This window comes from Pseudomonas sp. GW456-L12 (genome assembly GCF_059424045.1).
In genome coordinates this window covers 1-57,671 of the sequence record NZ_JBWKZA010000010.1, presented here as the reverse complement: position 1 = coordinate 57,671, position 57,671 = coordinate 1, and the positions used below count along the sequence as shown (strand labels likewise).

The following is a 57,671-nucleotide window of genomic DNA, read 5'->3' as shown; positions in this document are numbered from 1 at the left end:
CCTTGCTTGGCTCGGTTTCGGTGGGCAAGGCCGGCAGCTACCGGCAAATCACCAACGTGGCGGACGCCACCGACGATCACGATGCCGTGACCCTGCGTCAACTGACCGGTGCGATGGGCTCGTTGAGCTCAACCGGCACCCTGTACTTCCACGCCAATTCGACGAACCCGGTGGACTCGCTCGCCAGCGGCGCGGAGTCGATCGCTGTCGGTCCGGGCACCGTGGTCAATGGCGACGACGGCATTGGTCTTGGCAATCAGGCCAAGGTCGGTCAGGCCGCCGCCGGTGGCATCGCCATCGGTCGCGATACCCAGGTGTTACTGGCGTCCGGCATCGCTGTGGGCAGTGCGGCTCAGGCAGCGGCGGAGCAATCGGTTGCGTTGGGCGCCGGGGCCAATGCCAGCCACGCCATGAGCGTGGCGCTGGGTTCGAGTGCGCTGACCACGGTCGGCGCCGAGACGGATTACAGCGCCTATCGACTGGCAGCACCGCAGACGTCAGTCGGTGAGGTCGGCATCGGCACGGCACTGGGCAATCGCAAGCTCACCGGGCTGGCGGCTGGCTCGCAGGACAACGATGCGGTCAACGTGGCTCAACTGAAAGTGGTCGGCGATCAGGTGGATCAGAACACCACGGACATCACTAACCTCGGCGGTCGGGTCGGAGGGCTTGAAACCCTGATCGGCGCGGGCGGTGGCATCAAGTATCTGCACGTCAACTCGACCAAGGCCGACTCCGCCGCCACCGGCACTGACGCCATGGCGTTGGGTGCCCAGGCCCAGGCCTCGGGCAATGGTTCGGTGGCGATGGGCACCAGTGCTACGGCGTCCGCCGATGGCAGCGTCGCGGTGGGCAGCGGTTCCAGCGATGACGGTCGCGGCGCAGAAACCTACAGCGGCAAGTATTCGGGGGCGAATAACGCGACCGCGGGCACGGTGTCGGTGGGCAATGCCACCACCGGTGAAACCCGAACGGTCAGCAACGTTGCCGACGGCAAGGACGCCAAGGATGCGGTCAACGTGCGCCAACTCGACGGTGCGGTGGCTGAAGCCAAGCAATACACGGACGATTCGATTGCCAATCTGGGGGCGAATGCAGGTCAGCAGGAGGGCCGCATTACCGCCGTCGAAGACGATGTCTCCAACATCAAGAAGGGGACCGACGGCATGTTCCAGGTGAACAACCGCAGCGCGGCGGCCAAACCGAAAGCCACAGGTGTCGACTCGATCGCCGGGGGGGCGGGGGCGGTGGCTTCGGGCAAAAACAGCGCGGCGGTCGGCACAGGGTCTCAGGCCAGCGGGGAAAACTCGGTTGCCCTGGGTAACGGGGCCAAGGCTTCGGCCAGGAATGCCACGGCACTGGGTGCCAACTCGGTGGCGGATCGCGACAGCAGCGTGTCGGTCGGCAGCACTGGCAATGAGCGGCAGATCACCAACCTCGCGGCGGGTACCCACGGCACGGATGCGGTGAACCTCGACCAGTTGACCCGAAGCGTGGCGGACATCACCACCAGTGCCAATGCCTACACCGACCAGCGCTATACGGAGCTGAAAAACGACCTCAAGCAGCAAGACGAAATTCTCAGTGCGGGGATTGCCGGTGCGATGGCCATGGCCAGTCTGCCGCAGTCGTACTCTCCGGGTTCCAGCATGACAGTGGCGGCGGTAAGCAGTTACCGCGGTCAGTCGTCGCTCGCTTTCGGTGTATCGCATATGTCCGGCAATGGCCGGTGGGTGACCAAGTTGCAGGGCAGTACGGATACCCAGCGCAAAGTGGGGGTGGCGGTGGGGATCGGTTATCAGTGGTGATCCGCAGATGGGTCTTGTGCAGTCTTAATCCAACTTTTTCGGGCAAAAAACCATGAACATGAAATCCATTTCCGTCGCTCTCCTGATCATGCTGGTGGCGCTGGCCGGTTACGACAAATTCCTGGCAGACAAGCCGACGGATACCCCGCGAATCTGGTTGCGCGTTCCCGCGCTACCCGTAATACAGGACGCGATTTTCCAGCTGTCGCCCAGGTTCGACGAGCCGCGTAAAACACTCATGATGGAACAGCTTTGCGCGTTGGCGCGAGGCGAAGTGAAACAGGAACAGGTCAACGCCTTTCTCAAGCAGCAGGGGATCGACGCGCAGACGTTGCCTCGACAGGGCAGTCCGTACTCGTTGTTGGTCAATGCTGATCAGCCTGGGCAAGCTTCGGCCTGTGCGGCGTATCTGGCGACGACGGTACTGTCGACTGTCAATGTGGCCGAGTTCATGCGCCCCGTCACCGAACCCGCCGCCAACGGCCAGCCAGAGAAATCGTCGTTGCAGATTGATAACGCTTTGCTGGCGTCGGCGCTGTCGGCCAAGTTGGCCGTGGCGCGTGCCAACGCCGATGTATTCGCCTTGATTGCCGTCGAGTTGCAGCGCAGTCCAGGTCTGACGATACCGCAATACCGTGAACAGGCCGGGCAGTTGTTTACCCGTCTGGCCCCGACTTACCTGCAGCGCATCAAGGAGCAACTGCCGCCCGCGAACACGCAGTACAAGCTGCTGCAAATGGACGACAGCCGCTTCGTCTTCAGCAGTTCCGTCGGCAGCGTGTTCGAGTTCGGCCGCAACGGTCTGGTCCTGAGTCAGGGCGGTATCGTCTGGTATGGCAAAGGCCGGTTGATGGGGCAGGAATACCCGCTGCAGGTGGAGTGTTTCTCGGCGGCCGTCAAAGGGTTGCTGACATCGCCTGCGCCGCAACTGACCACCTCTATCCAGTGAAGGCGGGATGACACATATCAACACCACCGCTCCCCGATCTGGCGACCGCCGTCGGGGAGCGGCGTTTTTATTGCTTTATCTTCAGGCGCATCGCCAGCAGCACCCCCAGCAGTGCGGCAGCCAGCACCAGCGCCGCCGGGGCGGACCAGCCGGCATAGGCGACGGCGGCGCTCAGGGCGATGGGCGCGAGCACCTGGCCCAGATAGTTGCCTTGCATCACCAGGCCCAGGCACAGCGGGATCAATGCGGGTTCCGGCGAGGTCAGCGAGGTGCTGGCGAGAAGGGTGGCGGGCAGCATGCCGGCCACCGCGCAAAAGAAGAAACACAAAGGGATTACCAGGCCGGTCGGCGTGGCCGAGAGGAAGATCCCCATCCCGAAAAGCCCCATGACGATACTGGTGCCGGCGAGCAGGGCTTGTGGGCGGACGCCCCGTGACAGCAGCAGGCCGGCGCTGAGGTTGCCGACGATATTGACCGCCACCACCGCGGCGCTGACCACCCCGGCGCTGGCGATCGACAGCCCGACCCGCTGCATCAGGAACACCGGCAGGAAGGCCATCACCGCGAAGAACTGCAGGTTGTAGGCGGTGAAAATCAGCGCCATCAGCAGCGGCTGGCGGGCGCGCAGCACGCTGCTCAGCGAGTGGCGCAAAGCGGATTGCGCCTGGCGGCGCAGCGCCAGCGGGTCCCTGGGCGTGGTCAACGGCAACAGCAGCGCCGCCAGCAGGGTCAAGGCCGCGCCGGCGATCCAGCTCTGTTGCCAGCCGCCCAGCAGCGGCCCGATAAGCATCGAGGTGCCGATACCGAACGCCATGAAGGTGCTCCAGATGCCGAACACCAGGTGGCGTTTGTGCGCCGGGACCAGGCGATTGAGCACTGCCGGCGCCGCGACCACCACGATGACGAAGCCCAGGCCTTCGACAAAACGCGTGGCCAGCAGCCCATGGAAGTCGTGCAGGCTGGAGCCCAGCGCGCTGGCGGCGCACATGATCAGCAGGCCGAGGGCCAATAGGTAGCGGTCGCCCCAGCGCTGCACGAGGATGCCGGCGGCGATGCCACCGAACACCCCGACCAAGGGGAAGGCCGACATGACCCAGCTCAGGGATTCCAGGGACCGGCCGAATTCCTGCTGCAGCTGCGGCAGGGCGATGGTGGCCTTGCCGATATGCAGCGCCGCGGCAATGCCGGCAAACAGCACGTTGAACACGGCGGGCCAATACCCGGTATCGGCGACGGCGTAGCTGAGGGTGTCGGGCTTGGTTGAGGTCATGGGCTTCTCCGAAAGCAGGCGGGCGGGCGAGGATCGCCGGGGTGAGGCGCGCCAATGGGTCGGAGCCGACTCTAAAAGTTAAAGTTAACTTCAAGTCAATCGGTAAAAACGGGATGCAGCGTTCTACCCATAGCACCATTGAACCGTTGATCTCGCTGGACGAAGGAGCCAGGCGAACGGTGCTGTCGGGGTTGGCGTGCCGGCGCCCGGTCGGGCGCCGTGGGTGAGGGTAGGCGTCTGCCGTCAGATGAGCTGCGTATTCTCCGGCAGCAGGGCGCCGCCATCGACGATCAGGGTCTGCCCGGTGATATAGCCGGCCTGCTCGGACGCGAGGAACAGCATGGCGTGGGCGATGTCCTGCGGGCTGCCCAGGCGCTTGAGCGGGATGCCGGCGGCCAGGGCCGGGGAGTCGCCGAGGTTGGCCATGGCCTGGGTGGCGATCAGCCCGGGTTCGACGCCGTTGACGGTGACCCGGTGTTCGGCCAGTTCCAGGGCCGCCGCGCGAATGAAGCCGTTGACCCCGGCCTTGGACGCGGCGTAGTGGGACAGCCCGGGAATCGCCGTGCGCGGCCCGGTCACCGAGGAGGTGATGACGATGCGCGGATGCTCGGCCCGGCACAACGCCGGCAGCGCCGCCTGGGTCAGCCAGAAACAGCTCTTGAGGTTCACCGCCAGGGTCGACTCGAGGATTTCATCCCTCAGGTCGCGCAGGTTTTCCATCGGGAACACCGCGGCGTTGTGGATCAGCAGGTCCAGCCCGCCAAAGGCCCTGAGCGTGGCGGCTACCGCCTGGTTGGCCGCGGCCCGGGTGCTCAGGTCCACGACCAGCAGTTCGGCGCTGCCGCCGGCTTCACGGATCAGGCGCAGGGTTTCGGCGCCCGAGGCTTCGCTGCGAGTGGCGAGCAGCACCTTGGCGCCCTGGGCGGCGAAGACTTGCGCGATGGCGCGGCCAATGCCCTGGCCGGAGCCGGTGATCAGGGCGATACGGCCGCTGAGGTCGAGGATCATGGATGTTCTCCTTGAGTGACGGTGCCCAGGCATTCGTCCAGCAGGCGGTTGTGCAGGTCGACGTCGTCGGTGGTAGCAGCCGGGCAGATCAGCGCCATGTTGTGGAACGGGGTCAGCAACACGCCGCGGTTGAGCAGGTAGAGATGCAGGTAGGCCTCGATCAGGCCATGACGGGCATGGTGGGCTTCGCCGCCGTTGCACGGCGCGTGGTCCATGAACAGGTATTCGACCCGGGCGCCGATCCGCGTCACGTGCCAGGGCAGGCGATGCTTGGCGATCAGCGCCTGGACCCCGGTCCGCAGGCGTTCGGCCAGGGCGATCATGTGCGCGTAGTTGGCCGCGCTCATGACCTCGCTGAAGGTGGCGCGCATGGCGGCCATCTGCAGGGCGTTGCCGGCCAGGGTGCCGCCGAAGCCGAAGTGGTTGATCGCCTGGCCGGGCTGGAAATGCGGCAGCACCTGCCAGATACGCTCGGCCATGGCCTGGCTGGCGCCCCACACCGCGGTGGGGATGCCGCCGGCGATGCACTTGCCGAGCACGAAGAAGTCCGGCTGCAGGCCGTGTTCGCCGCTGTAGCCGGCGGGGCCGCAGGAGATGGTGTGGGTTTCGTCGATGATCAGCGGCACATCGAAACGCCGGGTCAGCTCGCGCAGGCCGTCGTGGAAGCCGGGGGCGGGCGGGACCATGCCGACGTTGGTCATGAAGGGTTCGGTCAGCACCGCGGCCACGTCGCCGTGGGCCAGTGCCGCCTCCAGCGCCGGCAGGTCGTTGAACTCCACCAGCCGGGTGGTGGTGTCGTGGCGCAGGCCATTGGCGTGCACGCCTTCGCGGGGAATCATCTGACCGCTGGCGTCGAATTCGACCTGGGACTCGTCGACGCTGCCGTGGTAGTTGCAGTTGAACACCAGCACTTTCTCCCGGCCGGTGATCATCCGGCACAGGCGCAGCACAAAGCGGTTGGCGTCGGTGGCGGAGGTGGTGACTTGCCAGAACGGCAGGCCGAAGCGCCGCACCAGTTCCTGGCCGACCCACAGGCTGTCGGCGGTCGGCAGCATCAGGGTCGAGCCGTGCCGGGCCTGATGGGCGATGGCCTCGGCCACGGCGGGCTGGCCATGGCCGAACATGGCGCCGGTGTCGCCCAGGGCGAAGTCGACGTAGCGGTTGCCGTCGCAATCGGTCAGCGTCGCGCCCTGGGCGTCGGCCACCAGGATCGGGTACAGCCCCGGCCATTGCTGCATCCAGTGCAGCGGCGCACCGTACAGCCAGTGCTTGAGGTTTTCCCGGTAGAAGCCGGCGGAACGCGGATGGCGTTCGGCGAACAGTTGCAGCTCGGATTGGTAACGGCTGGCGACGCGATCGAGGTTGAGGCCGAGGGTCATGGTCGAAGTCCTGGGATAGAGGGTTGTCGCTGACAGGTTTTTGTAGCCGCTGGCGAAGGCTGCGATCGGCCCGAAGGGGCGTAAAGGCAACGTCTGCTACGCAGCCGATCGCAGGCTGCGCCGGCGGCTACAGGAACCAGTGTCTGGGTAGCCGCTGCCGAGCAACGCGAGGCTGCGATCGGCAACGCAGTTGCCGCGAAACCTGCGCTTGCGGTGTGTCAGGCAGAACGCGCTGCCCGGATTGCGACCGCTGCGTCGCAGTGCCGCCCGGATCGAACGCAGCCTCGCTGTCGCTCGGCAGCGGCTACAGGTCTGCATCAGACGTACGCGGTGCGGTTCAGCACATGGGCGAGGGCGCCCACCGGGAAGTTGCTGGGTGCGGCGAAGTCGCTGCCCTGGTAGCCGAAGATCTTGCCGTCGGTCCTGCCCGCTTGCAGGTCGATCAGCACCAGGCCCAGGGTCGGCACGATCTTTTCGCGCCAGACGAACAGGTACAGCTGTTCGGCGAGCTTGTAGTAATGGCAGCGGTCGGTGTCCGCCAGGCCCTGCTCGACGCCCTTGAGGCACTGCCAGCTGTAGAAGTTGCGGTTCAGGTAGACGTGCTCGTAGGCCTCGGTGGCGCTGTAGACGTACTGGTTGCGCAGGCCGACCAGCTCTTCGGTCAGCGCGTGTTGCGGGCTGCTGGCGGTCAGTGGCGTGTCGATGCTGCCGTGGATGAACTGGGCCTGGACGCTGGTCAGCTCGCGGCCGGACAGGGCGCGGCTGAACAGATCGACCCGGGTCTCGGCCTGGCTCGGCATCTGCCCGATCACTGCGGTGAAGATGTTCCGGCCCAGGTCGAGGATCAGGCTTACCGAGTGGATCTGGTGGTTCTCTGACTTGAGAAAGTCCACCAGGTAAATGCCGGAACGTATTGAGGTGGCTCGATAAGTTGTCTCGCCGCTGGCTTGGTTTTCAGTGTCCTGCCAATGCAGCGAGCGTGAGCCGAAAAGGTGTTCGATGCGCCAGCCATTGGCGAAATGCAGGGTCAGGCTGCGACCGTTGAGGTCATCCAGGCTGGGCAGGATATGGTTATCGGCGGCAAAACCTTCGGCCAGGGCGCCAACGGTAATCCATTCGGGTTGCAGGTTCATGAGGGCGGACCTTGTCGATGAGGGAGAACCTCATGTTCATCGCGCAAGCCGTTGTTGCCCATCAACCGAATGGTTGAGGCACGGCGGTTTTTTACAGGAACAGCGCGCTCACCAGCTCGGTGCGGTTGTTCACTCCGACCTTGCGGAACAGGTTGATCAGGTGGGTCTTGACCGTCGGCAGGCCCAGCGCCAGCTGTTGGGCGATGGTCTTGTTGCAGGCGCCGTCGCGCAGCAGTAAGGCGATCTGCCGTTCCCGGGGCGTAAGGGCCTGCAGGCGTTCGTCGTGGCGCGAATAGGGCGCCTGGGCGGCGATTTCCAACAGGCCTTGCAGCGCCTGCAGGGTGCTCAGTTCGTCTGGCCGGAACGGGCCCAGGCTGGCATCGCGCAGCAGGGACAGGCCGGCGATCGGGCTGCCACCGGCATTGCGCGCGAGGATTTCCACCACATCCAGCACCCCATGGCGTTGCAGGAAACCCTGGTAGACCTCGGTTTCATGCCGCCCCTGCTGGGCCATGCCCATGTGCAGCGACAGCACCGGGCGGCCCGCCGCCACGCAGTTGCGCGGCCGCAGCGGGTCGTAGTGCCGGTAGCGTTGCAGGTAGGCCTCATGCATCTGCGGGCTCATGTGGTACAGCGAGAAATGCTCGGCCTGTAGCTGCGCGTCAATGCGGTAGAAGGCGCACAGGGTCGCCGGCACCACCCGGGTAAAGGCGCTGATGCAGCGTTGGCCAAGCTGTTGGGCATCCGGCAGGGCGGTTGGCGTATGCATGGGATGGCTCCCTCTTCATGAACGGCCGGTAAAGAGGGCCGTAACCCTCTGATGCCACGGTATTTCAGACAGATCGCGAGCCCCGGTTTGCGGCCACTGCGTTGCCGATCGCAGCCTCGCGGGCTCGGCAGCGGCTACACGGACACTGCGTTCCTTGTAGCCGCTGCCGCAGGCTGCGAAAAGCCCCGCAGGGGCTTCCTGCGATCACGCAGACCGCGCTGATATCGGCTCCAGCGCGGTCCAGGCTCAAGGCTGCGGCGTCAGGCTCAACGGGCCTGGGTGAAACCCAGCTCCAGGGCAGCGACTATGGCGTCGATCTGCGGCGGCTGGATCACCAGCGGCGGTGACAGGATGATCTTGGTCCCCACCGGACGCACCATCACCCCGTTGTCGCGGGCGATTTGCGCCACTTGGTTGGCATAGCCGCCCATGGGGTCGATCGGCTCGCGGGTGCTCTTGTCGGCGACCAGGTCGAGGGCGATCATCAGGCCCTTGCCGCGCACTTCACCGACGCTGTCGAAGCGCTCGGCGAACGGCAGCAGCTTGTTCAGCATGTAGTCGCCCATCTTCGCGGCGTTGGCCGGCAGGTCTTCCTTGACCACGATGTCGAGGCTGGCCAGGGCCGCCGCGCAGGCCACCGGGTGCCCGGAGTAGGTGTAGCCGTGCATGATCGCGCCGGTGAAGTTGGCGTTTTTGCTGAACGCCGACTCGATCCGTTCGTTGACCACCGTGGCGCCCAGCGGGATGTAGCCGGAGGTGATGCCCTTGGCCAGGCACATGATGTCGGGCTTCACGCCCCACAGGCGGCTGCCGAACATCGAGCCGCTGCGACCGAAGCCGGTCACCACTTCGTCGGCGATCAGCAGCACGCCGTACTTGTCGCAGACCTCGCGGATCAGCGGCCAGTAGTTGGCCGGCGGCACTATCACGCCGCCAGCGCCCTGGATCGGCTCGGCGATAAAGGCCGCGACGGTGTCGGGGCTCTGGAACTGGATTTCCCGCTCGAGCAGGTCGGCGCAGATCTTGCCGAGTTCTTCCGGGTCCTGGCTGTAGGGGTTGCGGTACAGCCACGGGGTATCGACGTGGAAGCAACCCGGCAGCAGGGGCTCGTAGTTGCGCCGGAACACCGTGTTGCCGTTGACCGAAGCACCGCCGAAGTGGGTGCCGTGGTAGCCCTGGCGCAGCGAGATGAACTTGGTGCGGTCGGCCTGGCCTTCGAGCTTCCAGTACTGGCGGGCCAGTTTCAGCGCGGTCTCGATGGCATCCGAGCCGCCGGAGCTGAAGGCCACGCGGCGCATGCCCTCGGGCTCCAGCAGGTTAATCACCACCCGCGACAGCTCTTCGGCGCGCGGATGGCTGACGCCGTCGAACAGCTGGAAGTATTCCAGTTCGTCCAGCTGGGCGGTGATCGCCGCCTTCACTTCCTTGCGGTTGTGGCCGACGTTGACGTTCCACAACCCGGCGACGCCATCCACCAGTTGGTGGCCCTGGTCGTCGTACACGTAGCAGCCATCGCCACGGACAATGCGGATCGGCTCGCGTTGTTGCATTTCGTTGGGGTGCAGCATGGGATGCCAGAAACGGCTTGGTTCGCTCACGTTGAATCTCCTGAAAACGCACAGACAGCGTGGGACATAGTAGTGCGCCCTTTGCCGGATGCCTGCTTGCCTCTGTGTGCCAGGCATTTGACCGCCACTGCCATCGACCCGGCGTCCCGCGCATTGCCGATCTGCCTGTAAAAATGCGTTCGCAGGCTTGGCGACGGCTGCGCCGCCGATCGCAGGCTGCGCCAGCGGCTACCGGGCACACGGTGTTTTTGTAGCCGCTGCCGAGCCCGCGAGGCTGCGAACGGTTGCGAAGCAACCGCAAATACTGAGTCCGCGGTTTATCTGGATAGACGCGCCAGCGGCGGCAAAAGCGTGTGTCGCGGTTCCCTGGCAGCCAGTGGCAAGTTTCGCGGCAGCCAGGATCAAGACGCTGGCCGGCATTGGTCTCAGAGTTCGATCCATGAGGCCAACTAGCGAGGATTGCCCATGAGTATTGCCATCGACCCACGTGTCGCCGCCTTTATCGACAGCCAGCACGGCCTGTTGATCGACGGGCGCAGCCAGCCGGCCTTGTCCGGCGCGCAGATGCCGGTGTTCAACCCGGCCACCGGCGAAGAACTGACCCGCGTCGCCGCCGGTGCCGACGCCGATATCGACCTGGCCGTGGCCGCCGCGCGACGGGCCTTCGAGGGACCCTGGGCAGCGCAGCGTCCGGCGGATCGCGAGCGCCTGCTGTTGAAGCTGGCCGATCTGCTGGAAGCGCACGGCGAAGAGCTGGCGCAGCTGGAAACCCTCAACAACGGCCAGTCGATCCACCTGGCCCGGGCCCTGGAAGTCGGCGCCGCCGCCGAGTTCACCCGCTACATGGCGGGCTGGGCGACCAAGATCGAAGGCAAGAGCCTGGACCTGTCCATCGCCGCCGTCCCGGGCGCGCGGTACCGCGCCTATACGGTGCCGGAGCCGGTGGGCGTGGTCGGCGCCATCGTGCCGTGGAATTTCCCGCTGCTGATGGCCATCTGGAAAATCGTCCCGGCCCTGGCCTGCGGCTGCACCGTGGTGCTCAAGCCGGCCGATGAAACCCCGCTGACCGCCTTGCGCCTGGGCCAGCTGTGCCTGGACGCCGGGATCGCCCCGGGGGTGGTCAACGTGGTCACCGGCAGCGGCGCCCAGGCCGGTGCTGCCCTGGCCGCGCACAAAGGCATCGACAAGCTGGCCTTCACCGGCTCGACCCAGATCGGCAAGGTCATCGGCCATGCGGCGGTGGACAACATGACCCGGTTTTCCCTGGAGCTGGGCGGCAAGTCGCCGGTGATCGTGCTCGATGACTGCGACCCGCAGGCCGCGGCCGCCGGTGCCGCCGGGGCGATCTTCTTCAACCAGGGCCAGGTCTGTACCGCCGGTTCGCGGCTGTATATCCAGCGGGCGATCTTCGACCAGGTGCTGGAGCGTTTGTCGGCCATCGCCGGCTCCCTGAGCATCGGCCCCGGGCTTGACGAACAGGCGCAGATCAACCCGCTGATTTCCGCCAAGCAGCAGAAGCGCGTGCTGGACATGATCGACCAGGGCGTGGCCGACGGCGCCCGGGTGCTGTGCGGCGGGGTCGCCTATGGCGAGCAGGGCTTCTACGTGCGCCCGACGGTATTGGCCGACGTGCACGCGGGCATGCAGGTGGTGCGCGAGGAAATCTTCGGCCCGGTGGTGGTGGCCACGCCATTCGACGAAATCGACGAGGTGGTGGCGCTGGCCAACGACAATCAGTACGGGCTGGGGGCGAGCATCTGGTCCAACGACCTGGCGAAGGTCATGGACCTGATCCCGCGGATTAAGGCCGGTACGGTCTGGGTCAACACCCACAATATGCTCGACCCGTCGATGCCGTTTGGCGGCTACAAGCAATCGGGCATCGGCCGCGAGATGGGCCACGCGGCGATAGAGGCGTATACCGAGAACAAGTCGGTGTGCATCGCGTTCTGATCCTGTAGCCGCTGCCGCAGGCTGCGATCGCGCCCGCAGGGTGCGCAAGATCTCAAGATCGCCGAAGGCCTTCGGCCTTATCGCAGCCTGCGGCAGCGGCTACAGTCGGATGCAACCGGCCAGGCTGCGCAGACAGCCAGGTAAAACACGCCCGCCCGGCGTGCCCTTGAAATGCCTAGAACAACAACATCACCCATGCTTTCGAGGTCCAGCACCATGTCTTTCAACGACAGACTCACCCGCCACCTGAACCAGGGCGTGGTCGGCTTTCCCACGGCCCTGGCCAGCGCCGTCGGCCTGATCATGGCCAGCCCGGTGATCCTCACCGCCACCACCGGCTTCGGCATCGGCGGCGGGGCGTTCGCCGCGGCCATGCTGATCGCCATGCTGATGATGCTCGCGCAATCGACGACCTTCGCCGAAGCGGCCTGCATGATCCCCACCACCGGCTCGGTGTACGACTACCTGGCCTGCGGCCTGGGGCGCTTCTTCGCAATCACCGGGACCATATCCGCCTACCTGATCGTGCATGTGTTCGCCGGCACGGCGGAAACCATCCTCAGCGGCGTCATGGCCCTGGTGAACTTCGAGTCCCTCAACACCCTGCTGGAACAGAGCGGCAGCGCCTGGCTGGTGGGTGTCGGGCTGGTGATCTTCTTCGGCCTGCTGAACGCCGTGGGCATCACCGCGTTCAGCCGCGCCGAGGTGATCCTGACTTTCGGCATGTGGACCACCCTGATCATCTTCGGCGTGGTCGGGGTGTTCAAGGCGCCGGCGGTGGAACTGAGCGGCTGGTTTGGCGAATCGATGGTCGGCACCGACCTGACCACCATCCTCTCGCTGGTGGGCATGGCCATGTTCATGTTCGTCGGGTGCGAGTTCGTCACCCCGCTGACGCCGGAGGTGCGCAAGGCGGCGAAAACCATTCCCCGGGCCATGGCCCTGGGCCTGGTGGGGGTAGCCACCTGCATGTTCATCTATGGCGCGGCGATGAAGCGCCAGGTGGCGAACATTGCGCTGAACGAAGACGGCAGCGTGCACCTGCTGGACACGCCCATGGCCATCCCGCAGTTCGCCGAGCAGGTGATGGGGCCCTACGGGCGGATCTGGCTGGGCGTCGGCCTGCTGTTCGCCGGGGCGGCGACCATCAACACGCTGATGGCCGGATTGCCGCGCATTCTCTACGGCATGGCGCTGGACGGCGCGCTGCCCAAGGCCTTCACCTACCTGCACCCGCGCTTCAAGACGCCGCTGCTGTGCATCGCCGTGGCGGTATTGATCCCATGCCTGCACGCCTGGTGGCTGGGCGGCAGCACCGACAACATCATGCACCTGGTGCTGGCCGCGGTCTGTGCCTGGAGCACCGCCTACCTGCTGGTGACCCTGGCGGTGGTGGTGCTGCGCATCCGGCGCCCGGACCTGCCGCGGGCCTACAAGTCGCCCTGGTTCCCGCTGCCGCAGATCGTCTCGTCCATCGGCATCCTCCTGGGCATGTGGTTCATCACGCCGCCGGGCATGAATCCGCGGGACATCTACGTGCCCTTTGGCAGCATGCTCGGCCTGACGGCGATCTATGCGCTGGTCTGGACGGTCTTCGTGCAGAAGGTCAACCCGTTCCGCCCGGTGCCGGTGGAGGAGGTGCTGGAAAACGCCTTCAACCTGCAATCCCCCACTGAAACCCAAGCGCAGACCCTGCCTGGAGCCAAGCCCGATGAGCAGTACAAGCTGGCGGCAAAACCTCTCTGAGTTCTGGCGGCGGCCACCCTCGGGCTATCGCCCGGGGGTGACCCTGAACCAGTTGCGTCGCGACCTGCCGGGGCTCGACTGTGCGCCGCAGGCGCCCGGGCTGGTGCGGTTCACCTGGACCGAGGAGGGTTGGGACTTCGAGGTCGAGGAGCTGCCACAGGCGCAGTTCCTGATGCACCTGGTGGTTTGCGAGTTTCGCCTGCGGGTTCCCGGTTCGCCGGGGCCGCAGGCACAGATCGACATTCGCCATACCGGCGCGATCCGCCGCCAGGGCGTCGCCGCCGGCCTGAAGCAGGGCGCGCAGGATGAGTGGGCGGGGCTGTTGCAGCAGTTGCACAGCGACCCGCAGCTACTGGCGGCGTTGCTGCCGCTGGACTTCAAGCGCCTGCAATTGCAGCGCGACGAGCAGGGCTGGCGGGTGCGCCTGGAGCATTTCGGCGCCAGCGAGGTGGTCAACCGGCTGCCCGGCTTCCGCCGTTATATCCGCCTGAGCGCCGAGCAACGCGGCGCCTTGCTGGCAACGTTCAAGCGCCTGCATTCACTGCTGCGCGATCACTGAACTATTCCTACCCGCGCTGGCACAACCCGTGCTTAGGCTATAACGGACTATCCATTGCGCCGCGCTTCCTTGCCCGGCAAATAGATAACATGTTAATGATATCGCCATAACAACAAAGGCGGTCTCAGCCGGCTTCTGGAGGTGCACAGTGCTTGCTTCGCAAAGTTTCGGTTCCTGGATCGGCGCATTACAGGAGGTTTGCGGTCGCTTCGACGCCCGCCAGGCGTTGAACTCGGCGTTGTTCATCGGCGAAGTCGGCTTGCGCGACTACGCCGGCCTCGAGGTGGCGCAGATCCGCACCAATGCCGGACTGATCTCGCGCAAAGGCACCAGCGTCGATCATGAAGACGACCGGCACTGTTTTCTGATCATGCAGCGCAGCGGCCATGCCCAGATCAGCCAGGGCGGCGAGCGCATCGAACTGGCACCGGGGGAAATGGCCTTGCTGGACTCCGCCGGGGCCTGCGAAATCGTCCCCCACGGGCTGATCGAACATGCCTCCCTGCACCTATCCCGCGACGAGGTGTATCGCCATCTGCCGGCGCAGCAGCGCAAGTTCGGCAAGCTCTCGCAGCAGTGCGCCAGTGGCCGCTTGATGCGCCTGCTGGTGGAACAGATCTGCGGTGAGCCATTGCCAGGTTGCGCCGACCCGCAGGAAGGCCAGGCGTTGCAGGAAGCGCTGATCGCCTTGCTCGGCCCGACCCTGCGCCAGACGCCCAGCGCCCATCTCGACGGCTACGACAGCCAGCACGGCGGTTGCCTGGGCAGCCAGGCCCGGCAGTTGATCAACCAATCCCTCACCGAGCCCAGCCTGACCCCGGTGTCACTGGCCAGCCAGATGAATATCTCGGTGCGCCAGCTGTACCGGCTGTTCGAAGAGCAGGGCGACAGCGTCTGCCGTTTCATCCAGCGCGCGCGCCTCGACCGCAGCGCGGCGGACCTGAGCAACCCGCGCCTGCGCCACGCGTCGATCACCGAGATTGCCTTCAAGTGGGGGTTCACCGACTCGGCGCACTTCAGCCGTACCTTCAAGAAGCATTTCGAGCAGTCGCCGCGGGATTACCGCGCCCGTTCGCTGAACGCCTGAGCAGCCCTCAGGGGTTTTCCAGGTCGTGCCCCAGGGACTGGATGAACAGCGAGAACAGCTCCGGCTGTGAGGAGATGTCCAGCTTGGCGTAGAGATGGCGCCGGTGCACCTTGATGGTGTCCGGCGAGATCTTCAGCCGCTCGGCCATGGCCTTGGAGGAGAACCCACGCAGGATCAGCCGGGCGATTTCCACTTCCCGATCCGACAGCACGCCGCAGCCGAAATGGCTCAGGGCGTCGCGGATCTGGCTGGCCATTTCTTCCGCGGCGGGCGCTGACGGGCGTTGGTGACTTTGCTGCCAATGCTGCTGCATCAACGGCAGGACCCAGGCCGAGAAGGTGGTGAGCTGGCCGATCTCCTCGGCGCTGAACGGTCGCTGCATGCCCAGCGACAGGGACAGGGTGCCGGTCTCCGGGATCTGCAGGATGAACTGCAGTTCGTCCTCCAGCACGTTGTCGTGGAAGTAGCTGGAGAAGTACTCGGTCTGGCGGAAATGGTCCGGCGCCACTTCCTCCAGGCGGTACAGGCCGTTGGGATAACCCTCGCGGCAGGCCTGGAAAAACGGGTCCAGCAGGTACAGGCCATTGAGGTAGGTGAGCATCGACGCCGGCTTGTCCGAGGGCTCGGCGTCGTATTCCTCGAGGGCGATGGGCAGGCCGTTGCGCGGGTAGAAGATCGCCAGGGCGTTATCGAACGGCAAGGCCTGGTGCAGCAACAGCACCAGTTGCTTCCAGAAGCGCTCGCCGCCGATCTGCGAGAGGGTGCGGCCGAGTCCGGCATGCATGCCGATTTCCCTGAACAGAGTGATCAAATAGGTGGCTCCGCGTCGATGCCGCTGTGGTCTGGCGGGTTGCTTTCTCGCCAGGTGGCAGCAAGGTTTCGGCGATTTGCCCGGCGACGTCAAGGGGGAGTACTCCAATAGGGGAATTGGCCCTGTACCCCCGGCTGCCTAAAGTGGCCTCCATCAAGTGCGCCCCAGAGCGCATCCACCCGACGTTCTTCGTTTCTGCCTCAAACCAAAAATAACCACGAGGATAACGACATGAGCTCTCCCTGCGCGCCGCAAGGCGCCCTGAAACCCACGCTGAGCGTGTTCGATGTGGTGGCCATTACCGTGTCGGGCGTGACCCCGGCCAGTTCGGTCTTCGTCATCGCCCCGTTCGCCATTCACCAGGCCGGCAGCGGGGTGTTCCTGGCCTTTGTCATGGCGGGGCTGCTGGCGCTGATGTTCGCCTTCTGCTACGCCGAGCTGGGCCGCGCCCACAACAGCGCCGGCGGCGAGTATGTGTACGCCAAGCGGGTGTTCGGCGGCATGGCCGGGTACGCGACCTTTCTCACGGTGCTGGTGATGTTGCTGTTCATCCCGCCGGTGCTGGCCACCGGCGCGGCGACTTACCTGAACAATGCCCTGGGCACGCGCTTCGATTCGCAGACCGTGGCCCTGGTGATCGTTATCTGCAGCTATGCGCTGGGCATCCTCAACATCAAGCTGAATGCCTGGATCACCGGCACCTGCCTGCTGCTGGAAATTGCCGCGTTGCTGGTGATCGTGTTCCTGGGCTTTGGCAATGCCTCGCAGCCGGCGAGCATCCTGCTGCAACCGCAGATCGTCGAAAACGGCGTATTGCACATGGCGCCCTGGGCCCTGGTGATCGGCGCGGTAGGCATCGGCCTGTTTTCCTACAACGGTTACGGCCCGGCGGTGCTGCTGGCCGAAGACATGAAATGCAAGGGGCAGGGCGTGCACAAGGCGGTGCTCTGGTCGCTGGTGCTGGTGGTGATCATCGAACTGGTGCCGTTGACCGCGCTATTGATCGGCGCGCCGTCCCTCAGCGCCATGCTCGAAAGTCCCGACCCCATCGGCTACCTGCTCACCAGCCACGGCAACGAAACCCTGTCGCGAGTGGTCAGCGCCGGGATCTTCCTCTCGGTGTTCAACGCCATCGTCGCCATCGTGATCCAGATTGGCCGGGTAGTGTTCTCCAGCGGCCGCGATGCCTTGTGGACGCCGGGCATCAACCGTCTGTTCACGCGGATTCATCCGCGCTGGGACTCGCCGTGGCTGGCCACGCTGTTCCTGGCCATTCCCTCGGCGGTGCTCAGTTTCAGCTCGAACCTGGCCGACCTGACCTCGTTCAGCGTGCTGCTGATCATGCTGGTGTACCTGATCGTCGCCCTCAGCGCGCTGATGAGCCGGGTGCTGCTGCGCGACCGCGCCCACCCGTACCGCATGCCGCTGTGGCCGTTGCCGGCGCTGCTGGCGGTGATCGGCGCCGGGTATCTGTTGTTCAATCTGTTCCTGGACGCTTCGCTCAGGGACATCATGGTGATCGTCGGCCTGCTGGCGCTGTCGGTGATCCTGTATGGCACCAACGGCCGGTTCAGCCCGGCGTTCCAGAAACTCTAAGGAGAAGTCATGCGCGCACGTCAATTGGGGATCAGCCTGGGCCTGGGTACTCCCGGCCCCTTCAATGCCATCACCGACGTTCCGGGGGTACGGGTGGGCCACAGCACCCTCAGGACCACGGTCGACGGTAAGCAGGTACGTACCGGGGTGACCCTGATCCAGCCCCGCGAGGGCTTTGCCCGGCTGCAACCCTGTTTCGCCGGCTGCCATGTGCTCAACGGTAACGGCGATGCCACCGGCCTGGAGTGGATCCGCGAAGCGGGCCTGCTGACCACGCCGCTGGCCATCACCAACACCCACAGCGTCGGCGTGGTGCGCGACGCACTGATCGCCGAGGAGCACGCAAGCCTGGCGGACCCCGCGGAATACTGGTGCATGCCGGTGGTGATGGAGACCTATGACGGCCTGCTCAACGATATCTGGGGCCAGCATGTCGGCCCGCAGCAGGTGCGCGAGGCGCTGGCCAATGCCGAGTCCGGACCGGTGCGCGAGGGCGCGGTGGGCGGCGGCACCGGCATGATCTGCCATGAGTTCAAGGGCGGGATCGGCACGGCTTCGCGCCAGGTGCCGGGGGAGCAGGGCGGCTACACGGTCGGCGCGCTGGTGCAGGCCAACCACGGCAAGCGCGAGGAGTTGCGGGTCGACGGCTACCCGGTGGGGCGACAACTGAGCGGCATCCCGTCGCCTTTCGCCCGGCGCGGTACGCCGGGCATGGGCTCGATCGTGGTGATCCTGGCCACCGACGCGCCTTTGTTGCCGCACCAGTGCCAACGCCTGGCGCAGCGCGCGTCCATCGGCATCGCCCGCACCGGCGGCGGCACCGAGGACTCCAGCGGCGATATCTTCCTGGCCTTCGCCACCGGCAACCGCGACCTGCCGCCTTCCGCCTACGGGCGCCAGGGCGTGCCTTTCAGCACACCCCTGGCGATGCTCAACAACGATTACATCTCGGCCCTGTTCAGCGCCGCCGCCGAAGCGGTGGAGGAGGCCATCGTCAACGCCTTGCTGGCGGGCGAGCCGATGACCGCGGACAGTGGCGCGAGCGTTCCGGCGCTGACCGGGGAAACCCTGCTGCAAGCGATGAAACTAACTGGATGGAACAAACTTGCATGAACTAAAAACTGCGACGTAGTCGGCAAAACTATCTGTACTGTTATTTAATATTTAAATTCGAGATTGTCCGACAATTATCAACGGGTATTGAAGCTTAAAGAATATTTCGACTCACCAGTCATTGTTTTCGGGAGTTTGCTGGAACAGCGAAAATCAGGCGTCAAAAAGTAGTGGACGCCTGATTTCAAATTGTGTCAGGTTGCTTACGCCCGGATAGGGCGAGTGATAGGACGATCTCGCCAGGGATTGTCGCTATCGGACAAAAACTGTTCCATTGATTACAAGGAAGTGTGTTTATGTCGAAAGTTAAAGCGAAAGCTATTGTGACCGCCGAACAAGAACTCGTGCCCTTGGCCGCGGCAAGTTCGGCTTACAACCAGATCAATAGCTTCAGCCATCAGTATGACCGGGGTGGCAATCTGACGGTCAATGGCAAACCCTCCTACTCGGTCGATCAGGCAGCCACCCAGCTGCTGCGCGACGGTGCCGCGTACCAGGATCTCAACGGCAACGGCAAGATCGAACTGACCTATACCTTCCTGACCTCGGCGTCCTCGAGCACCATGTACAAGCATGGCATCTCCGGGTTCAGCCAGTTCAACGCCCAGCAGAAAGCCCAGGCCGCGCTGGCCATGCAATCCTGGGCCGACGTGGCCAATGTCACCTTCACCGAAAAGGCTTCCGGTGGTGACGGTCACATGACCTTCGGCAACTACAGCGGCGGCCAGGACGGCGCGGCGGCCTTCGCCTACCTGCCGGGCACCGGTGCTGGCTACGACGGTACGTCCTGGTACCTGATCAACAGCAGCTACACCCAGAACAAGGCCCCCGATCTGAACAACTACGGCCGGCAGACGCTGACCCACGAGATCGGCCACACCCTGGGCCTGGCCCACCCTGGCGACTACAACGCCGGGAACGGCAACCCGACCTACAACGACGCGACCTATGGAGAGGATACGCGCGGCTACAGCATCATGAGCTACTGGAGCGAAAGCAACACCGACCAGAACTTCAGCAAGGCTGGCGTCGAAGCCTATTCGTCCGGCCCGCTGATGGACGATATCGCGGCGATCCAGAAGCTCTACGGGGCCAACACCACCACCCGTACCGGCGACACCACCTACGGCTTCAACTCCAATACCGGGCGCGACTTCCTCAGCGCCAGTTCGTCGGCCGACAAGCTGGTGTTCTCGGTATGGGACGCGGGCGGCAAGGACACCCTGGACTTCTCCGGTTTTACCCAAAACCAGAAGATCAACCTCAATGATGCCTCGTTCTCCGACGTTGGCGGCATGGTGGGTAACGTGTCCATCGCCAAGGGCGCGATCATCGAGAACGCCATCGGCGGTTCGGGCAGCGACCTGCTGATCGGCAACAAGGTGGCCAACGAGCTCAAGGGCGGTGCCGGCAACGACATCCTCTACGGTGCCGGCGGTGCGGACAAACTCTGGGGTGGCGCGGGTGCCGACACCTTCGTCTTCGGCGCGAGCTCGGACTCCGCTCCGGGTGCGGCCGACCAGATCCTGGATTTTGTCAGCGGCCTGGACAAGATCGATCTGACCGGTATCACCAAGGGCGCCGGGCTGCACTTCGTGAACGCATTCACCGGTAACGCCGGCGACGCGATCCTCAGCACCTCGGCTGGCAACAGCACCTTGTCGGTGGACTTCTCCGGGCACGGCGTGGCGGACTTCCTGGTCAGCACCGTCGGCCAGGCGGCCTATACCGACATCGTCGCCTGAGTCATTGCGGTAAGGTAAAAGAAGGAGGGTGGCGCCCAGGCGTCGCCCTCTGACCTTGCATTGACTGGCGAACTGCCTGAGGCTGTGGCCCGGAGCTAACCCCCTATGATTCGAACTGCCTTGATCGCTAAGGCCGGCGCGTACCTGATCGCAACACTGATGATGTTTTATGGAGAGACAAGCATGGCAAGCAGCCTGAGATTGGCGGACCCCGCGGAACTGGCCGGGCACTGGCAACTGTCGCAGCCGGCGCAACCTGCCAACCACTGTGCCCTGGACCTCGAGCAGAACGGCACCCTGGGTGCCGGCGCCGAGTGTTTTTCCGCCTGGCTGGGCGATGCGGCCATTGGCTGGTTTCCCGAGCCGGACGGTATTGCCGTGACGGGCAAAGAGGGTTCGAAGATCATCTTTCTAAGTCGCCAGAAAGAAGGCTTATATCAAGGCACTTTGAAATCAGGCATCACGATTATATTGCAGCGCGCACCCTGAGTTATCGCGGCTGTATGCATCTTTAAATGTATCTGTATGGATAAGCGTATAAGGCAGTGCCATATACGCGATGTCCTTCGTTCGATTAAAGACAACTAAATAACTAGAACTCCGTTTCGTCTGACGGTAGAGTTCTTTCGCCTGTCCGCCGCAATAAATCCAATAATGTCCCGACTCAAGTACGGGCGGTTTATTTGTCCTGCGCCCCTGGCACGGGATATTACAGCTCAGGAAAGACCAATGAAGATGGCGAAGACCACTGCACCGCTGTTCAAGGCACTGGGCGATTACAAAGGCATTCTGATCAGCGTCGGGTGTTTCACCGCCCTGATCAACGTGCTGATGCTGGTCCCCTCGATCTACATGCTCCAGGTCTACGACCGGGTACTTTCCTCGCAGAACGAAACCACCCTGGCGATGCTGTCGCTGATGGTGGTCGGGTTCTTCGCGTTCATCGGCCTGCTGGAGGTGGTGCGCAGCTTCATCGTCATTCGCATCGGCAGCCAGCTGGAGCGGCGTTTCAACCTGCGGGTCTACCAGGCGGCGTTCGAGCGCAACCTGTTTCGCGGCGAAGGCCACGCCGGGCAGTCCTTGGGCGACCTGACCCATATCCGTCAGTTCGTCACCGGTCCTGCGCTGTTCGCCTTCTTCGACGCGCCCTGGTTCCCCATCTACCTGTTCGTGATCTTCCTGTTCAATACCTGGCTGGGGGTGTTCGCCACCGCGGGCGCGGTATTGCTGATCGCCCTGGCGTACCTCAACGAGGCCATGACCAAGAAGCCCCTGGGCGAGGCCAGCGGTTATTCGCAGAAATCCACGCAACTGGCCACCAGCCACCTGCACAATGCCGAGACCATCCAGGCCATGGGCATGCTTGGCGCGCTGCGCAAGCGCTGGTTCGAGGTGCATTCGCGTTTTCTCGGCCTGCAGAACCAGGCCAGCGACACTGGTGCGGTCATCAGCTCGCTGAGCAAGACCCTGCGCCTGTGCCTGCAATCGCTGGTGCTGGGCCTGGGGGCCTTGCTGGTGATCAAGGGCGACATGACCGCCGGGATGATGATCGCCGGCTCGATCCTGATGGGCCGGGTGCTGAGTCCGATCGACCAGTTGATCGCCGTCTGGAAGCAGTGGAGTTCCGCCAAGCTGGCCTACCAGCGCCTGGACTCGCTGCTGCAGGCCTTCCCGCCGAGCGACACGGCGATGTCGCTGCCGGCGCCCAAGGGCCAGGTGAGCTTCGAGCAGGTCAGCGCCGGCCCGCCGGGCAAGCGCATGGCGACCTTGCAGCAGGTCAGTTTCAACCTCGGGGCGGGGGAGGTGCTGGGGGTGCTCGGCGCTTCCGGCTCCGGCAAATCCACCCTGGCCCGGGTGCTGGTGGGCGTATGGCCGACCCTGGCCGGCACGGTGCGTCTGGACGGCGCCGACATCCATCGCTGGAACCGCAACGAACTGGGGCCTCACATCGGTTATCTGCCCCAGGACATCGAGCTGTTTTCCGGGAGCATCGCCGAGAACATCGCGCGCTTTCAGGAGGCCGACCCGCAGCAGGTGGTGCAGGCCGCGCAACAGGCCGGCGTGCACGAACTGATCCTGCGCCTGCCCCAGGGCTACGACACCCTGCTGGGCGATGACGGCAGCGGCCTGTCCGGCGGCCAGAAGCAGCGCGTGGCCCTGGCCCGGGCGCTGTATGGCCAGCCGCGCCTGGTGGTGCTCGACGAGCCGAACTCCAACCTCGACACCGTGGGCGAAAGCGCCCTGGCGTCGGCCATCGCGCAGATGAAGGCCCAGGGCACCAGCGTGATCCTGGTCACCCATCGTTCCTCGGCGCTGGCCCAGGCCGACAAGCTGCTGGTGCTCAACGAAGGGCGCCTGCAGGCCTTCGGCCCGAGCCAGGAAGTGCTCAAGGCGCTGTCCAGTGGTGCCCAGGCACAACACCAAAACCAGGCCCATACCCAAAACCAGGAACAGCAGCAGCGGGAAAAAACCTCGGCCCCGACGGCCCCGGGCGGCTTGAGCATGAGCCGCCAGTATCAGGCCCCGACACGGAACCCAGGCGCATGAGCAAGGACAGCGAAATGATGATCGAACAAGGTTACGCGCCGGAGCGTCCCGAGCGCGATGCGCGGTTTTTCGCGCGCATGGGCTGGGTCCTGGCGCTGGCCGGCGCCGGCAGCTTTTTTCTCTGGGCGGCCTTGGCGCCGCTGGACCAGGGCATCCCGGTGCAAGGCACGGTGGTGGTCTCGGGCAAGCGCAAGGCCGTGCAATCCATGAGCGGCGGGGTGGTCAGCCGGATCCTGGTGCGCGAAGGCGAGGCGGTGAAGCAGGGCCAGCCGCTGTTCCGCCTGGACCAGACCCAGGTCGAAGCCGACGTACAGTCGCTGCAGGCGCAGTACCGCATGGCCTGGGCCAGCCTGGCGCGCTGGCAGAGCGAGCGGGACAACCTCAAGCAGGTGAATTTCCCCGAGGCCCTGAGCGCCGATCCCGATCCACGCCTGGCCCTGGTGCTGGAAGGCCAGCGGCAACTGTTCAGCAGCCGCCGCGAAGCCTTCGCCCGCGAGCAGGCCGGGATCCGCGCCAATATCGAAGGCGCCACCGCGCAACTGGCCGGGATGCGCCGCGCGCGTACCGACCTCAACAACCAGGCCGAGTCCCTGCGCCAGCAACTGGCCAACCTGCAACCCCTGGCGGATAACGGCTACATTCCGCGCAACCGCCTGATGGAGTACCAGCGCCAGCTGTCCCAGGTGCAGCAGGAACTGGCGCAGAACACCGGTGAAAGCGGGCGGGTGGAGCAGGGCATTCTCGAGTCGCGGCTCAAGTTGCAGCAGCACGGCGAGGAATACCAGAAGGAAGTGCGCAGCCAGTTGGCCGAAGCCCAGCTGAAAAGCCTGACCCTGGAACAGCAGCTGACCTCGGCGGGTTTCGACCTGCAGCACAGCGAAATCCTCGCGCCGGCCGACGGCATCGCGGTCAACCTCGGGGTGCACACCGAAGGCGCCGTGGTGCGCCCCGGGGAAAACCTGCTGGAGATCGTGCCCCAGGGCACTCGCCTGGAAGTGGAAGGGCACCTGCCGGTGAACCTGATCGACAAGGTCGGCAGCCACCTGCCGGTGGACATCCTGTTCACCGCCTTTAATCAGAGCCGCACGCCGCGGGTGTCCGGCGAGGTCAGCCTGATCTCCGCCGACCAGATGGTCGATGAAAAGACCGGGGTGCCGTACTACGTGCTGCGCAGCAGCGTCAGCGACCAGGCCATGGAAAAGCTCAACGGCCTGGTGATCAAGCCGGGCATGCCGGCGGAGATGTTCGTCCGTACCGGCGAGCGCTCGCTGCTCAACTACCTGTTCAAACCCCTGCTCGACCGGGCGGGTTCCGCATTGACCGAGGAATAAGGATGTTCCGTCGCATGAGTCAGTTTTCCATCTTCGGAGCCACAGTCGCTTTACTGGTATGCACCCACGCCCAGGCCATGGGGCCGTTCCAGGTCTATGAACAGGCCCTGCGCAACGACCCGGTGTTCCTCGGCGCGATCAAGGAGCGCGATGCCGGCCTGGAGAACCGCATCATCGGCCGCGCCGGGCTGTTGCCGAAACTCAACTACAGCTACAACAAGGGCCGCAACAACTCCCAGGCCACCGTGCCCGACGGCCGCGGCGGCACCAGCCACGATGACCGCAACTACGACAGCTACGGCTCGACCTTCACCCTGCAACAGCCGCTGATCGACTACGAGGCCTATGCCTCCTACCGCAAGGGCGTGGCCCAGGCGCTGTTCGCCGACGAGAACTTTCGCGGCAAGAGCCAGGAACTGCTGGTGCGGGTGCTGACCTACTACACCCAGGCGCTGTTCGCCCAGGATCAGATCGAGATCGCCCAGGCCAAGAAGAAGGCTTTCGAGCAGCAGTTCCAGCAGAACGAGCACATGTTTCGCCAGGGCGAGGGCACCCGCACCGACATCCTCGAAGCGGAGTCGCGCTACGAGCTGGCCACCGCCGAGGAGATCGAAGCCCGCGACGAGCAGGACGCGGCGCTGCGCGAACTGGGCGCGCTGATCGGCGTGCCGACCGTGGACATCCGCGAACTCGACCCGCTGCGCGAGCGCTTCGAGTCTTTCACCCTGTCGCCCGCCAACTACGACGCTTGGCATGAGCTGGCGATCAGCAACAACCCGAACCTGGCCTCCCAGCGCCAGGCCGTGGAAGTGGCGCGTTACGAGATCGAGCGCAACCGCGCCGGCCATCTGCCGCGGCTCAGCGCCTATGCCACCTCGCGCCGGGTCGAGTCGGAAAGCGGCAACACCTACAACCAGCGCTACGACACCAACACCATCGGCATCGAAATCAGCATGCCGCTGTACGCCGGTGGCGGTGTCTCGGCGGCCACCCGCCAGGCCAGCCGCACCATGGAACAAGCCGAGTACGAGCTGGATTCGCAGACCCGCACCACCCTGATCGAACTGCGGCGCCAGTTCAGCGCCTGCCTGTCCGGGGTCAGCAAGCTGCGGGCTTATCAGAAGGCGCTGACCTCGGCCGAGGCCCTGGTGATCTCGACCAAACAAAGCATCCTCGGCGGCGAACGGGTCAACCTCGACGCGCTGAACGCCGAACAGCAGCTGTACACCACGCGCCGCGACCTGGCGCAGGCCCGTTACGACTATTTGATGGCCTGGACCAAGTTGCACTACTACGCAGGCACCCTGCGTGAAGACGACCTGGCCCGGGTCGACGAAGCCTTCAGGCCCGGCTCATGAACTGACAAAAAGGCGGCCGCGGGCGGCCCGACCTGACATTTTCGACAAAAACAAAAAACGAGAAGTCATCACATGGATAGACGCTTTTATCAGCTCAAGGCGCTGAGTCGCCGCTCGTTGCTCGCTTGCTCCACGCTGTCGGCGGTAGCACTGCCGGGCATGGCCCAGGCGCAGTACCAGGAAACCGGCCAGTTGGGGGTGCCGGCCAGCTGGCAATCGGCCGAATACACCCAGGACTGGGGCCTGGAGCGCATGCGCGCCAGCTCCGCCTATGCCGCCGGCATCACCGGCAGCGGGGTGAAGATCGGTGCCCTCGACTCGGGCTTCGACGCCAGCCATGGCGAAGCCTCGCCCGAGCGCTTCCACGGGGTCACCGCCACCGGCACCTATGTCGATGGCACGCCGTTCAGCGTCTCCGGGGTGCTCAACGGCAACAACGACAGCCATGGCACCCATGTCACCGGCACCATGGGCGCGGCCCGCGACGGCGTTGGCATGCACGGCGTGGCCTTCAATGCCCAGGTCTACGTGGGCAACACCAACAAGAACGACAGCTTCCTGTTCGGCCCGACCCCGGACCCGCAGTATTTCAAGGCGGTGTACGGCGCCCTGGCGGATGCCGGAGTGCGCGCCATCAACAACAGCTGGGGCAGCCAGCCGCCGGGTGTCAGCTACCAGACCCTGGGCGACTTGCACGCCGCCTATGCCCAGCACTATGGCCAGGTCACCTGGCTGGACGCGGCGGCCGAGGTCTCGCGCCAGGGTGTGGTCAACGTGTTCAGCGCCGGCAACAGCGGTTACGCCAACGCCAGCGTGCGCGCGGCGCTGCCGTACTTCCAGCCGGAGCTGGAAGGCCACTGGCTGGCGGTGTCCGGCCTGGATGCGAACAACCAGCAGCGCTACAACCAGTGCGGCATCGCCAAGTACTGGTGCGTGGCGGCGCCCGGGCGGCTGATCTCCAGCACCGTGCCCGGCGGCGGTTACGCCACCAAGTCCGGCACCTCGATGGCCGCGCCCCATGCCACGGGCGCGCTGGCCCTGGTGATGGAGCGTTATCCCTACCTGAATAACCAGCAGGCCCTGGAGGTGCTGCTGACCACCGCCACCCAGCTGGACGGTTCGATCACCGAGGCGCCCACCAACCTGGTCGGCTGGGGCGTGCCCAACCTGGAGCGGGCCATGCACGGTCCCGGGCAGTTGCTGGGATCGTTCGACGCCAACCTGGGTGCCGGGCAGGGCGATGTCTGGAGCAACGACATCTCGGACAAGGCGCTGTTGCAGCGCCAGGGCGAGGACGCCGCCGAACACGCGGCCTGGCAACAGACCCTGAAGGACAAGGGCTGGGAAAACGGCCTCGGCGCCGGCGCCAGCCAGCAGGACAAGACCGACTACGCCGTCGGCATGGCCCGTGACGCGGCCGCCGCGCAGCGGGTGTACGAGGGCAGCCTGGTCAAGTCCGGCGCTGGCTGGCTGGTGCTCAGCGGCAACAACAGCTATCGCGGGGCGACCACGGTCAATGGCGGCTTGCTGACAGTCAATGGCTCACTGGCCTCCAGTGTCACGGTCAATGACGGCGGCACCCTCGGCGGTTCCGGACGGATCGGCGCGCTGCTGGCCAACAGCGGCGCCACCGTGGCGCCGGGCAACTCCATCGGCACCTTGCAGGTGGCGGGGGACGTGACCTTCCAGCCGGGCTCGACCTATGCCGTGGAGCTGTCGCCCACCAGCAGCGACCGCATCGTCGCTGGCGGCAAGGCCACCCTCAACGGCGCCGGGGTCACCCTGGCCCTGGAAAACAGCCCGCAGTTGCTCAGCCTGCAACAGACGCAAAGCCTGATCGGCAGCCAGTACCAGATCCTCCAGGCGGCGAACGGCATCGACGGCCGCTTCGGCTCGGTGGAGCCGAACTACCTGTTCCTCGGCGGCAGCCTCGATTATTCGGCCAGCGGCGTACAGCTGAGCATCGGGCGTAACGCCACCTCGTTCGCCAGTGTCGGCCTGACCCCGAACCAGCGCTCGGTGGCCGCCGCCGCCGAGCAACTGGGGGCCGGTAACCCGGTGTATGAAAGCCTGCTGCGCTCGCCGAGCGCCGGCGTGGCGCAACAGGCGTTCCAGCAGCTGTCCGGGGAAATCTACCCGGCGCTGGGCTCGATGCTGCTCAACGACAGCCGTCAGCTGCGCGATGCGGTCGGCGAGCGTCTGCAGGTCCCGGGCGCGGTGGTGCAGAGCGAGGGCAACCTCTGGCTCAAGGTGCTGGGCGCCTGGGGCAAGAACGACGGCAGCCACGACACCGAGGGCTACAACACGTCCATCGGCGGGTTGCTGCTGGGGGCTGATGGCGCGCTCAGCGACAGCACGCGCCTGGGCGCCTTCGCCGGCTACAGCGACAGCTCCCTGAGCATGGGCGGCGGCACCCATTCCAAGGCCTCGGTGGACAGCTATCACCTGGGCACCTACCTCGGCCACGAGCTGGGCGCCTGGCGCCTGAGCGCGGGCGCGGCCCACAGCTGGCATCGCGCCGACGTCAAGCGCGACCTGCAGTTCGGCGAAGTCAGCGGCAAGCAGAAAGCCAAGGTCGATGCCCGCACCAGCCAGGTCTTCGGCGAGGCGGCTTATCGCCTCGACCTGCCGGCGCTGGCCCTGGAACCGTTCGCCAACCTGGCCTACGTGCACCTGCACCGCGACAGCTTCAGCGAGAAGGGCGACGCCGCGGCGTTGAAAGGCGGCAGCGACAGTCGTGAAGCCGCACTCAGTACCCTCGGCCTGCGCGCCCTGAAAAGCCTCGAGCTGTCCGGGCAAACCCGCCTGGACCTTTCCGGCTCCCTGGGCTGGCAGCACAACCTGAGCAATACCCGGGCCGAGGAACACCTGGCCTTTGCTTCCGGCGGCACGCCGTTCAGCGTCGAAAGCACCTCGCTGCCGCGCAATGCCGCGCTGGTCGGCGCCCATGCCAGCCTGGCGCTGAGCCGGGACCTGCGCCTGAGCCTGGATTACAACGGCCAGCTGGCCAGCCGTGAGAAGAACCACGGGGCGGGGCTGAGCCTGAACTGGCAGTTCTGACCCGGCTTTTGACAGCGCCATGTCGATGCAAGGTCGCGTCGACACGGCAGCCGCTATCGGTACAGCACGGCTCGCCGTTGGCGGGCCGGCTGTTCGGTAAAACCACCCGCGCCGGGTCTGGCGCGGCGTTTCCTCTAGCAAGGCAACTATTTCCAGCAAGGCAACTATTTCTAAGCAAGGCAACTAAGGAAGGTACCGATGAAATACAGATTTACGGGGGCTGCTCCGGCGGCCAACAGCCTGGTGCGCGCCTCCTGCGGCGCTTTGATCTGTGGCCTGGCCGTGGCGGGTAACGCCCAGGCCGCGCCTTATGTCGAAAGCGGCCAGCCGGGCGATCCCGGCAGTTGGCGCAGTGCCGAGTTCAACGCCGAATGGGGCCTGGGGGCGATCCATGCCGAGCAGGCCTATGCCGCCGGTTATACCGGCAAGGGCGTCAAGCTGGGGATCTTCGACCAGCCGGTGTATGCCCAGCACCCGGAATTCAGCGGCAGCAACAAGGTGATCACTCTCGTCACCAGCGGCATCCGCGAATACACCGACCCCTACATTCCGGTCAAAGCCGGCGATGCCTTCCGTTATGACGGCACGCCCTCGGTGGGCTCAGACGGCAAGCTCGGCTCCCACGGCACCCACGTCGGCGGGATCGCCGCCGGTAGCCGCGACGGCGGGCCGATGCATGGCGTGGCCTTCGATGCGCAGATCATCAGCGCCGAAAACGGCGACCCGGGCCCCGAGGACGGGATCATTCTCGGTAACGACGGCGCGGTCTACCGGGCCGGCTGGGATGCCCTGGTGAACAGCGGTGCGCGGATCATCAACAACAGCTGGGGCATCGGCATCACCGACCGCTTCGACCAGGGTGGTCGCGACCCGGCCTTTCCGCATTTCACCGTGCAGGACGCGCAGTTGCAGTTCGACCAGATCCAGCCGCTGCTGGGCACCCGCCAGGGTGGCGCCTACAGCGGGGCGATCGACGCAGCTCGCGGTGGCGTGCTGACCATCTTCGCCGCCGGCAACGACTACAACCTGAACAACCCGGACGCCATCGCCGGCCTGGCCTATTTCGTGCCGGAAATCGCGCCGAACTGGATGACGGTGGCGGCCTTGCAGAAGAACCCGGACACCGCCAGCCCCAATCCCTACACCCTCAGCACCTTCTCCTCGCGCTGCGGCTACACCGCGAGCTTCTGCGTCTCGGCGCCGGGTACGCGGATCTACAGCGCGGTGATCGGCGGCACCAACCTGGACGACATGACCATCGGCTACGCCAACAAGAGCGGCACCTCGATGGCCGCGCCCCATGTGGCGGGCGCGGCGGCGGTGCTGATGGAGCGCTTTCCCTACATGAGCGCTTCGCAGATCGCCACGGTGCTCAGGACCACCGCCACCGACATGGGCGATCCGGGCATCGACGCGCTGTACGGCTGGGGCATGATCAACCTGCAAAAGGGCATCGACGGCCCGGGCATGTTCGTCACCGAAGCGGACATTCCCCAGGAGTTCCGTGTCGAAGGCGCCTACGGCTCCGGCCAGTTCGTCGTCGACCTGCCCGGCATCGGCGCCGTGGTGGATGCCGGCAAACCCACCGAGCGCCTGTGCACTGGCCTGTCTTGCGGCCTGGATGTCTGGCGCAACGACATTTCCGGACACGGCGGCCTGACCAAGCAGGGCATCGGCACCCTGGTGCTGACCGGCAACAACAGCTACAGCGGCCCGACCCTGGTCAATCAGGGACGCCTGGCCATCAATGGTTCGCTGTCCTCGGCGGTGACGGTCAATGATAGCGGCATCCTCGGCGGCAACGGGCGCATCGCCGCGCTGACCGCCAACCGCGGCGGTACCGTGGCACCGGGCAACTCGATCGGCACCTTGCAGGTGGCGGGCGACGTGACCCTGCAACCGGGTTCGACCTACGCGGTGGAGCTGTCGCCCACCAGCAGCGACCAGATCGTCGCTGGCGGCAAGGCCACCGTCGAAGGGGCCAACGTGACCCTGGCCCTGGAGAACAGCCCGACCCTGCTCAGCGCCAGCGAAGCGCGGAGCCTGCTGGGCCGGCAATACAACATCCTGCAGGCGGCCGGTGGCATCGACGGTCGTTTCGGTTCGGTGGCGCCGAACTACCTGTTCATAGGTGGCAGCCTCGATTACTCGGCCACCGGCGTGCAGTTACAGGTCGCACGTAACGCCACGTCCTTCAGCGACGTCGGCCTGACCCCGAACCAGCGTTCCGTGGCGGCCGCCGCCGAGCGACTGGGGGCGGGCAATCCGGTGTACGAAAGCCTGCTGCTGTCGGAGAACGCCGCCAGCGCGCAACAAGCCTTCCAGCAATTGACCGGGGAGATCCATCCGGCCATCGGCACGCTGCTGATCAACGACAGCCGCCAGCTGCGCGATGCGGTGGGCGACCGTCTGCGTCAGGACGGCCTGCTCGATTCGTCGGCGCCCGCGGCCAGCGACAACAATGTGTGGTTCAAGGTGCTGGGGGCCTGGGGCAAGGCCGACGGCGGTTATGACCATGCCAACTACAACACTTCGATCGGCGGCCTGCTCGCCGGGGTCGATGGCTTGATCGCCGAAGACACTCGTCTCGGCCTGTTCACCGGCTACAGCGACAGTTCCCTGAGCATGGGCGACGGCACCCATTCCCAGGCAGAGGTGGACAGCTATCACCTGGGTGCCTACCTGGGCCATCAACTGGATGCCGTGCGCCTGAGCGTCGGCGGTTCCTACAGCTGGCATCGCATCGATGTGAAGCGCGACCTGCAATACGGCGAGTTCTCCGACCGGCAAAAGGTCAAGCGTGACGCCCAGACCGCTCAGCTGTTCACCGAAGCGGCGTGGCAAGTGGCGCTGCCGGGCGTGGCGCTGGAGCCCTTCGTCAACCTGGCCTACGTGCATGTGGGCAGCGACAGCTTCCGCGAAAAAGGCGGGGCTACCGCACTGCGCAGTGGCGATGACAACCGCGACGCGGTGCTCTCGACCCTCGGCCTGCGGGCCAGCAAACGCTTCGCCCTGTCCGATGCCCGGCAGCTGGAACTGGCCGGCACCCTCGGCTGGCAGCACAACCTGAGCGATACCAATTCGGATCAGCACCTGGCTTTTGCCAATGGTGGTTCGTTCAACATACAGAGCGTTGCGCTGGACCGTAACGCCGCTGTGGTCGGGGCTCGCGCCGGCCTGTTGCTGGGGCGCGATACCCGGGTAAACCTGGACTACAACGGCCTGCTGGGTTCTCGGGACAAGAGTCACGGGGTCGGCCTGACCCTGGACTGGCAGTTCTGAGGCCTGCGGGCCAATGACCATAAGAGTGAGACACAACATGGGTGTATTCGATTACCGGAGTTTCAAGGGCGAGGCGGGCAAGGCGCTGTACAGCGATGCCCTGGCGTTGACGCTCTACGCCTACACGCCCACCGGGCAGCCGCTGGCGTCGGGCTGGACGGCGATTGGTGCCGAGCGGCTGGGGTATCAGGGCAAGGTCGGGCCCCAGGGCACCTTCTTCGGCGAGCAGCCAGGCTTTACCAGCGCCGAAGTGGAGGTGCTGGGGCGTTACGACGAGGCTGGCAAGTTGCTGTCGATCGGCATCGCCTTTCGCGGCACCGGCGGCCTGGGCTTCAGCGATACCCTGGGCGACATCAAGAACAACCTGCTGGCGGCGGTCGGGCCGGTGGGCTACGCGGCGAATTACAGCAAGAATGCCTTCGACAAGCTGTTCGCCAGCGTCGCCGAGTTCGCCAAGGCCCAGGGCCTGAGCGGCCAGGATGTGCTGGTCAGCGGCCACAGCCTGGGCGGTCTGGGGGTCAACAGCCTGGCCGAATTGAGCGGCGAGCACTGGGGCGGTTTCTACGCTGACGCCCGCTATGTGGCGTTCGCCTCGCCGACCCAGAGCCCGGGGGACAAGGTGCTGAACATCGGCTACGAAAACGATCCGGTGTTCAGGGTGCTTGACGGCACCACCTTCAACGCTTCGTCCCTGGGCAGCCATGACCAGTTCCAGGCGTCGGCGACCAACAACATCGTCAACTTCAACGAGCACTACGCGTCGACCCTGGAGAACCTGCTGCCGCAGAGCATCCTCAACCCGCTGTCGTGGAAGGCCCACGGTTCCGCGGGTTACGCCGATGGCTTGAACCGGGTGGTGGATTCGGCGTTCTACGACCTGACCAGCAAGGACTCGACCCTGATCGTCTCCACCTTGTCCGAGGCCAATCGGGGCAAGACCTGGGTCGAGGACCTCAACCGCAACGCCGAACCGCACAAGGGCAGCACCTTTATCTTCGGCACCGACGGCAGCGACCTGCTCAAGGGCGGACGCGGCAACGACTTCATCGAGGGCCGCGATGGTAACGACACCTTCCGCGACGCGGGTGGCTACAACATCCTGCTGGGTGGCAAGGGGCATAACGTCTTCGACCTGCAGCAGTCGCTCGGCAAGTTCAGCGTGGTCAACGATGGTGACGGCACCTTGTACGTGTGCGATGCCTATGGCGGCATCAGCATGACCCGCGATATCGGCGCGCTGGTGAGCAAGGAGCCGGGTTTCGCCTGGGGACTGTTCAGCAAGGAGGTGACCCACAGTGTGACCGACCAGGGCCTGCTGGCCGGCAACCAGTTGACTCACTACAACCATTCGCTCAATGGCGACGCCTACGGCAATGCGCTGGTGGCCAGCGTCGACGGCGACTGGCTGTTCGGTCACGGCGGCGACGATGTGCTGCGCAGCGACAAGAGCGACGTGACCTTTGTCGGCGGCGCCGGCAACGATGTCATGTACTCCAGCGGCGGCGGGGCCAACACCTTCCTGTTCAGCGGCGCCTTCGGCTTCGACGCGATCCATGGCTACCAGGGCAGCGACAAGCTGGTGTTCATGGGCGTGGCGGGCGCGGGGCAGGGCTACGACTACACGCAGCACCTGTCACAGAGCGGCCAGGACACCTTGCTCAGCGTCGGCGACTACGCCGTGACGCTGGTCGGGGTCGCGCCGGACAGCCTCTCTGCAGGGGGGATCGTCTTTGCATAGATAAGTAGCAAAAAGCATTGCACTAAGGATGGGGCGCCAGCGGAGGGCGTCCCGTCCGCGTGAGCTATCTCGAATAAAGTTCAACAACAAAGAGAGGCAATACCATGGGTGTGTATGACTACAAGAACCTCGGCACAGAAGACTCAAAGGCGCTGTTTTCCGATGCGCTGGCGATCACGCTGTATTCCTACCACAACCTCGACAACGGGTTTTCCGCCGGCTATCAGCAGTACGGCTTCGGCCTCGGCCTGCCGGCGACCCTGGTGACGGGGCTGATCGGCAGCAGCGACTCGCAAGGGGTGATTCCCGGGCTGCCCTGGAACCCCGACTCGGAGAAAGCCGCACTGGAGGCGGTGCAAAAGGCCGGCTGGACACCGATCGGCGCTGCCCAGCTGGGCTACGACGGCAAGACCGACTTCAGGGGCACCTACTACGGGGAAAAGGCCGGCTACACCACCGCCCAGGCCGAAGTGCTCGGCAAGTACGACGACCAGGGCCACCTGACCTCCATCGGCATTGCCTTTCGCGGCACCAGCGGTCCCCGTGAATCGGTGATCGGCGACTCCATCGGCGATGTGATCAACGACCTGCTGGCGGCGTTCGGTCCCAGGGACTACGCGAAAAACTACGCCGGCGAAGCCTTCGGCAAACTGCTCGCCGATGTCGCGGCCTTCGCCCAGGCCAATGGCCTGACGGGCAAGGACATCCTGGTCAGCGGCCACAGCCTCGGCGGCCTGGCGGTCAACAGCCTGGCGGACCTGAGTGGCGATCACTGGTCGGGGTTCTACCAGGATGCCAGCTACGTCGCCTACGCCTCGCCGACCCAGAGCGCGGGGGACAAGGTGCTGAATATCGGCTACGAAAACGATCCGGTGTTCCGCGCCCTCGACGGCTCTTCGTTCAACCTGGCATCCCTCGGCGTGCACGACACGGCGCAGGAGTCGGCGACCAACAACATCGTCAGTTTCAACGACCATTACGCTTCGGCGGCCTGGAACCTGCTGCCGTTTTCCATCCTGAATATCCCGACCTGGCTGTCGCACCTGCCCACCGGCTACGGCGACGGCATGACACGGATCCTCGAGTCGAAGTTCTACGACCTGACGAGCAAGGACTCGACCATCATCGTCGCCAACCTGTCGGACCCGGCGCGGGCCACCACCTGGGTCCAGGACCTCAACCGCAATGCCGAAACCCACAAGGGCAGCACCTTTATCATCGGCACCGACAGCAACGACCTGATCCAGGGCGGCCAGGGCAACGACTACCTCGAAGGCCGCGCCGGCAACGATACCTTTCGCGACGCCGGCGGCTACAACATCCTGCTGGGCGGGCAGGGCCACAACACCCTGGACCTGCAGCAGTCGGTGAAGAACTTCAGCTTCGCCAACGACGGCGCCGGCACCCTGTATGTGCGCGATGCCAATGGCGGCATCAGCATCACCCGCGATATCGGCGCGATCACCAGCAAGGAGCCGGGGTTCCTCTGGGGCCTGTTCAAGGACGATGTGACCCACAGCGTCACCGACAAGGGCCTGCTGGCGGGGAGCAACCTGACCCAGTACGCCGCTTCGGTGAAAGGCGACGCCGCGGCCAATACCCTGACCGCCCACGCCGGCGGCGGCTGGCTGTTCGGCCTGGACGGCGATGACCACCTGATCGGCGGCCAGGGTAACGATGTGCTGGTCGGCGGCGCGGGCAACGACCTGCTGCAGGCGGGCGGGGGCAGTAATACCTTGCTGTTCAGCGGCAACTTCGGCCAGGATCGGGTGCTGGGTTACCAGAGTAGCGACAAACTGGTGTTCCTCGGCGTCGCAGGCGTGGTCGCCAACGACGACTTCCGCGCCCACGCCAGCACCGTGGGCAACGATACCCTGCTGACCTTTGGCGGCGACTCGGTGACCCTGGTAGGGGTGAGCCTGGACAGCCTCAGCGGCGCGAGCATCACCATCGCCTGAAGCCTGACCGCGCGGGGCGAGGTCTTGGCCTCGCGCGGTCACGGGTTTGCCTTTGTGTGTCCCTCGACCGCACTTTTTTCGCCAAAACCAAGGGTATTTGCCCAAAGGGTGACCCGCCAGCCTGGAAATGACTCCAATACCTGCCCCCTGTGACACAGCGCTCGATAAAACATCGGCCTGTCGCCAGGCGGGTGGATGCCGCGCGCGCGCTCCGGGCCCTTAAAGTCCGCAGGAGCTTGCGCGTTATCAAGGCAGGCAGCCGCTGCCGAGGCTCATTCAATGGCAACAGTGAACAGCAGGAGAAACACAAGGTGAGTGATAACCAGAGGTATGGCATCGGTCTGGCGCTGGTCCTGATGGCGGGCAGCGCAATGGCCGAGGACTTGCCTCAGCAGTCGATCCTCAAGCGCTACGGCGTGACCCCGGACCAGCTACCGGCCGCCGCGCAGGCTACCGAAAAAGAAGTGCAGCCCGAACCGGGCAGCCGCTTTCATATCGACGCGGAGCGGCCTTGGGCGAGCGTGACCCTGGGGGAGGGTAAAAAGCCTGAAACCACCGGCAATATCAGCATCGATAATGCGGCGGCCCGGGAGTTCGAGCGGTGTCAGCGGGTGCGTGGCGAACTGCAGAAGCGCGGGGAACAGCACTACATTTCCTGCGATAACAGCGTGCCGGGGGAGAATTCGGCACCCTGGTCGCCCTGAGGGCGACCGGGTTCGATCGGTCAGTCTTCTTGGCGGACGGTGGCGACATCGGCCGCCTTGATGCGGATTTTCTTGCCGGCGATGTCTTCGAATTCGTAGAACCCGTCGGCGGTCTTGGCGTTAGGCATGTCCTTGGTCAGGTATTGCGTGCCGTTCTGCAGCGTCACCACGGTTGGCGAGGCACAGCCGCCCAGTGCCAGGAAGGCTGCAACGGCCAACGGCAGGCCCAGGTATTTGACGTTCATAGACAAACCTCTCTTCATGAATCCCGTGAGTCCACCATGATTGGCGGCTCGCGACTATATGGCTATCCGCCCTTGGTGTGATTAACCGCAAGAAAGTTCTGCGGCCCCGTAAAAAAAACTGTAACGCCACTTATCCAATAGTGTTTGCCAGGGCAGGTCGGCAGCTGTTATCTGTATGCATAACCAGTATCAACCTCTTTGCGGCGCGCTTGTCCTGTGACTTCCAACCCTCTGGAAAACCCTCTTTATTACCTGCACAACTTTCAGCAGGTGCTGGCGTGGCTCAAGCTGCGCTACGCCGATGTGCTGTCACCCGAAGAGCGTAGCTTCATCGACGACTTCTCGACGCTGGCCCAGCCATCCCAGGCCCTGCTGGTGCGCATGATCATGCGCAAGGGCTGTCATTTTCGCACGTCCCGGCTGGTCTATGAAGAAATCGGCGATACTCGCGCGGCCGTCGCACCGCTGATGCGCCTGGGCTGGGTCGACGAGCAGGCGCCGCTGACCCTGGAAGAGCTGTTCAACCTGTTGCAGAAGGCGGAAATCCTCCAGGTTTTTCGCGCGCAAATCGAGCAGCCGAAGGCCCGCAAGTCCGACTGGCTGGCCGCCTTGGCGCCGTTGTTCGACGAGCCGCGGAGCCTGGGCCAGTGGTGCCCGGATCTGGAGGACGGGGCATGCAGCCTGACGGTCATGGCGCTGTGCGACCGCCTGCGCCTGATGTTCTTCGGCAATCTGCACCAGGACTGGTCGGAGTTCGTGCTGGCCGACCTGGGCATCTTCACCTACGAAAAGGTCGAGTTTCGCGACGACGCCCGGGCGCTGCGCAGCCGCGCCGACGTCGAGGGTTTCCTGTACCTGGAGGATTGTCGGCAGCATTTTGAAAGCGGCGCGGCACTGGAGGAGGTGCTGGCGAGCATCCAGGCGTTCGCCAGCGACAATCCCTGGTTGCAGCGGCGCCGGGCCAAGTTGCTGTTCCTGCTGGGGCAGCATTGCGAGCGGCTAGCCGAATGGCCGCTGGCGGCCGCCATCTACCAGGCCTGCGCCGATCCCGGGGCGAGAGCGCGGCTGATCCGCGTCTTCGAGCGCAGTGGCGATTACCCGCAGGCGCTGGCCCTGGCCGAGGCGGCGGCACTGGCCCCGCACAACGCGGCCGAGCAGCAGCAACTGCTGCGGCTGCTGCCCAGGTTGCGGCGCAAGCTCGGCGGCCCGGCCACGCCGCGCGGCGGCACCCAGCCGACGCTGCGCCTGGACCTCAGCCTGCCGCGGGTCGATCCGGCGTTGTCGGTGGAATTCCATGTGCAGGCCCATCTCCACGAGGAGCAGGCGCCGGTGCACTACGTGGAGAACAGCCTGATCAATTCGCTGTTCGGGCTGCTCTGCTGGCCGGCGATCTTCGCGCCGCTGCCCGGGGCGTTTTTCCATCCGTTCCAGCGCGGCCCGGCCGACCTGCTGAGCGAGGACTTCCACAGCCGTCGCGCCGAGCTGTTCCAGGCCTGCCTGGCGGAGCTGGATGACGGGCGTTATGCGCAGACCATCCGCCAGCGCTACCTCGACAAGTGGGGCGTGCAGTCGCCTTTCGTGTTCTGGGGCGCCCTCGGCGAAGAATTGCTGGAGCAGGCGCTGGCCTGCCTGCCGGCCGAGCACCTCAAGCACTGGTTCGAGCGCCTGCTGCAGGACATCAAGGCCAACCGCGCCGGCATGCCGGACCTGATCCAGTTCTGGCCGCAGCAGAAAACCTACCGGATGATCGAGGTCAAGGGCCCTGGCGACCGCCTGCAGGACAACCAGTTGCGCTGGCTGGAGTTCTGCCGGCAGCACCAGATGCCGGTGGCGGTCTGCTACGTGCAATGGGCGGAGCAGGACGGGTGAACTACCGTATCGCGGTACGGGCGCTGTGCGAGTTCACCGCCAAGGTCGGCGACCTCGACCTGCGCTTCACCCCGTCGCCCACTGCGTTGGAAGGCATCCAGGGCCACCGCACGTTGGCGGCGCGGCGCAGCGCGAACTATCGGAGCGAAGTGTCCCTCGAAGGCAGCTTCGGCGCGTTGACGGTCAAGGGCAGGGCGGACGGCTACGACCCGGACGCCAACCTGCTGGAAGAGGTCAAGACCTACCGCGGCGACCTGGAGCGCATGCCGGCCAACCATCGCCAGTTGCATTGGGCCCAGGCGAAGATCTATGGCTGGCTGCTGTGCCAGCAGTTGCAGTTGAGCAGCATCCGTCTGGCGCTGGTGTATTTCGACATCCTCAGCGAGCGCGAGACGTCGCTGGTGGAAGAACACGAGGCCCAGGCCCTGGAGCAGTTCTTCAACCAGCAATGCAGCCTGTTCCTGCAATGGGCCGAACAGGAACTGGCCCACAGGCACGCCCGCGACCAGGCCATGGCGGCGCTGGGTTTCCCCCATCCCGACTTCCGCCCTGGGCAGCGCGCGCTGGCCGAGTCGGTGTACAAGGCGGTGAGCACCGGGCGCTGCCTGATGGCCCAGGCGCCGACCGGGATCGGCAAGACTCTGGGCACGGTGTTTCCCATGCTCAAGGCGATGCCGGGGCAGCAACTGGACAAGCTGTTCTTCCTCACCGCCAAGACCCCGGGACGCAAACTGGCGCTGGATGCCGCCGAGGTGCTGTTCGAACGCAGCCCCGGGCTGCCGTTGCGGGTGCTGGAGCTGGTGGCGCGGGACAAGGCTTGCGAGCACCCGGAGCTGGCCTGTCATGGCGAGTCCTGCCCGCTGGCCAAGGGTTTCTACGACCGTCTGCCGGCGGCGCGGCAGGCGGCGAGCCAGCGATCCTTGCTGGACCAGCAGGCGCTGCGCGAGATCGCCCTGGCGCATGGGCTGTGCCCGTATTACCTGAGCCAGGAAATGGCCCGTTGGAGCGATCTGCTGGTAGCGGACTACAACTACTATTTCGATTTCAGCGCCTTGCTGTTCGGCCTGGCGCAGGCCAACCAATGGAAGGTCGCCGCGCTGGTGGACGAAGCGCATAACCTGGTGGAGCGCGGGCGCTCGATGTACAGCGCCAGCCTCGACCAGTACCAGTTGCACAGCGTGCGCCAGGCCGCCCCGGAGGCGCTGAAGAAGCCGCTGCAACGGCTCAACCGGGAATGGAATGCCCTGCACAAGGAACAGCTGCGGCCGTACCAGGCCTATGACCAGGCGCCGGCCCCGTTGCTCAAGGCGCTGTCGCTGTGTATTTCGGCGATCGGCGATTACCTCAACGACCACCCGCAAGGGCTGGACAGCCGGTTGCAGGGCTTCTATTTCGATGCGCTGCAATTCGCCCGGGTGGCCGAACTGTTCGACGAGCAGTTCCTGTTCGATATCAGCAAGCGCGAACTCAATGCCCGGCGCAGCCTGTCCGAGCTGTGCCTGCGCAACGTGGTGCCGGCGGGCTTCCTGGCGCCGCGGCTGAGCGCGGCGCGCAGTACGGTGCTGTTCTCGGCGACCCTCAACCCCTGGCATTACTACCGCGACCTGCTGGGGCTGCCGGAAACCACGGTGTGGGTGGACGTGGAGTCGCCGTTCAGTGCCGCGCAGCTGGACGTGCACATCGTCAGCCGGATCTCCACCCGTTTCGCCCATCGCCAGGCGTCGCTGGCGCCCATCGTCGAGCTGATCGCCAGCCAGTTCCGCCAGCGCCCCGGCAACTACCTGGCGTTCTTCAGCAGCTTCGATTACTTGCAGCAGGTGGCCAGCCTGCTGGCCCAACAGCACCCGGATATCCCTCTGTGGCAACAGTCGCGCGGGATGGATGAAGGGCAACGCCAGGGGTTTCTCGAGCGCTTCGACGCCGATGGCCAGGGGGTGGGTTTCGCCGTGCTGGGCGGGGCGTTCGGCGAGGGCATCGACCTGCCGGGTTCGCGGCTGATCGGTGCCTTTATCGCCACCCTCGGCCTGGCCCAGCTGAACCCGGTGAATGAGCAGATGAAACAACGCATGGCGGCGATTTTCGGCGCCGGTTACGACTACACCTACCTGTACCCCGGCCTGCAGAAGGTGGTGCAGGCCGCGGGCCGGGTGATTCGCAGCCAGCAGGACCGCGGCGTGGTGATGCTGATCGACGACCGGTTCGCCGAGCCCCGGGTCCGGCAATTGCTGCCGGGCTGGTGGGCGCTCGACGCTCCGGGCGGCGAGGTGCTTCAGGGCGCCGGGTAGACGGCGTCGCGGATCTCCCGGGTAAAGGCCCCCGACATGCCCTCGAAGGCGGTGTTGGTCAGCGCCACCACGGTTAGCCTGGCCTGTGGGTCGACAAACCAGCTGTGGCCGTAGGCGCCGCCCCATTGCAGGGTGCCCCGGGATTGTGGGGTACCGGCCAGGGCCGGATCGTCCAGCACCGCCCAGCCGTAGCCGAAGCCCCAGCCCGGCCCCTGGGTCTGCGCCTGGGCGCCGACCTGGTCGGTCATCATCGCCTGCACACTACGGGCGGAAAGCAGCGGGCCGCCACCCTGGCGCAAGGTGTCGAGAAAACGCGCCACGTCCATGGCGGTACCGGCCATGCCGGCGCCACCGGAAGGGTAGGCGCGCGGGTCGAAGATCCGCTTGAGGGAGAACAGCGTGGTGCTTTCGCCGACCCGGATCGCCGCCTCGTCCTGCATCCGGCTCGGCCGCGGACGGTCATCGCGGTAAACCGCGCCGAGGCGGGCAGGGTCCTTGACCGAGAACGCGGTGTCGTTCATGTGCAAAGGCTGGGTGACCAGCTCCTCGGTCAGGGCTGGCAGGCTTTTGCCGCTGGCCTTTTCCAGCACGGCGCCGAGCACGTCGATGGCCATGGAATAGCGCCACTGCGTACCCGGCGGATAACTCAAGGGCACGCTGGCAATGCGTTTGAGGTTGTCTTCCAGGCTCATGCCCGGCTCGGCCAGGCCATCCGACACCCCGGCCGTGCGATACGCCCCATGCTCGGCCTCGAGAAAGCCATAGCTCAGGCCGGCGGTGTGGGTGAGCAATTGCTTGAGAGTGATCGGCGGGTGGGTGCCATCGGCCAGCCCTGGGCGGAAATCCGCCAGCCATTGGCTGACCGTATCGTCCAGGGACAGCGTGCCCTGTTCCACCAAGCGCATGGCGACCACGGACACCATGGGCTTGGTGATAGAGGCCAGGCGCAGGATGGTGTCGCCGGTCATGGGCCGGGCCGCCTCCCGATCGGCGAAACCGGCGGCGCGCTGGTACACCACCTGGCCGTCACGCATCACCACCACCACGGTGCCGACGATCCGCTGTTCGCCGATGGCGCGTTCGATGGCCGTGTCCATGCGCCTGCCGAGCTCCTCGTCCGGCGTGGCGGCGCTGGCCAGCGAAGCGCCGAGGGTGGCCGCCAGGGCGAGCAGGCCTTTATGGGGTCGATCCATGGGGAGAGCCTCTATAATCACAATGTCCGCTATGATTAACCGGCATTCGTTCTAATTTCAATAGTGATCATTATGATAAATAATCCTGCTGCCGTGGTGCGCCGTCGTGGACGGCCGATTGCCTTTGATCGCGACCAGGTCCTGAGCCTTGCGGCAGAGGTGTTCTGGCGCCTGGGCTATGAAGGCGCCTCGATGCCGGAGTTGTCGGCGGCCATGGGCATCACCGTGCAAAGCCTGTATGCCGCGTTCAGGTCCAAGGCCGAGCTTTACCAGCAGGCGCTGGCGCATTACCAGCGCAGCACTGGCGCCTTTGCCGAGCGGGCACTGCGCGAGGAGGCGGATGTGGTGGACGGTTTCCTCCGCCTGCTGCGCGAGGCGGCCCATGAATACAGCCTGCCCGGGCGGCCGCGGGGCTGCATGATTTCCACCGCGACCCTGACCTGCGCGGTGGAAAACGATGCGCTGCGTGAGTTCGTCAGTGCCCTGAGGGCCAACACCCTCAAGGCCTTTGAAGCGCATATCGAGCAGGGCATCGCCAACGGGCAACTGCGCGCCGATACCCAGGCAGCGGCGCTGGCCCGGTATATCGGGGCGATCATTCAAGGCATGTCGGTACAGGCCCAGGATGGTGCGGATTGCGCAGCGTTGCTGGCCATTGGCGAGTTGGCGGGGCAGGAAATACAGCGGGCCAGGGCCTGACGGCATGCCGGCCAATGAGTGAACCTCAGCGGCTGCCGAGGCCTGTTCCATCCTGTGAGACGCGGATGAACCGGCGCAGGGTTTCACCTGGCCCGGTGCGGAACTCGGTGGGCCTGGGTTGGCCCTCGTCCGCGGCGATGAAGACGAAGTCATCGCCGTCCAGTCGATAGCTGGCAGGCAAGTGCTTGCCGGTGTCGGCGCCCATGGAGTCGACCCAGGTAATGGATTTCGGTGTGGTCCGGGTATCGAGGGTAAAACTGCCCGCGAGCAACAGCTCGCCTTCGAGCGTCACGACGCGGAACCCTTGCCCCTGGATCAGGGTAAGAGCTCCTGGGGCACCATGTTCGTCAGGCGGGTTGCTGACCCCGTTGTCCTCGTACTCCACCTGTTCCCAGGCACCTTGAAGCTGTTGCAGGTCGAACTGGTCGTCGCAGGTCATCGTCGTCCGGGCCTTCTGTCTTCGCTGGGTAAGAGGGGGTCAGTTGAAGATGTTGCGCCCGATGCAGTACGTCAGCAGGTCCTGGTCGCTCTCGACTTCCAGCTTGCGCATGGCGGAGATTTTCTGCGCGCTGATGGTCTTCGAACTGCGGTTCTGGCTGCGGGCAATGTCACTGACGCTCTTGCCGGAAACGAACAGCCGCAGGATTTCAAACTCCTTGGGCGAGAGCATGGAGATCCGGTCGTCGATGCTGGCGTTGGATTCGATGACCGAGCTCGGCGCAGGTTCCAGACTCTGATAAGAGCCTCTTTCGACAATGGTCTTGAGCGCCACCTGGATTTCATTGTGCAGCTGGCTTTTCTGGATCACCCCGACCACCCCCAGTTCATGCAGGCGCGTGAGGATCAACTGGTTGGAGATCATGGTCAGGATCAGGATCTGCAGGCGCGGGAAGTGGCGCTTCAGGTACTCGACCAGCTTGAGGCCGTCGCCGTAAGGAGAGTCCCCGGGCATGTTGTAGTCGGTAATGACGATATCGACCGGCTGTTGTTCGAGGATCTCGATCAAGCCCTGTGAGCTGATGGCTTCACCGACTATTTCAAAGTTGCTTTCCCGTTCCATCAACTCGCGAACGCCGAGCAGAACAATCGGATGATCGTCGGCGATGACTACTTTAAATTTTTCCATGACTAGCCACTCGTAATACGCCGGTTGGTGAGGAGAAAGAGTAAAGGATTGCGCTCATCAAATCTTGTCGCGTCTCATTCAAGTGCATTAAGAATATCCGTCAAGCTTTGTATCAGGCTTTTCACCTCAAGGGTCACGGAAGAGGTGATCGCGCTTTGCAGTATCCGGGACTCCAGTTCGGCGCAGTTTTTCGCCAGCCCGCTCAGCTGCACGGCACCCAGCGCTCCGGCGGCGCTGTGCAGCCGTTCGGCGAGCCGCTTGGCATCCTGGGCGTCGAGGGCGTCGGTCACGCTCTGGACATCCTGGCGCATGGTGGTAATGAACAGCTCACGCATTTTCGGGGACAGCTCGATCATTGTGTCGCCGGTCGTGGGGGAAGGCGTTGCATCGATCATCGGTTGCGGTTCCTGGGCAGGCGCATTCGCGCAGAGATTCGACAGGTAGTGGTGCAGAGTCTGCAGGCTCAAGGGTTTGACCAGCCAGGCATTCATGCCGACAGCCATGCAGCGGGCGCCTTCTTCGCGCATGGCATTGGCCGTGACCCCGACGATCGGAGTCTCCCGGTCACGCTCACGCAGGGCGCGGGTCAGTTCATAGCCGTTGAGCAGCGGCATGTTCACGTCGGTCAGCACCAGGTCGAACACCTGCGGCTGCCAGAGCTGCAAGGCTTCTTCGCCATTGGAGGCGGCCGTCACCGTACAGCCCAGGGCTTCGAGTTGTTCCTTGATGATCGCCTGATTGATCGCGTTGTCCTCGGCCACCAGGATATGCAGGCCGAGCCTGTTGCTCAGGTCGCATTCGGGAGCGGCGGGCGCGATGGTTTTCCCGTGCAGGGTCAGGGACACGGCCCTGGCGATGGCCCGCACATCATGGGCATCCACGGTGCAACCTCGCGGTGGCGGTGCCGGGTGTTCGCCGGCGACGCACAGGACCCGTGGTCCGGCCCAGGCCGGCAGGCTGTCGGAGGGCAGGACATCGACCAGCAGGTTGGCCTGGCGCGACTCTTCGACAAAGGCCGGCAATGGCTTGGCGACCACGCCGAGGCGATTCAGCCAGTCACAGGTGCTCTGCGCCAGCTCCACGGCGGGAGCCCGCACATACACCGCCTGGGTGCTCGGCAGAATGTCCGCGCAACCTTCCAGCACGCCGGGCATGACCTTCAGCCCCAGCCGGAGCGAGAAGCTGCTGCCCAGGCCGGGCTCGCTGACCACGCGTATCTGACCGTCCATCATTTCCGTCAACCAGCGGCATATCGCCAGGCCGAGTCCGGCTCCGGCCTCGCTGGAGGCGTCGCGTACCTGGTAGAAGGTGTCGAACAGGCGTTCCTGTTGCGCCGGTGAAATGCCGATGCCGGAGTCGGTGACCTGCCACTCCAGGCTGGCTTGGCCATCCAGGCAGTGCAGGAGCTTGACTCGCAATACCACGCGCCCGGTGTCGGTGAACTTGATGGCGTTGCTGAGCAGGTTGCTGAGGATCTGCCGGATCCGTACCGGGTCGCCCAGCAACTGGTCGGGCAACGCCGCATCGACGCAGGCGTACAGCAGCAGGCCTTTGTTTTCGGCGAAGACGCTGTAGGCGTGCAGCGTGTCCTCGATCATCTGCAGCGGGCAGAACGCCTGGGACTCGATCGCCATCTGCCCGGATTCGATCTTGGAAATATCCAGGACATCGCTGATCAATTGGAACAGGGTGCTGGACGAGCGCTGGATGGTTTGCAGGTGCTCGCGCTGGCGGGCATCCAGGCGCGTCAGTCCGAGCAGTTCCAGGGTGCCCAGTACGCCATAGAGCGGGGTGCGTATTTCGTGGCTCATGGTGGCGAGGAACAGCGTCTTGGCTTCGCTCGCCGCATCGGCGGAGCGTCGCGCCTGCTCCAGCATGGCCGCGCCCTCGATATGGCTGGTCACGTCGTGGAAGGCACAGAGCAAGGCGTCCTCGCCCTGATAGCGGGTGGGCACGAACCCTACCTGCAGGTGAGTACCGTCGATGTCCAGCCGGGTTTCACCGGCGACGCACAGGTCCTGCCGGCTCTCCAGGGCCATCCGCAGTTTTGTGCTGCCTTGCCATTGCTGGGCTTTGCGGTTTTCCAGCAGGACCTTGAAGTCCGAGCGACGCACCACGCATAGGCCGGTGGGTGCGCAATCGATCACGGCCCGGCTGAAGGCCTCGCTCTCGGCGGTGCGTTGGTAAGCCTCGTAGACCGGTTTGACGATACGTGACTGATACCGGCGACTGACCAGCCAGCCACAGCCAATGCCGCCGATCAGCAGGGCCAGCAAGACCGGCAGGGGCCACAGGGTGTAGTTGAAGTAGCTCTTGAAACCGATGGTATAGAGAGCGGTCCAGGGCTCGGCGGAATGGCTCGAGACTTTGAAGACCATGCCGTCGCTGGTGATGTTCAGCCCGTCATGCAGCACGACGCCCGGTTGCAGCGAACCGCTGAGCACCTTTCCGGAGGGGGCGACCAGGGCGACATGGTCATAGGTCGACCACGGCATGAGTCGCTTGATGTCATTGACCAGATCCATGCTGAACAGCGACGCGACGCCGATCTGGTTACCGCTGTCCTGGACTCGTGACCATTGCGGCCCGAGATGGGTGCTGACATAAGCCAGCAGCCGGACGGGGGCCTCATTGGCCTGATGGGGGACGAGGGGCTCCCAATCGACCGCGCCATCGGCCCGTGCCGAATCTTTCGCCAGCAGATGCTTGAGCGTTTGCAGGACGAGGGTCTTGTTGGGGGTGTCGTTTTTCCAGAGCGGGTCGCGTGAATGCCCGGCGGCCGGAATGCCGATATTGAAGTTGCCCTCGGCATCGAACAGGAAAAACGGCGGTGACTGGTAATGGGAAGTGGACCAGAAGGCGCTGTAATAGTCGGTCAGGTGCTCTCCCAGGTCGGCCAGCCTGGCCAAGGTGTCAGGCTCGACGCGCTGGTGATTGACAGAGAGGCTGAAGGGCGTGGAAAAGGCAAACTCCTGGCCCAGGTAGTTGTGCGGCCCCTCTTCGGGCAAGGCGCTTTTCAGGTATGAAAGCGAGTCGTTGGCGTGAAGGGGGATCTTGCTACTTTGTACGGCCACGCCCCGGAGGAAGTCTTCATGTTCGCGGATGTCTTCCATCATCCGCGCAAAATGCGCTTTGAACCTGCCGTGTTGTTCTTCGAGCAGTTTGTGCGACGACCAGTAACTGATGGCGATCAACAACAGGGTCAAGCCGAGGAAAATCAACAATCCCTTGTTCAGGCGAGTCGAGTATCGTTTCAGATTCTCGATGAGCGTGTCCTGGTGGTTCATCACTGGTATCCAAAAAAGCATGAAAAAGTCGAAGCCTTGAGGATTTTACCTTTAAACAACGACTTGTCAGTGATGTGGGGCATGTAATCCTGAAGGGGCGGATGTCCTCGGTTCAATAACTGGCGGCTGGACCGTCGTTCACCAGCAACTGTTGAAACTGCTCGGAGGGGACTGCGCGAGAGATCAGGAAACCCTGCACCTGGCTGCAGTCGATCTTGCGCAGCAGCGCCAGCTCCTCGGCGTTTTCCACGCCTTCGGCCACCACGGTCAGGCCCAGCTGGCGACCCAGGGCAATGATGCTGGTCAGGGCCTTGGTCAGTTCTTCGCTGGCGTGGCATCCCTGGACCAGGGCGCGATCGATCTTCAGTTCGGTGAACGGGGTGGAAACCAGGTTCATGTACGAGCTGTAGCCCTTGCCGAAGTCGTCCTGGGACAGGCCGAAGCCCTTGATGCGCAAGCGGCAGGCACCGGCATAGAAGTTACTGATGTCCTGGGGCACCGAACATTCCATGAGTTCGAAACAGATCTGCCCCGGCACTCCCTGGTGTTCCATGACAAAGTCGAACAGGCGGTCCGCCAGGTCGTGGCTGTTGAGCAGATGGGTCGGCAGATTGATCGACACCGGAATGTCGTAGTCCTGCTGGCGCCAGCGTGCCTGGGCCTGGATCGCCTGGCGCAGGACCAGCCACAGCAGGTCCTCCTCGAGGTCGAAGGACTTGAGGGCGGGCAGGAAGGTGTCGGGGAGCAGCATGCCCTGTGTCGGATGCATCCAGCGGACCAGGGCTTCGGCGGCGACGATGCGGCCGTTGAACAGTGATTTCTTGGGTTGGAACCAGGCTTCGAACTGCTCTTGCTCGATGGCCTGGACCAGCGCGGCTCGACTGAGCATGGAGGCGGGCAAGGGGCGCGGCGAGCTCGGCTGCGAAATGCTCAATTGCGTGGTCAGGGTCTGCAAGGCGGCAAGGTTCACCGGTTTCGAAATCAGGCCGATGACTTTCACCCCGAGGTTCTTGGCAACCAGGCTGGCACTCATCAGCATGCGCCGCGAAGCCGAACTCATGATCGCCAGCGCCGGCTTGGAGTGCAGGGCCGCCAGGCCCTGGATGAACTGCACGCCATCCATTCCCGGCATCAACAGGTCGGTGAGCACCAGGTCGAACTTGCGCCATTTCAAGCGTTCCAGCGCCTCTTCGCCATCCCGTGCGCCTTCCAGGTAGTAGGGGCCCAGCTCACCGAACAGATGCTGCAGGTACATGTGCTGGAAGGGATGGTCTTCAACGATCAATATGCTACAGGGCTTCATTCTTCGCTCTTTCATAGGGCGCTAGGTAATTGAACAGGGCGCGTAATGCAAAAGGTTTGACCAGGCAATGGTTCATTCCGGCCGCCAGACATTGCTCTTCTTCTCCACGCATCGCGTTGGCCGTGGCACCGATGATCGGGACCGTACAGCCACGGCGTCGCAGCTCCTTGGCCAGTTCATAGCCATTCATCATGGGCATGTTGACGTCGGTGAGGACCAGATCGAACCGCTCGGGGTTCCACATCGACAGGGCTTCCTCGCCGTTTGACGCAAGCTCCACACTGCAGCCCAGCTCTTCCAGCTGATCCCTGAGGATCAGCTGGTTGATGACGTTGTCTTCGGCCACCAGCACGTTCAGGTTCAGTTGCTTCAACGTCCAGTGTTCGTTGTGATTCTCGGCCTTGGCCACCCACAGCCCCTGGGCCTGGCTGACCGCCTGATGAATGGAACGCAGGTGGTTCAGGTTCACGTGCCAGCATCCGGCACGAACCTGCGGTTGGTTATTGCCGGTCCCGGTGGCGAGGATCAGCGGACCGGGCCAGTCGGGCTGCAGGCGTTGTTCCAGTTCGCCGGGGTGAACCTCGACCAGCAGGCAATCGCTGGTCGGCGCGATCTTCGAGGGATGGCAGAGTTGCACCCGCGCGCCCCACTGGCGCAGCCAGCCGCCGATGGATTCCGCCAGCTCGCGGACGCTGGACATCACATAGATGGTTTCCGGCAGCAGCTGCGTGGCGGGCAGGGTGACCGGCCCATCGATCGCCGCTTCCAGGGGCAGGGTGAGGGAGAAGCTGCTGCCCAGCCCCAGTTCGCTGACCATGCGCAGGCTGCCGTTCATCAATTGCGTGAGACGCTGACAGATTGGCAGGCCCAGGCCGGTGCCCGCCACCACGTTGGCGTTGCCGCCGGTTTGATAGAAGGGTTCGAAGATCAACGGCTGATGATCCTGGGCAATGCCTTTGCCGGTGTCGGAGACCTGCCACAGGATGCTGGAGCGCTCGCCATCGCGGCTCAACAGGTTGACCCGCAGCACGATGCGCCCCAGGTCGGTGAACTTCACCGCGTTGTTGAGCAGGTTGCTGAGGATCTGCCGGATCCGGGTGACGTCGCCGATCAGTCGCTCGGGGATTTGCGGGTCCACGCAGGAATACAGCAGCAGGCCCTTGTTCGACGCCGCCGCGGAATAGCCCTGGATCAGCTCGTGGACCAGGTCCAGCGGCGAGAACTCATTGAGTTCCAGGGCCAGTTGCCCGGCCTCGATCTTGGACACGTCCAGCACATCGCAGATCAACTGCAACAGGGTCGAGGAAGAACACTCGATGGCGCGCAGGTAATCGCGCTGCTGGGTATCCAGTTGGGTGCGCGCGAGCAGCTCCAGGGTGCCCAGCACGCCATACAGCGGGGTGCGAATTTCATGGCTCATGGTGGCGAGGAACAGGGTCTTGGCTTCGTTGGCGGCATCGGCCATCTGCCGCGCTTCTTCCAGCGCGGCTTCCACCTGCTTGCGCGCGCTGATGTCGCTGAAGGCGCAGAACAACACGTCCTCGCCCTTGTAGCGGGTGGGCGCGGAACTCAGGTAAAGATGGCGCCCGTCGGTGGTCTCGAAGTAGTCGAAGCGGTTCGGCTCGTGGCTCTTGAAGGCTTGCTGGATCCAGCCGGCGCAGAGTATTTCCCGTTCGACGCCATCGCCAAGCCACTGCTGCGCCAGGGTGTTTTCCAGGACCACCTGGCCATCGGTACGCCGCAGCACGCACAAGGCCACGGGCGCGGTCTGGATCACGTCGCGGCTGAACAGCTCGCTCTCGACCAGCGCCTGGATACGGCTCAGCGCAGGGGTGATGAAACGGTGCTCGATGCGGCGGGTCAGCAGGCAGATCAGGCTGATGCTGAACAGGCAGAACGCCAGGACGCCGGCCAGCTGCGGCCAGAGCGCGATCAGCAGGGACTGCAGGCTGAAGGAGTAGACCAGTTGCCAGTCGGAGGTCATCAGTTGCTTGCGGATCACCAGGTGATCGGGCCACCAGCCACTGCCGACAAAACCGAAGAAGTTGCTGCCTTGCAGTTGCTGCAGGGCCTGCCCCAGGCGCCCGGCCGGGGTGTTGGTGAACAGCAGCGCGCCTTCGGAGTTGAACATCATGAACTCGCCGGCGCTCTGGTCGCTGAGGGCCTTGAGCACTTCCCGCCCATCCATTTCCAGGCCCAGCCAGCCGGAGTCATCGGTGCGCTCGTCGAGCCGGGTGAAAATGTACAGCTGCGAAGTCTGCGTGGACGGGTCGGTCAGCCACAGCTCGTTGGTGTCCGGATGCTCCCCATGGTTCAGGACCTCAAGCTTGGAGAGGATGGTCCTGGGCAGGTTGGGGGAGGTCGGGTTGCTGCTGTAGAGGCGCATGACCCGGGCCTCGGGGCCAGGGCTTACATAGAGCAGGTTGACCTGCTTGGCCTTGAAGTATTCGCGCATGCGCTGGCTCAGCCAGATGCTCCACGGATCATCGATGTCGCCCAGTTGCAGGTGCAGTTCTTCGCTGGAAGGCGGATACCCCTGGACCTGCCTGGATCGGCGTACCGCGGACAGGCTGAGGCTTTCCAGCAAGGCCTCGCGGCTGGTGAAGAAGGTCTGGGCTTCGGCGATGGCGCTGCTCATGTAGCCGCGGCGCCGGGAAATGTCGTTGCTGAGGGTGGAATTGAGGAAGTTGTAGACGGCGCCGAGGATGCCGACCAAAAGAATGAGTGCGAAAAGACGCAGCAACCTGCTGGCGGCTTCAGGACTGGAAAATAGGGGACTGATCTGATGAAGGTAGGTCTTTAATCTCATTGACCCACTCTAAATAAACCCTCATTAATCCGGGATAGGACGATCCTTAAAGTCGCGGTATTTCGCCGCTTCCAGCCTGGTCCACGACGAAAAAAACCTGGCACGGGCACCAGGTTTTTCAGTGGGACATGCCTCGCGACAGCCGGCTCAGACCACTGCCAGTCGCTGCTTGTGCAGTGGCGCGGGAAAGGCCTGGTCGATGGCCGCCAGGTCTTCGTCGTGCAAGCGCAAGCCGGCCGCCTCGGCATTCAGCCGGACATGCTCGGGGTGTACCGCCTTGGGAATGGCGATCACGCCGTCCTGGCGCAGGACCCAGGCCAGCGAGACCTGGGCCGTGCTCACGCCATGGCGGTCGGCGACCTGCTGCAGCGTAGGGTGGCGCAGCAGCTTGCCGGCCTGGGCGATAGGACAGTAAGCCATGAGCGGCAAACGCTGTTGTCGCGCGGCGGGCAGCAGGTCGAATTCGATGCCGCGTTCCTCGATGTTGTACAGCACCTGGTTGGTGGCGCAGGCCGGGCTCGTCAGTTCCTCGAGGTCATCGAGGTCGAAATTGGAAACGCCCCAGCGGCCGATCTTGCCGTCTTCGCGCAGGCGCTCGAAGGCTTCCACGGTTTCCTCGAGCGGGTACTGCCCACGCCAGTGCAGCAGGTACAGATCGATGTAGTCGGTACCCAGGCGCCGCAGGCTGCGCTCGCAGGCTTGGGGAATGTCTTTGCGGCTGGCGTTGTGCGGGTACACCTTGCTGACCAGGAACACCCGGTCGCGCTGGCCGGTGATGGCGGCGCCAACCACTTCCTCCGCGCCGCCCTCGGCGTACATCTCGGCGGTGTCGATCAGGCTCATGCCCCGTTCGATACCGGCCTGCAGCGCGGCAATCTCGGCGTTGCGCTGGTGGCGCTCCTCGCCCATGCGCCAGGTACCCTGGCCAATCACCGGGACGGGCACGCCCGCCAGCTCGAGTGTTCGCATGACAATCTCCTGAAAGGGTTAGGGATCCAGAGAAGCAAAGGCGCGGTGCTCGGTCAAGGTAACGAAGAGGACGGGAGAATTTTTCATATTCATTTAAGGAATAAAATAACTACCATTTATTCCTTTTAATGTGAAAGGACACAAGGCACCTTAAAGGCCTGCACGGCGCTGCGCCAGTGCCCACCCCAGACAGGAAGGCCCATCATGACCATCAAGGCAATCAATGTTCGCAACCAGTTCAAGGGCATCATCAAGGAGATCCATGAAGGCCAGGTGGTCTCGGAGATCGATGTGCAGACCGCCTCGGGCATCGTCACCTCGGTGATCACCACGCGCTCGGTGCGCGACCTGGAGTTGAAGGTCGGCAGCGAGGTCATCGCCTTCGTCAAATCCACCGAGGTGTCGATCGCCAAGCTCTGAGACCCGCGATCCGAGCCCGCGTCATGCCCCGCACCGCGCTTGCGATCCTCGCCGAACCCTGCCACAGGGTACCGGCGAGGCTGGCAAGCCGCCTTTCCCCGAGAAAAGTCGGGCCTCTTTAGAATGATTATTTCTTTGGGTTATGGGATGCGCTGATTCGCGCATATCCATCGCAGCGGAAAACACGCTGTTGTCCTGCTCCCGTCCGCCATGAAATCCATCCGGCTGCTGAAGCGGAAAATCCCGCGCGAGCGGCTGCGCTGAAGCTGTCCCGGCAGCCGCAATTGCTGTTCGATCGGCATCTTGTGCGGCGTTCGCCACTCCCTAGAATCCGCCCCATCCGCTTCGTCCAACTATCGAATCGCTTAGGGAGTTTCACCATGATGAATGCCATGCAGATGCAAATGCCGATGAACGCCAACATGCCGATGATGCCGATGATGGGCATGCCGATGATGATGGCGACCATGAGCTGTGAAATGATGGACGACGGCATGCTGTGCAAGATGATGCCGGCCGCGGGCATGGACATGGCCATGTTCAAGAACAGCGCGCAAATGATGCAGATGATGATGAACTGCGGCATGCCGATGATGATGCACTGCGCCAACATGAGCATGATGTGCATGTCCCAGGCGAGCATGGCCATGCCGATGATGGGCGCCATGATGCCAATGCCGATGATGGGCATGCCGATGCCGTCGATGAAGTGCGTGATGGAGTGCACCGTCGAGGCCGACTGCATGATGTGCAAGATCATGCCAATGGCCGGCATGAACATGGACATGATGAAAAGCTGCTGCGCCCTGATGATGAAGATGATGAACGACTGCGGCATGCCGATGATGATGAGCTGCAACGGCATGCCGATGATGTGCTGCACCTGCTGATTCCTCGCAGCGGCACCCAACAAGCCCGGCCGGGACGATCCCGCCGGGTTTTTTTTATTTCAGGCACCCACTCGAACTTCGGATTCCCCCTGGGGTTGGGCGACGGCCCTTGCTCGTTCCCGGTACTCCCGTGGCGAGCATTTGATGATGCGCTTGAAGGCATTGCTGAACGCGCTGTCGGACTCGTAGCCCAGGGCCTGGGCGATCGAGGAAATCGTCAGGTGGGTGTTGCGCAAGGACCGGGTCGCCAGTTGCATGCGCCAACGCAACACGTATTCCAGGGGCGAAAAGCCGGCGGCCTGTTTGAAACGCAGCGCCAGTGTCGAGCGCGAGACACCGGCCACTTGGGCCAGGGCCTCGACCGTCCAGCGTTGGGCAGGGCTGGTGTGAATGGCCTGGACGGCGGCGCCGATACGCGGTTCGGACAGCGCCGAGAGCCAACCCGGGGTATTGCCTCCTTCCTGCTCCAGGTAAATGCGCAGTACCTGCACCAGCATGATGTGGCCCAGGTGCTGGACCATCAGGGCGCCGCCGGGGGATGGAGTGGAGAGTTCGTGCGCCAGCCGCTGCAAGGCCCAGCGCAATACGGATGCCTGGTCCGACTCGCTCTTGATCACCGCGACCGGTGGCAGGCTGTCGAACAGAAGCTCGGCTTCGTCGCCAAAGGCGAAACGCCCGCCGACCAGAAAGCAATCTTCATCACTGCCGCAATGCGCCACGCCGTTGACGGCGTGAGGATAGATCGCCTCGGCAGCGATCGCTGGCAGCGAAAGATCGCTGCCAATCAACAGGGGGCGCCCACGGGATAGCAGGAAACAGTCGCCTGCTTCCAGCCATATCGGCTCTGCTTCTCCTTCCACGGCCAGCCAGCAAGCCCCCCGCACAAGCACGTTGAACTTGACGCCTTCCGGCGCCGGGAAGCGCACGGCCCAGTCGCCGCCGGCTTTCAAACCACCGAAAAAGGAATGCTGGCTACTGAGCTGGGTGAGGACTTCTGATAGGGGATCCATGTGTCAAACCGGACGCTCTCGATAGAAAGTAGGACGCCATTGCATTCACGCTCCAGCTTCGGGCTCGCAGAATGAAAGCGCTTCAAATTGGCAGCTTGGTTTCCATTCGTAAAGGACATTGCAATGACCCATAGACAGACGCCTGTTCATTCCGGTTTCAGCGCAGCTTCGACGGCATCCGAGGTACTCGAAGGTCTCGATCTTTCCCGAACCACGGCTCTGGTCACGGGAGGGCATTCCGGCCTGGGCCTGGAAACCACTCGGGCGCTGGCCGGCGCCGGGGCACGGGTCATAGTGGCGGCCCGCGATCGCCAGGCGGCCCAGGCCCGGGTTGCCGGTCTCGCCAATGTCGAGGTACATGGGCTGGACCTGGCCGACCTGGCGAGCATCAAGCGTTTTTCGGAGGCGTTTCTGGCGAGCGGCACGCACCTGGATATATTGATGGGCAACGCCGGCATCATGGCTTGCCCTGAAACCCGAGTGGGCCCCGGTTGGGAGGCGCAGTTCGCGACCAATCACCTGGGCCACCATGCGCTGGTCAACCGGCTCTGGCCGGCGTTGCAAGGCGGCGCCAGGGTGGTGATGGTGTCCTCCGCGGGCCATCACTCATCCGCCATTCGCTGGGACGACCCGCAGTTCGATCGGGGCTACGACAAGTGGCTTGCCTACGGCCAGTCGAAAACCGCCAACGCGCTGTTCGCCGTGCACCTGGACCGGTTGGGGCGCGAGCAGGGCGTGCGGGCGTTCTCTCTGCACCCCGGCATGATCGCCACACCTCTGCAGCGTTACCTGCCCAAGGAAGAAATGCTCGCCCTGGGCTGGATAGACGCCGAGGGCAATCCGGCGAACCCGGCCTTCAAGAACACTCGGCAAGGCGCCGCCACCCAGGTCTGGGCTGCGACATCGCCGAAGCTGGATGGCCTGGGTGGGTTGTATTGCGAAGACTGCGAGGTGGCCAGGCTCGACGAGAGCGAGCCGGCGTCGTTCGTTGGCGTAAGGCCCCATGCCGTCGATCCGGAACAGGCCGAACGTCTTTGGCGCCTGTCGGCCGAACTGACCCGGGTGGATGCCTTCTCATGAGCAATCGTCAAGTCATCCTGGCTGCGCTTCCCCAGGGCAAGCTGGGGCCTGAACACTTCCGTATCGAGGAAGCCGCGCGTCCAGTACCGGCCGAGGGCCAGGTGCTGGTTCGCACCCTGTACGTATCGCTCGATGCCGCCAGCAGGGCCTGGATGCAGGGCGCTACCTATCGGGCAGGCCTTGAGGCCGGCGAGGTCATGGCCGGCATGGCGCTGGCAGAGGTGATCGAATCACGCTCATCGCACCTGGTGATCGGCGACCTGGTGTTTGCCGAGACGGGCTGGCAGGCCTTCGCCGCGGTTACTGCCTACGGTCTGGTCAGGTTGCCGCGGATCGAACCACTGACGTATCTGCTCAGCATCTATGGCGTGCCAGGCCTGACGGCCTATTTCGGCCTGCTCGAATGCGGCCGGCCCAAGGCCGGTGACACCGTGGTGGTTTCCGCGGCGGCGGGGGCGGTTGGCTCGATTGTCGGGCAGATCGCCAGGCTCAAGGGCTGCCGTACGGTCGGCATTGCGGGTGGCGCCGCCAAGTGCGGCGTGCTCATCGGTGAACTGGGGTTCGATGCGGCGCTCGACTACAAGGCGGGCAACCTGCTCGACGATCTGCGCGCGGCATGCCCGGACGGGATCGATGTCTATTTCGACAATACCGGGGGCCGCATACTGGATGCCTGCCTGTCGAATATGGCGAACCATGGGCGAGTCGTCTGTTGTGGCGCCGTTTCACAATACGACGGCGGTGTAGCGGGCTCCGGATCGCTCGCGATGCCAGGGATGGTCATTATCAAGAGCCTGACATTGCGCGGCTTCCTGCTGGCGGACTTCCTGGAGAACCGCGAGCAGGCGATGCTCGAACTCAAAGGCTGGGTCGAATCCGGCCAGTTGCGGGTGCGCGAGGATGTGCTCGAGGGGCTGGACAGTTTGCCGGCTGGGTTGATCGGTTTGCTGGGGGGAGAGAACGTCGGTAAGCGAATGGTGAAAGTCCTATGAAATCCGTTGTCACGACATCGAAGCTCGACATCGCCTGTCTCGAATGGAACCCGCAAGGCCGGCACACTGCCGTTTGGTCGTTTCCCCGGCCGTTCAATCCGTATTCGCCTTCACGCCTGGCATGACGCGCGCAAGGATTCAGTCCAGGCGTTCCGGGTAGGTCACCACCAGGTAGGCCACCGCTTCGCTGTCGGCGGGGTTGCGGTAGCGGTGCGGCTGGTCGGCGTAGAACAGGATCGAGTCGCCGGTGGAGAGCAGGTAGCGTTCTTGGTTGACGCTGATTTCCAGTACGCCCTGGGACACCACCAGGTTTTCCTGGACCCCCGGCCCGTGTCCTTCGGACTGGTCTTCGCCGAGCGGGCTCAGGCGCAGTTCGTAGAATTCCGATTGGCGCGCCACGTCGAAGGGGAACAGGGCGCGGCTGACAAAGGCGCCGTTGGCGCTGACCAGGCGTTTGCTCCGGCTCGACGGCAGCACCGCCACGCCTTCGAAGGCGCGGTGTTCGAGAAAGGCCGCGACCGACACCTTCAGGCCCTTGGCGATCTTGCACAGCACCTTGATCGACGGCACGCTGCGCCCGGACTCGATCTGCGCCAGCATCGCCCGGCTGACCCCGCACTGGCGGGCCAGGGCATCCAGGGACAGATGACGCTTGCTGCGCAGGCGTTGCAGGTTTTGCGCGACCCGTTCGCTGATGGGGTCCTCTTCCTGAGTCTCCAGGTGGGTCAAATCAAGGCCGGGTTCGTCGGCGCTCGCCAGAAAGCGCGAGGGTTCCTGGACGCTCACGCGTGGTAGGTCCTGGTCGGCCGGGCCGCCTGAACCCACTGGAACGCCTGGTAACCGGCATTGCGCGCGTACATCTCCCACATGGCCCGGGCCAGTTGCTGGGCCTGCTTGCGTTTGCGGAACTGGGCGAAGTCGATAACGTTGTCAGTCGGTTTCATAAAGCACTTCACTGTCGTGACCAATGGGCGGGATGAGCTGAGAGTACGTGGTTATTTTTATAACCATAAATACTGATT

The 57,671-nt window shown here is 64.4% G+C and carries 43 protein-coding genes (1 of these 43 running past the window's edge); 25 read left to right on the top strand and 18 right to left on the bottom strand.

Features of this window, described 5'->3' with window-relative positions; all coding sequences use genetic code 11:
- Together AC07Y9_RS15140 and AC07Y9_RS15135 are read left to right on the top strand one after the other, a co-directional pair.
- A protein-coding gene (locus AC07Y9_RS15140; protein WP_494990493.1) for a YadA-like family protein crosses the window boundary here: on the top strand, positions 1-1,808 show its 3' portion. It extends 2,971 nt beyond the left edge of the window; only the last 1,808 of its 4,779 coding nucleotides appear in the window; its start codon lies off the left edge, out of view; its stop codon occupies positions 1,806-1,808.
- A gap of 52 nt (positions 1,809-1,860) precedes the next feature.
- Positions 1,861-2,757, top strand: coding sequence for a hypothetical protein (locus tag AC07Y9_RS15135; RefSeq protein ID WP_146021804.1), 897 nt, complete (start codon positions 1,861-1,863; stop codon positions 2,755-2,757).
- Positions 2,758-2,824: 67 nt separating this feature from the next.
- On the opposite strand, the gene AC07Y9_RS15130 is transcribed toward AC07Y9_RS15135, so the two are convergent.
- The 6 genes from AC07Y9_RS15130 to AC07Y9_RS15105 form a co-directional block, all read right to left on the bottom strand.
- Positions 2,825-4,027, bottom strand: a complete 1,203-nt coding sequence (locus AC07Y9_RS15130) for an MFS transporter (protein ID WP_102681022.1) — start codon at positions 4,025-4,027, stop codon at positions 2,825-2,827.
- Positions 4,028-4,270: 243 nt separating this feature from the next.
- The gene (locus AC07Y9_RS15125; RefSeq protein WP_102681021.1) at positions 4,271-5,035 is read right to left on the bottom strand and encodes an SDR family oxidoreductase; all 765 of its coding nucleotides are present in this window, start codon (positions 5,033-5,035) and stop codon (positions 4,271-4,273) included.
- Positions 5,032-6,414 carry an aspartate aminotransferase family protein gene (locus AC07Y9_RS15120; protein ID WP_102681020.1) on the bottom strand — a complete coding sequence of 461 codons (1,383 nt, stop codon included), beginning with the start codon at positions 6,412-6,414 and terminating at the stop codon, positions 5,032-5,034. Before AC07Y9_RS15120 ends, AC07Y9_RS15125 begins: the two co-directional genes overlap by 4 nt.
- A 317-nt stretch (positions 6,415-6,731) precedes the next feature.
- Complete coding sequence (locus AC07Y9_RS15115) at positions 6,732-7,547, bottom strand: molybdenum cofactor biosynthesis F family protein (RefSeq protein ID WP_053261382.1); 816 nt, start codon at positions 7,545-7,547, stop codon at positions 6,732-6,734.
- A gap of 91 nt (positions 7,548-7,638) precedes the next feature.
- On the bottom strand, positions 7,639-8,316 hold the full coding sequence (locus AC07Y9_RS15110) for a helix-turn-helix transcriptional regulator (protein WP_102681019.1): 678 nt from the start codon (positions 8,314-8,316) through the stop codon (positions 7,639-7,641).
- A 266-nt stretch (positions 8,317-8,582) separates the two neighbouring features.
- Positions 8,583-9,914, bottom strand: coding sequence for an aspartate aminotransferase family protein (locus AC07Y9_RS15105; protein WP_102681018.1), 1,332 nt, complete (start codon positions 9,912-9,914; stop codon positions 8,583-8,585).
- A 435-nt stretch (positions 9,915-10,349) separates the two neighbouring features.
- Here AC07Y9_RS15105 and AC07Y9_RS15100 point away from each other — a divergent pair, with 435 nt between their 5' ends.
- The 4 genes from AC07Y9_RS15100 (at position 10,350) to feaR (ending at position 15,229) form a co-directional block, all read left to right on the top strand.
- The gene (locus tag AC07Y9_RS15100) at positions 10,350-11,837 is read left to right on the top strand and encodes an aldehyde dehydrogenase family protein (RefSeq protein ID WP_102681017.1); all 1,488 of its coding nucleotides are present in this window, start codon (positions 10,350-10,352) and stop codon (positions 11,835-11,837) included.
- Between the two features lie 216 nt (positions 11,838-12,053).
- On the top strand, positions 12,054-13,583 hold the full coding sequence (locus AC07Y9_RS15095; protein WP_053261378.1) for an APC family permease: 1,530 nt from the start codon (positions 12,054-12,056) through the stop codon (positions 13,581-13,583).
- Complete coding sequence (locus AC07Y9_RS15090; RefSeq protein ID WP_219735179.1) at positions 13,549-14,142, top strand: DUF3156 family protein; 594 nt, start codon at positions 13,549-13,551, stop codon at positions 14,140-14,142. The genes AC07Y9_RS15095 and AC07Y9_RS15090 overlap by 35 nt, the downstream gene beginning before the upstream one ends.
- Positions 14,143-14,290: 148 nt before the next feature.
- Positions 14,291-15,229, top strand: a complete 939-nt coding sequence (gene feaR / locus AC07Y9_RS15085) for a transcriptional regulator FeaR (RefSeq protein WP_102681015.1) — start codon at positions 14,291-14,293, stop codon at positions 15,227-15,229.
- 7 nt (positions 15,230-15,236) lie between these two features.
- Here feaR and AC07Y9_RS15080 read toward each other — a convergent pair whose 3' ends face one another.
- Positions 15,237-16,040: a helix-turn-helix transcriptional regulator gene (locus AC07Y9_RS15080; protein ID WP_087090785.1), complete on the bottom strand. Its 804-nt coding sequence runs from the start codon at positions 16,038-16,040 to the stop codon at positions 15,237-15,239.
- A gap of 231 nt (positions 16,041-16,271) precedes the next feature.
- On the opposite strand from AC07Y9_RS15080, the gene AC07Y9_RS15075 reads away from it, so the two are divergent.
- The 12 genes from AC07Y9_RS15075 to AC07Y9_RS15020 all read left to right on the top strand — a co-directional run bounded on the left by AC07Y9_RS15075 (position 16,272) and on the right by AC07Y9_RS15020 (position 36,472).
- Positions 16,272-17,636, top strand: a complete 1,365-nt coding sequence (locus tag AC07Y9_RS15075) for an APC family permease (RefSeq protein WP_009044076.1) — start codon at positions 16,272-16,274, stop codon at positions 17,634-17,636.
- 9 nt (positions 17,637-17,645) lie between these two features.
- The gene (locus AC07Y9_RS15070; RefSeq protein ID WP_102681014.1) at positions 17,646-18,749 is read left to right on the top strand and encodes a DmpA family aminopeptidase; all 1,104 of its coding nucleotides are present in this window, start codon (positions 17,646-17,648) and stop codon (positions 18,747-18,749) included.
- Positions 18,750-19,045: 296 nt separating this feature from the next.
- Positions 19,046-20,494 (top strand): serralysin family metalloprotease, encoded by a 1,449-nt coding sequence (locus tag AC07Y9_RS15065; protein ID WP_053261373.1) that lies wholly within the window; start codon positions 19,046-19,048, stop codon positions 20,492-20,494.
- Positions 20,495-20,599: 105 nt separating this feature from the next.
- Positions 20,600-20,983 (top strand): AprI/Inh family metalloprotease inhibitor, encoded by a 384-nt coding sequence (locus AC07Y9_RS15060; protein ID WP_102681013.1) that lies wholly within the window; start codon positions 20,600-20,602, stop codon positions 20,981-20,983.
- 240 nt (positions 20,984-21,223) lie between these two features.
- On the top strand, positions 21,224-23,041 hold the full coding sequence (locus AC07Y9_RS15055) for a type I secretion system permease/ATPase (RefSeq protein WP_102681012.1): 1,818 nt from the start codon (positions 21,224-21,226) through the stop codon (positions 23,039-23,041).
- Positions 23,042-23,055: 14 nt separating this feature from the next.
- On the top strand, positions 23,056-24,372 hold the full coding sequence (locus AC07Y9_RS15050; RefSeq protein ID WP_371858260.1) for an HlyD family type I secretion periplasmic adaptor subunit: 1,317 nt from the start codon (positions 23,056-23,058) through the stop codon (positions 24,370-24,372).
- 2 nt (positions 24,373-24,374) lie between these two features.
- Complete coding sequence (locus AC07Y9_RS15045) at positions 24,375-25,730, top strand: TolC family outer membrane protein (RefSeq protein ID WP_102681011.1); 1,356 nt, start codon at positions 24,375-24,377, stop codon at positions 25,728-25,730.
- A gap of 72 nt (positions 25,731-25,802) precedes the next feature.
- A complete protein-coding gene (eprS, locus tag AC07Y9_RS15040; RefSeq protein WP_102681010.1) occupies positions 25,803-28,790 on the top strand; it encodes an autotransporter serine peptidase EprS in 2,988 nt (995 codons plus the stop codon).
- A 198-nt stretch (positions 28,791-28,988) separates the two neighbouring features.
- Entirely contained in the window at positions 28,989-32,072 is a 3,084-nt protein-coding gene (locus AC07Y9_RS15035) for an autotransporter serine protease (RefSeq protein WP_102681009.1), read from the top strand.
- 37 nt (positions 32,073-32,109) lie between these two features.
- Entirely contained in the window at positions 32,110-33,810 is a 1,701-nt protein-coding gene (locus AC07Y9_RS15030; protein ID WP_102681008.1) for a polyurethane esterase, read from the top strand.
- 104 nt (positions 33,811-33,914) lie between these two features.
- Positions 33,915-35,768 carry a polyurethane esterase gene (locus AC07Y9_RS15025; RefSeq protein WP_102681007.1) on the top strand — a complete coding sequence of 618 codons (1,854 nt, stop codon included), beginning with the start codon at positions 33,915-33,917 and terminating at the stop codon, positions 35,766-35,768.
- A 311-nt stretch (positions 35,769-36,079) separates the two neighbouring features.
- Positions 36,080-36,472 (top strand): hypothetical protein, encoded by a 393-nt coding sequence (locus AC07Y9_RS15020; protein WP_102681029.1) that lies wholly within the window; start codon positions 36,080-36,082, stop codon positions 36,470-36,472.
- Between the two features lie 20 nt (positions 36,473-36,492).
- Here AC07Y9_RS15020 and AC07Y9_RS15015 read toward each other — a convergent pair whose 3' ends face one another.
- Positions 36,493-36,717 (bottom strand): YgdI/YgdR family lipoprotein, encoded by a 225-nt coding sequence (locus AC07Y9_RS15015; RefSeq protein WP_007922767.1) that lies wholly within the window; start codon positions 36,715-36,717, stop codon positions 36,493-36,495.
- A 216-nt stretch (positions 36,718-36,933) separates the two neighbouring features.
- Between AC07Y9_RS15015 and AC07Y9_RS15010 the strand changes: the two genes are divergently transcribed.
- Together AC07Y9_RS15010 and AC07Y9_RS15005 are read left to right on the top strand one after the other, a co-directional pair.
- Positions 36,934-38,586, top strand: a complete 1,653-nt coding sequence (locus AC07Y9_RS15010) for a VRR-NUC domain-containing protein (RefSeq protein WP_102681006.1) — start codon at positions 36,934-36,936, stop codon at positions 38,584-38,586.
- Entirely contained in the window at positions 38,583-40,871 is a 2,289-nt protein-coding gene (locus AC07Y9_RS15005) for an ATP-dependent DNA helicase (RefSeq protein ID WP_102690461.1), read from the top strand. The genes AC07Y9_RS15010 and AC07Y9_RS15005 overlap by 4 nt, the downstream gene beginning before the upstream one ends.
- Here AC07Y9_RS15005 and AC07Y9_RS15000 read toward each other — a convergent pair.
- Complete coding sequence (locus tag AC07Y9_RS15000; RefSeq protein WP_102680866.1) at positions 40,856-42,064, bottom strand: serine hydrolase domain-containing protein; 1,209 nt, start codon at positions 42,062-42,064, stop codon at positions 40,856-40,858. The two genes, AC07Y9_RS15005 and AC07Y9_RS15000, sit on opposite strands and share 16 nt — an antisense overlap.
- 72 nt (positions 42,065-42,136) lie before the next feature.
- Here AC07Y9_RS15000 and AC07Y9_RS14995 point away from each other — a divergent pair, with 72 nt between their 5' ends.
- Complete coding sequence (locus tag AC07Y9_RS14995) at positions 42,137-42,763, top strand: TetR/AcrR family transcriptional regulator (RefSeq protein ID WP_102680867.1); 627 nt, start codon at positions 42,137-42,139, stop codon at positions 42,761-42,763.
- A gap of 25 nt (positions 42,764-42,788) precedes the next feature.
- Here the strand turns inward: AC07Y9_RS14995 and AC07Y9_RS14990 are convergent, their stop codons facing one another.
- The 6 genes from AC07Y9_RS14990 to AC07Y9_RS14965 all read right to left on the bottom strand — a co-directional run bounded on the left by AC07Y9_RS14990 (position 42,789) and on the right by AC07Y9_RS14965 (position 52,257).
- Entirely contained in the window at positions 42,789-43,202 is a 414-nt protein-coding gene (locus tag AC07Y9_RS14990; protein ID WP_007929097.1) for a TIGR03067 domain-containing protein, read from the bottom strand.
- A 39-nt stretch (positions 43,203-43,241) separates the two neighbouring features.
- Positions 43,242-43,889 (bottom strand): response regulator, encoded by a 648-nt coding sequence (locus AC07Y9_RS14985; protein ID WP_007929094.1) that lies wholly within the window; start codon positions 43,887-43,889, stop codon positions 43,242-43,244.
- A gap of 74 nt (positions 43,890-43,963) precedes the next feature.
- On the bottom strand, positions 43,964-47,176 hold the full coding sequence (locus AC07Y9_RS14980) for a hybrid sensor histidine kinase/response regulator (RefSeq protein WP_102680868.1): 3,213 nt from the start codon (positions 47,174-47,176) through the stop codon (positions 43,964-43,966).
- Between the two features lie 112 nt (positions 47,177-47,288).
- The gene (gene pvrR / locus AC07Y9_RS14975; protein ID WP_494990232.1) at positions 47,289-48,431 is read right to left on the bottom strand and encodes a response regulator cyclic di-GMP phosphodiesterase PvrR; all 1,143 of its coding nucleotides are present in this window, start codon (positions 48,429-48,431) and stop codon (positions 47,289-47,291) included.
- A 34-nt stretch (positions 48,432-48,465) separates the two neighbouring features.
- Complete coding sequence (locus tag AC07Y9_RS14970; protein WP_102680870.1) at positions 48,466-51,288, bottom strand: response regulator; 2,823 nt, start codon at positions 51,286-51,288, stop codon at positions 48,466-48,468.
- A 147-nt stretch (positions 51,289-51,435) separates the two neighbouring features.
- A complete protein-coding gene (locus AC07Y9_RS14965) occupies positions 51,436-52,257 on the bottom strand; it encodes an aldo/keto reductase (protein ID WP_102680871.1) in 822 nt (273 codons plus the stop codon).
- Positions 52,258-52,461: 204 nt separating this feature from the next.
- Between AC07Y9_RS14965 and AC07Y9_RS14960 the strand changes: the two genes are divergently transcribed.
- Positions 52,462-52,677, top strand: coding sequence for a TOBE domain-containing protein (locus tag AC07Y9_RS14960; protein WP_009044054.1), 216 nt, complete (start codon positions 52,462-52,464; stop codon positions 52,675-52,677).
- A gap of 380 nt (positions 52,678-53,057) precedes the next feature.
- Positions 53,058-53,567: a hypothetical protein gene (locus tag AC07Y9_RS14955; RefSeq protein ID WP_062825983.1), complete on the top strand. Its 510-nt coding sequence runs from the start codon at positions 53,058-53,060 to the stop codon at positions 53,565-53,567.
- Positions 53,568-53,626: 59 nt separating this feature from the next.
- On the opposite strand, the gene AC07Y9_RS14950 is transcribed toward AC07Y9_RS14955, so the two are convergent.
- Positions 53,627-54,577, bottom strand: coding sequence for an AraC family transcriptional regulator (locus AC07Y9_RS14950; RefSeq protein WP_102680872.1), 951 nt, complete (start codon positions 54,575-54,577; stop codon positions 53,627-53,629).
- Positions 54,578-54,700: 123 nt separating this feature from the next.
- Here AC07Y9_RS14950 and AC07Y9_RS14945 point away from each other — a divergent pair, with 123 nt between their 5' ends.
- Both AC07Y9_RS14945 and AC07Y9_RS14940 read left to right on the top strand, forming a co-directional pair.
- Positions 54,701-55,657 (top strand): SDR family NAD(P)-dependent oxidoreductase, encoded by a 957-nt coding sequence (locus tag AC07Y9_RS14945; protein WP_102680873.1) that lies wholly within the window; start codon positions 54,701-54,703, stop codon positions 55,655-55,657.
- Positions 55,654-56,649: an NADP-dependent oxidoreductase gene (locus AC07Y9_RS14940; protein WP_102680874.1), complete on the top strand. Its 996-nt coding sequence runs from the start codon at positions 55,654-55,656 to the stop codon at positions 56,647-56,649. Before AC07Y9_RS14945 ends, AC07Y9_RS14940 begins: the two co-directional genes overlap by 4 nt.
- Before the next feature lie 138 nt (positions 56,650-56,787).
- Here AC07Y9_RS14940 and AC07Y9_RS14935 read toward each other — a convergent pair whose 3' ends face one another.
- Both AC07Y9_RS14935 and AC07Y9_RS14930 read right to left on the bottom strand, forming a co-directional pair.
- Positions 56,788-57,378: a helix-turn-helix domain-containing protein gene (locus AC07Y9_RS14935; RefSeq protein WP_371858255.1), complete on the bottom strand. Its 591-nt coding sequence runs from the start codon at positions 57,376-57,378 to the stop codon at positions 56,788-56,790.
- A gap of 53 nt (positions 57,379-57,431) precedes the next feature.
- Entirely contained in the window at positions 57,432-57,593 is a 162-nt protein-coding gene (locus AC07Y9_RS14930; protein ID WP_007929067.1) for a hypothetical protein, read from the bottom strand.
- Positions 57,594-57,671: the final 78 nt, after the last annotated feature.

Coding starts and splice junctions, on each gene's coding strand:
- AC07Y9_RS15095 (WP_053261378.1), top strand. CDS start 12,054: ATGTCTTTCAACGACAGACTCACCCGCCACCTGAACCAGGGCGTGGTC.
- AC07Y9_RS14930 (WP_007929067.1), bottom strand. CDS start 57,593: ATGAAACCGACTGACAACGTTATCGACTTCGCCCAGTTCCGCAAACGC.
- AC07Y9_RS15035 (WP_102681009.1), top strand. CDS start 28,989: ATGAAATACAGATTTACGGGGGCTGCTCCGGCGGCCAACAGCCTGGTG.
- pvrR (WP_494990232.1), bottom strand. CDS start 48,431: ATGTACCTGCAGCATCTGTTCGGTGAGCTGGGCCCCTACTACCTGGAA.
- AC07Y9_RS14980 (WP_102680868.1), bottom strand. CDS start 47,176: ATGAACCACCAGGACACGCTCATCGAGAATCTGAAACGATACTCGACT.
- AC07Y9_RS14950 (WP_102680872.1), bottom strand. CDS start 54,577: ATGGATCCCCTATCAGAAGTCCTCACCCAGCTCAGTAGCCAGCATTCC.
- AC07Y9_RS15070 (WP_102681014.1), top strand. CDS start 17,646: ATGCGCGCACGTCAATTGGGGATCAGCCTGGGCCTGGGTACTCCCGGC.
- AC07Y9_RS15025 (WP_102681007.1), top strand. CDS start 33,915: ATGGGTGTGTATGACTACAAGAACCTCGGCACAGAAGACTCAAAGGCG.
- AC07Y9_RS15060 (WP_102681013.1), top strand. CDS start 20,600: ATGATTCGAACTGCCTTGATCGCTAAGGCCGGCGCGTACCTGATCGCA.
- AC07Y9_RS15000 (WP_102680866.1), bottom strand. CDS start 42,064: ATGGATCGACCCCATAAAGGCCTGCTCGCCCTGGCGGCCACCCTCGGC.
- AC07Y9_RS14940 (WP_102680874.1), top strand. CDS start 55,654: ATGAGCAATCGTCAAGTCATCCTGGCTGCGCTTCCCCAGGGCAAGCTG.
- AC07Y9_RS15045 (WP_102681011.1), top strand. CDS start 24,375: ATGTTCCGTCGCATGAGTCAGTTTTCCATCTTCGGAGCCACAGTCGCT.
- AC07Y9_RS14985 (WP_007929094.1), bottom strand. CDS start 43,889: ATGGAAAAATTTAAAGTAGTCATCGCCGACGATCATCCGATTGTTCTG.
- AC07Y9_RS14960 (WP_009044054.1), top strand. CDS start 52,462: ATGACCATCAAGGCAATCAATGTTCGCAACCAGTTCAAGGGCATCATC.
- AC07Y9_RS14965 (WP_102680871.1), bottom strand. CDS start 52,257: ATGCGAACACTCGAGCTGGCGGGCGTGCCCGTCCCGGTGATTGGCCAG.
- AC07Y9_RS14970 (WP_102680870.1), bottom strand. CDS start 51,288: ATGAGATTAAAGACCTACCTTCATCAGATCAGTCCCCTATTTTCCAGT.
- AC07Y9_RS15015 (WP_007922767.1), bottom strand. CDS start 36,717: ATGAACGTCAAATACCTGGGCCTGCCGTTGGCCGTTGCAGCCTTCCTG.
- AC07Y9_RS14995 (WP_102680867.1), top strand. CDS start 42,137: ATGATAAATAATCCTGCTGCCGTGGTGCGCCGTCGTGGACGGCCGATT.
- AC07Y9_RS15125 (WP_102681021.1), bottom strand. CDS start 5,035: ATGATCCTCGACCTCAGCGGCCGTATCGCCCTGATCACCGGCTCCGGC.
- AC07Y9_RS15100 (WP_102681017.1), top strand. CDS start 10,350: ATGAGTATTGCCATCGACCCACGTGTCGCCGCCTTTATCGACAGCCAG.
- AC07Y9_RS15110 (WP_102681019.1), bottom strand. CDS start 8,316: ATGCATACGCCAACCGCCCTGCCGGATGCCCAACAGCTTGGCCAACGC.
- AC07Y9_RS15075 (WP_009044076.1), top strand. CDS start 16,272: ATGAGCTCTCCCTGCGCGCCGCAAGGCGCCCTGAAACCCACGCTGAGC.
- AC07Y9_RS15050 (WP_371858260.1), top strand. CDS start 23,056: ATGATGATCGAACAAGGTTACGCGCCGGAGCGTCCCGAGCGCGATGCG.
- AC07Y9_RS14945 (WP_102680873.1), top strand. CDS start 54,701: ATGACCCATAGACAGACGCCTGTTCATTCCGGTTTCAGCGCAGCTTCG.
- AC07Y9_RS14955 (WP_062825983.1), top strand. CDS start 53,058: ATGATGAATGCCATGCAGATGCAAATGCCGATGAACGCCAACATGCCG.
- AC07Y9_RS14990 (WP_007929097.1), bottom strand. CDS start 43,202: ATGACCTGCGACGACCAGTTCGACCTGCAACAGCTTCAAGGTGCCTGG.
- AC07Y9_RS15130 (WP_102681022.1), bottom strand. CDS start 4,027: ATGACCTCAACCAAGCCCGACACCCTCAGCTACGCCGTCGCCGATACC.
- AC07Y9_RS15030 (WP_102681008.1), top strand. CDS start 32,110: ATGGGTGTATTCGATTACCGGAGTTTCAAGGGCGAGGCGGGCAAGGCG.
- AC07Y9_RS15115 (WP_053261382.1), bottom strand. CDS start 7,547: ATGAACCTGCAACCCGAATGGATTACCGTTGGCGCCCTGGCCGAAGGT.
- AC07Y9_RS15065 (WP_053261373.1), top strand. CDS start 19,046: ATGTCGAAAGTTAAAGCGAAAGCTATTGTGACCGCCGAACAAGAACTC.
- AC07Y9_RS15135 (WP_146021804.1), top strand. CDS start 1,861: ATGAACATGAAATCCATTTCCGTCGCTCTCCTGATCATGCTGGTGGCG.
- AC07Y9_RS15090 (WP_219735179.1), top strand. CDS start 13,549: ATGAGCAGTACAAGCTGGCGGCAAAACCTCTCTGAGTTCTGGCGGCGG.
- AC07Y9_RS15120 (WP_102681020.1), bottom strand. CDS start 6,414: ATGACCCTCGGCCTCAACCTCGATCGCGTCGCCAGCCGTTACCAATCC.
- eprS (WP_102681010.1), top strand. CDS start 25,803: ATGGATAGACGCTTTTATCAGCTCAAGGCGCTGAGTCGCCGCTCGTTG.
- AC07Y9_RS15055 (WP_102681012.1), top strand. CDS start 21,224: ATGAAGATGGCGAAGACCACTGCACCGCTGTTCAAGGCACTGGGCGAT.